Source organism: Azoarcus sp. L1K30, assembly GCF_018122735.1.
In the GTDB taxonomy this organism is placed as follows: domain Bacteria; phylum Pseudomonadota; class Gammaproteobacteria; order Burkholderiales; family Rhodocyclaceae; genus Parazoarcus.
On sequence record NZ_JAGRRD010000001.1, the window covers coordinates 621,828 to 679,498 of the forward strand.

The following is a 57,671-nucleotide window of genomic DNA, read 5'->3' on the forward strand; positions in this document are numbered from 1 at the left end:
AGGCGGCCACCCTCAACACCGTCACCGCAGCCGCGGCGCTGGGCAGCGACGTGCACGTGCTGGTGGCCGGCAGCGGCTGCGGTGCGGCGGCCGAGGCTGCGGCGAAGATCGCCGGGGTGGCGAAGGTGCGGGTGGCCGATGCCGCCCACCTCGAGGCGCAGACCGCCGAGAACGTAGCCGAACTGGTGAAGCGGCTGGCTGCGGACTACAGCCACATCCTGGTGCCGGCCACCAGCGCGGGCAAGAACATGCTGCCGCGCGTGGCCGCGCAGCTCGATGTGGCGCAGATCAGCGACATCGTCGCCATTGAAGATGCCGACACCTTCGTGCGTCCGATCTACGCCGGCAACGCGCTGGCCACGGTGAAGAGCGCCGACCCGATCAAGCTCATCACCGTGCGCACCACCGCGTTTGAAGCGGCGGGCGAGGGCGGCAGTGCCGCGATCGAAGCGCTCGCCGCACCGGCCGACCTCGGGCTGGCCGCGCTGGTGAGCCGCGAGATCGTCAAGAGCGCACGGCCCGAACTGGGTGCAGCCAAGATCATCGTCTCGGGCGGTCGCGGCGTGGGCAGCGGCGAGAACTACCACGCCATGCTCGAACCGCTGGCCGACAAGCTCGGCGCCGCGCTCGGTGCCAGCCGTGCGGCGGTCGATGCCGGCTACGTGCCCAACGACTACCAGGTCGGGCAGACGGGCAAGATCGTCGCCCCGCAGCTCTACATCGCGGTGGGCATCTCGGGGGCGATCCAGCACCTGGCGGGGATGAAGGACTCCAAGGTGATCGTGGCGATCAACAAGGACCCGGAAGCGCCGATCTTCCAGGTTGCCGACTACGGGCTGGTGGGCGATCTGTTCAGTGTCATTCCAGAACTGACAGGCGCACTGTAGGAAAGGGTACCGCGGGCGTCTCGTCGTTACGCCGATGGGTTGCCCGCTGAAAATCCGATGCCCGACTCGCCGGTAAACCGCACCGTCGCTCGGGTGGAGGCAACCCGTCGAAGCAAGTGACATACCGCGTTGAAAGCGGATGAAACGCCGACCGGCTGACAGTTGTTTCGGCGCGCAGCCGCGATGCTGCTCGATCAGCAGGGCGTCATACTGCCGTTGGCAACCCGTCGTTTGTCCAGCGCGATCGACCTATTCGGCGTCATGCAGGATTCCAGTGGCTGGCGCCGCGTCTTCGATCGCATTCACAATGGTGGAATTCCGGTCGTTGCTGCGATGCGGCCACGGTGATCGGTGGCTGAAGGATTTCGACAAGGCCGGGTTCAAGCCGGAAGTGCAGCCCCTGATCCTGAAGGAAAACGCCAGGCGCCTGCTCGGCCTGGTTTGAGCGTCGGGACGCCTGCGCGCGAAATGTCGCAAGCGTTTCGCGCGTGTCGCGCAGGCAGGTCCGACCGCCGTCATTGCTGGCATAATCGTACACGCCATGTGTCCTGCAAGATCGAAATTTCCCGCACCGAAAACGCTTTCGAGGAGGCCTCGGGATTCCGGCGACCGAACCTCGGATACGATCGATCACGCCGCACTTGAACACCTTCTGGGCTTTGCCATTGCGCGGGCGGATGTGCACATTCGGGCGGCATTTCAGGCCAGCATTGGCGATCCGTTTCAGCTCAGGCCGGCCGAGTTTTCACTGCTGATGCTGTTGCTGACCAACAAGGCGGCCACCCAGGCCCGGCTGTCCGAGGCACTTGCGATGTCCGCTCCGAACCTCACCACGCTCGTTGACCGTCTCGTCGTTCGCGGACTGGTGGAGCGCGTGCGCAGCGAACAGGATCGCCGTGCGCAACAGCTGTGTCTCACGACGGCGGGGCTCGACCTCGCCAGTCGCGCCCATGCCTTGTCGACGACGATGGAAGATGCGTCGCTGAGCGGACTGTGCCCGGCCGAGCGCGCGATGCTGCTTGAACTGCTGCACCGGGTGGGGACGCCCCGCCCGGTTTGAGGCGGCAACGGGCGGGGCAGGGGGCAACTCTGCCCCTTCGGAGCCCGCGCCCGGTTGCGGGGGCGGCACCCGGCAACAGGCGCAACAGGCCTTACATATCGAGTACCAGCAGTGGTGACCTGGCCCGCGAACAACAGGGCAGAAACTGATCATTGGCTGCCTGTTCCTCCGGCGTCAGATAGGCATCACGGTGCTCGGGCTCGCCGGCGAGTACGCGGGTGAGGCAGGTTCCGCACACGCCCTGTTCGCACGAAGTCGGCACATCGACGCCCGCCGCGGCGAGTGCAGCGGTGACGGTCTGCCCGGCACCGACCGCGATCGTACGGCCAGAGCTCGCCAGTCGCACTTCGAAGGCTGTGTCGGTCGCCGACGTCTGCACTTCGGCCGCGAAGAATTCGTAGTGCAGCTGATGCTCGGGCCAGCCCTGCGCGCGCGCCGACGCCAGGACCGCATCCATGAAGCCTTTGGGGCCGCACACGTACAGATGCACGCCGGGTTGAGGGCCAGCCAGCGTTGCGGCGAGGTCGAAGCGCTGGTCGGACGGGCCGTCATCGAAATGAAGGTGGACCCTTGGTGCGAAAGCCGACAGCCGGATCCGGTTCAGGAACGCCGTGCGCTCGGGCGCACGGGTGCAATAGTGCATGTCGAATTCGGCGCCGCTCAGTGCCAGTCGCTCGGCCATGCACAGGATCGGGGTCACGCCGATGCCGCCGGCAAGCAGCAGACTGCGGCGGGCCTCGTGCACCAGCGGGAAATGATTCTTGGGTGCGCTGATCTGCAGCACGTCGCCTTCATGGACGCGGTCATGCATGGCCGTGGAGCCACCGCGGGAGGCGGGGTCGCGAAGCACGGCGATCAGGTAGCGATGGCATTCGCCGGGATCATTGCACAGCGAATACTGACGGACGATGCCATTGGGCAGATGGACGTCGATGTGGGCGCCGGCCGAGAACGATGGCAGCGGGGCGCCACCGGCATCGACCAGTTCGAAGCTCAGGATGTCTGTGGCCTCCGTGACCTTGCGGGCAATGCGGACGCTCAGGGTGGGGGAATTCATTGTTCAACTCCGGGGGGCGCCCGACGGCGAATGATCGCCGCCGGGGAAGCTGCGATGGGTGCGGTAGTGGTTCAGTTTGCTGCGAGCGCCACGGAGGTGCCCTGTTCCGCAGCAATCAGCCTGTCGATGACGCGGCGGGCCTGAACGCCACCGGTATCGATGTTGAGCTTGAGCAGGCTGCGTCCGGGCCATTGCAGGAGGTTCTTCTGCTGGCGTTCGAGCATCTCCAGATCCTCGGCGAAGATCTTGCCCTGGCCTTCGCGAATGCTCGCGGTCAGCGCCTCGTCTTCGGGCTTGAAGTTGCGTGCCATGCCCCAGAAGTACCAGATCGAGGTCGTCGTTTCTGGCGTGATGAAGTCGACTACCGTGCTCGACGCTTTTGCTTCGCGGGGTGCGTCATACCCGCCGCGACCCGCCAGCGCGACGCCAACCTCGATGATCACGTGCGAAGGCGGGGTGAAACGGCAGATCTGCCAGCGGTCGACGGGCTGGTCTTCGGGCAGGCCATTGGCGCGCAGGGCCATCTTCCAGAACGGCGGTGCTTCGATGCCATCCATGAAACGGCTGGTAATGACGGTGTCGCCTTCGGTCCGGGTGGTGCACGGTGTCTCGTCGATCTCCTTCTGGCCGATGCTGGTCGAGTGCACATAGGTCTCGTGGGTGAGATCCATCAGGTTGTCGATCATCAGGCGGTAGTCGCAGGCGATATGGTAAAGCCCGCCGCCGTATGCCCATTCCGGATTGTTCGCCCACTGCAGTTCGGGGATCAAGCTTGAGTCGGCGAGTGCCGGATCGCCCGGCCACACCCAGATGAAGCCATGACGCTCGACCACCGGATAGGTGCGGATGGCGGGGAAGCCCCGTACGCGCTGCCCGGGCATGTGCACGGTCTTGCCGTCACAGCCCATCTCGAGGCCATGGTAGCCACAGACGAGTTTGCCCTTGTCGACATAGCCGAGCGACAGCGGCGCGCCGCGATGCGGACACCAGTCCTCGACTGCTGCGACGCGGCCTTCGGGACCACGGTAGAACGCGATCGGCTCACCACAGATGCGGCGGCCAAGCGGCTTGTCGGCAATTTCGTCGGGCGTGCAGGCCACGTACCAGGTGTCTACGGGAAAGGTCATGTCGTGTTCCTCCATGGATGAACGTGTCTTGTCTTCACTGCTTCGAATAGCGTGCGACGAGGGCTGCGGCTGCGTCGTAATGGCGCTGTCCATCGGGCACCTCGTGGATCCACTGCTCGGTGACGACCCGGGTGGCCGCATCCCATTTCTTCATTTCGTCGGGGCTGATGGCGTACACGGCATTGCCGCGCGCGACGGTCATCTCGCGCGCGGCCACGTCCGCAGGGGCGAACTGCGCCGAGATCCAGGCCGAGGTATCACGACCGCTGTTGTCGTCGATGACCTTTTTCAGGTCGGGCGGCAGACTGTCGTACTTCTTCCTGTTCATCACGAAGATCATGGTCGACGCGAGCATCGTACGTTCGCCCGCAGCTTCGGCATGGAAGCGGGTCAGTTCGTGGGTCTTGGTCGGGGGCACCACCTCCCACGGCACCAGGGCGCCACCGATGACGCCCTTGGACAGCGCCTCCGGCATCTGCGGCACCGGCATGCCTACCGGTGTCACGCCGAGCGCGGCAAGCATCTTGTTGCCCAGGCGCGAGGGGGCGCGCACCTTGAGCCCCTTGAGATCGTCCAGGGTGTGAACTTCCTTGTCGCGAAAGTGAAAGACGTAAGGTCCGGTCACCCAGGTGGCGATGGGCTTGACGTCGGCGAACTCGCTCGTCGCGTCCTGCGAAACAAAATCCCACAATGCACGCGACGAGGCTTCGCGATCCGTGGTGAAGAAGGGCAGTTCGAACACTTCCGACACCGGGAAGCGGCCCGGCGTCCACCCCGGCAAGGTCCACGTGATGTCGGAGATGCCGTCACGCGCCTGCTGCAGCAGTTGGGCGGGCGCGCCGCCCAGCGACATTGCCGGATAGATCTGGCAGGTCATCCGCTTGTTCGATTCCGCCTCGATGCGCTCGCACCAGGGAACGATGAAGCGTGTATGGGCGGCCGAGACCGGCGGCAGGGAATGCGCGAGTTTGAGTACGATCGGTTCCGGCTGGGCAAGAGCCGATGTGGCGCTCAGGGCGATGGCGGCCAGGGCCGCACTCCGGGTCAGCTGCATGGTTGTCTCCTCTGTGAGGTTTTTCTGGTGGGGGAATGACTGCGATGAGGGGGTCAGCCGTCGTGTACGATCAGGCGGCCACCCGGAATGAGATCCACCACGCGCGGATTCGCCAACGTGGCCTGCAGGTTGCGATGGGCGATGCGCGCATGCTCGCGCATCAAGGCTTCTGCGCGAGCGCCTTCACGCCGCGTGATGGCGTCGACAACCGCACGGTGCTGTGCGTTGGCAATCGACAGCGTCTGAAAGGCGTCCGGGGCGGCTGCCTGTACGCGCAAGAAGCCGTTTGGCGAGGCAAACGGCAGGGCATTGCCACGCGCCACCTGACGCTGTACGACTTCACTTTCACACGATGCGGCCAGGACTTCATGAAAGCGCGAATTGGCCTCGACATAGGCAGCGAAGCGTGCCTCGTCCGGATCGCCTTGTTCAAGCAGGCGATCAATGGTGACGACGCAGGCCGTCAACGCCTCCAGGTTGGCTGCCGATGCGCCGCGCTCGGCAGCGAGACGGGCAGCGAGTCCCTCGAGCGTGCCGCGAACCTCGATTGCGTCACGAATTTCGTCGACCGAAAACGCGCGAACACGGAAGCCGCCTGAGCGGATCGGCTCGAGCAGGCCTTCTTCCTGCAATCGAATCAGGGCCGAACGAATCGGGGTGCGCGAGATACCGGTAAGTTCGGCGACCACCGGCTCCGAGATACGCTCGCCGGCAGGGAGTTCGCCATCGAGGATCATCTCGCGCAGCCGCAACTGCGCGCGGACCGTTTGTGATGCCGATACGTCGGCTGGATCGGACGGGAGTGAGCCCATGCGCGTTTCCTCCGGTATCGCCCTTTACGAGATCGTGCCCATGAATGTGGAACTTCCGCGGGCACTTCGGGTGGGGCGATGCCAAGTTGAGTTGATTGAATGTATACAACTATATCGAAGAGTGCCAAAAAATATAGTCAAATTCGGAAAAATGTCTTTGCGATGTATACATGTAGCTATTCTGTACCTGACGCATCCGCGCGCGAGCAGCGGATTGTGGAAAGGCACAAGGTGATGTTGCGAAGACTTCTCGTTAAAGTTCGGCTGCAAGCGGTCGTTGTCAGACTGCAGACAAAAAAACAGATCGACCCGAGGAGAGCGAGACATGCATTTTCTTTTTGCCCCTGCTGTGCGCATGATGAACAGTCTGCGATTCGCGACACGCTTCATCATCATCGGTGCGGCCGGCGGTATTCTGGTGGCGGCGCTGATGGTCCAGTTTCTGCAGTCGGTTGGGGAGCGCCTCGAGAGCACCGACATTGAGGCGCAGGGCGTGCAGCATGTCGTGGCCCTGCGGGAAGTCAGCCAACTCCTCGATCAGCACCTGCTTGCGTCCTCGCTTTTCGCGCTGGGCGAGAATGCTTTCGGCAAGGAAGCCGAGACACTTCGCGCCAGTATCGGTGCCGCGCTGGCCACGGCGCGCAGCAATGCGCTCAAGGGGGCCGGCGCCGGTATGGAAGCCGCGTGGGACGGGCTCGACAAGGAGTGGGACGTGATCAATTCGGTGATCGGCGCCTCGTCCGCACCGGAGATCCGGGATGTGCACAAGCGTTTCGGTGACCGCCTCGCTGCGCAGGCGCGCTTGATCGCTGACCATGCCGGCTTGCCGCTCGATCCCGAGGTCGACACCAACTACCTGTACGACACGCTGGTCAATCGGCTGCCGCAACTGTTCAGTGCGTTCGCCCAGATCCGGCTCAAGGCAGCCAGCGTCGCCAGCGTCGAGATGATCGACGGTGCCGACATGGGGCGCATCGACGGCCTGATCGCGGACGCGCACAACCAGTTGGACCGCATTCGCGAGAACACCGAGAAGATCGGCGGTGCCGCGCCCGCTTTCAAACCCGCGCTGGACAAGGGATTGGGCGATATCGACGCCAGTCTCGCACGGATGCGCAAGTTGATTGAGAACAAGCTGATCAACACCGCGAACATCAACGTCCCGGTGGCCGAGGTGCTGAAGCAGACTGACAGCAGCCGGGCGGCGGCAGCGGCGCTCGAGCGCGTCGTGGCCGATGCCTTGAAGGTGCAACTCGACTCACGATCGGCGGCGCTGTCCACGCAGCTCGCAATCAATCTTGGCCTCGTTGCACTGGGGCTGGCACTGGCGGGTTACCTGTCGATGGGGTCCTATCTCAGTCTGCAGCAGGGAACGGCCCAACTGCTCGAAGGGGGAAAGCGTCTTGCCGATGGTGAGCTGACCTATCGCATCGATGTCGGCAGCCGCGATGAGTTTGCCGATATCGCCGACAGTTTCAATCGCATGGCCGCAGCGTTTGCGGAGGTCATCCACACCCTCAAGTCGAGTGCCGAGGCGCTGGGCAAGGCAGCAGGGGCGATGAACGAGGCCACCCGCCAGGTCGCGTCGGGCTCGGCCGAACAGAGCCGGCTGACGCAGGAGACGGCGACCTCGGCAAATGCCATGTCGGAGAGCATCGGCCAGGTGGCGGGTAATGCGGACGAGGTGGATGGCATCGCCCGCGATGGGCGCAACAAGACCGACGAGGGGTACAAGGGCCTGACCCGGCTTCAGGACGAGATCGCCATCGTGCGCGCAGCAGTGGAGCAGATCACCTCGTCGGTCTCCGAGTTCGTGCGCACCACGCTGGATATCCGCGGCATGACCGGGCAGGTGCGCGACATCGCCGAGCAGACCAACCTGCTGGCGCTCAATGCCGCGATCGAGGCCGCTCGTGCCGGCGAACAGGGCCGCGGCTTTGCGGTGGTGGCGGACGAGGTGCGCAAGCTGGCGGAAAAGTCTGCCAGTTCGGCGAGCGAGATCGATCGTCTCACGCAGGCGATCAACTGCCGCTCCGACGATGTGGCCGGCGCCATCCGGCGCGGGCAGGAGTCCCTGTCGGCGAGCGAAGGCTTCCTGAAAACGGTCTCGGGGCAACTCTCGTCCGCCAGCGACTCGGTGGCCAAGACTTCGGAGGGTGTGGATCTGATTACCGCGGCGATGCGAACGCAGGCCGAGGAGGTGCGCAGCATCAGCGACTATGTGGCACGTATCGCCGCCATGGCCGGGCAGAACGACGTTGCGGTTGCCAGCGCGGCGGGTGAGGCCGAGCGCCTGCAGCGCATGTCGGGCGAACTGCGCAACCTGATTGCGCGCTTTCGGGTCTGAATCGGACGCTCACCGTCACGCCGGATGAATGGCCATTGCCAGATAATCGATGAAGAGGCTGTAGAGGACGATGGGCAGCGGCAGGCCGATGAGCAGGGCCACGCAGTAGTCGCGCAGGCGCACGCCTGACAGCGCCAGCGTGTAGTTGAGCGCCGGTGCGGTCTGGAACAGCGTGCGCAGCCAGAACTGGCTCCATACCGGACGGCGGTCGAGCTGTTGGAGCAGGCGGCGGGCAAGACGGTTGTCCAGATTGCGCAAGGCGTCGCCGCCGACGAGGCGGATCAGCAGGAAAATCACGATGCAGGAGATCACCGCGGCGACGTAGGTGACGGCCGCGCCCCCGATCTGGCCGAGGGCAAGCACGGCAGCAGCAAGAAAGATCCAGCCCGGGATCTGGATCAGGTTTCCCAGCGCGAACAACAGGATGAAGGTCGCGGTGCCGGTGATGAGGTGATGCTCGAACTGCGCGCGGATGAAGTCGAGCTCGAAATGTTGACGAATGCCGGTGAGCTGAACCACGAGCAGTATCGTTGCGATGAAGAGCAGCACCAGAACGAGTCGGGCATGGCGTCTGAACCATGCCAGCACGCGGTTCTCAGCCGAATGGGGCGCGCCCGGGTCGGGTCTCGTGATGCCGCGACTCGCGTTCATGTCGGCACGTTTCCTTCGCACTGTGGCTTACCGTCGGTACCGCCTGCGGTCGAGATCCGACTGATCAGGCCTTCGCTCAGCCAGCGTTGCAGACAGGGACCGAACAGCTCGGCCGCGTCCGGATCATCGCCGGCGATGGTGGCGCAGACTTCGGCGAAGCCTTCGCCCGCAAGCAGGCGCTCCAGCATGCGGTGCTCGACTGTGTGCAACGAACGGAAGCTGCTCTGCTTGTCGTTGCGCCAGAAGAGGCACGCAACGGGCAGGGGAAGGGCACGGGCGGGCGGTGGTGTGAGCCCCTGGTCGAGTGCGTGCCAGACGTCGATCGTGTTCCAGGCGAAAACCGCAAGCGCCACGCCCGGTGAGAAAACGAAGGCTGCACTTTCCCAGTCGGCATCCGAAAGCCGCATGAGTGCGTCGGGCTGCAGACGGTGGCGGTCGGGCGCATCGAAGGCTTCATGCAAGCGCCAGTCCATGTGCGCGAGTTCGGCAACTTCGGGGTCTGAGGGCAGCGAGGCGGCGAGGAATTCAGGAAAGCTCCCGCCGTAATCGCGCAGGTTCGGGCTGTGCGAAGGTGTCTGCTCGATGTAGCGCCTTGTTTCGCGCTCGAACTCCTCGTCGCCGACATAGGTCCAGGTGCGCTCGAACACCGCACCGAGCGCATCACGCAGCCGCGCACGATAGGCCGAATGGTAAATGTCGAGGCGTGCTTCGCGCGCCAGGCCGAAACCCCCTTCGAGCAGGGGCAGTACGGCGGTGGGGTCGTTGGCTGCGTCCAGCAGATAGGTCTTCAGGCGCGCCTGCGTGGATGCGAGATTCACACCGGACATGACGCGCGCTCCGGTGCGTGTGCCGTCTGGCCGGTCGACGCTGCAGCGATGCGGCGCACCTGGTCGAGTTCGGCAATCAGCTCGCCAAGCGGAGGGATGTTGTCGTCGCGCTCGATCATGCTGCTGACGCTGCCGAAGCGGCGGCACGCGGCCGCGTAGAGATCGAACACCGGATCGATGATCGGTGCGTCGTGAGTGTCGATGATGAAGCCATCCATGTTCGAATGCCCTGCGAGATGGATCTGCTGTACGCGCTCGGCGGGAACGCCGGCAATGAACTCGAGCGGGTCGAAGCCGTGATTGACGCTGCTCACGTAGATATTATTGACGTCGAGCAAGAGGTGGCAGTCGGCTTCTTCGGCGATGGCGCTGACGAATGCCCATTCGCTCATGGTCGATTCAGCATAGCTCAGATAGCTCGAGACGTTTTCGATTACCAGCCTGCGTTCCAGTATGTCCTGCACCTGTCTGATCCGCGTCACGACGTGGTGAATGGCTTCTTCGGTATAGGGCAGGGGATAGAGATCATGCAGGTTGACACCATGTACGCCGGTCCAGCACAGGTGGTCCGAGATCCACGCCGGTTCGATGCGTTGGGCGAAGACCTTGAGATCGGCGAGATACTGCCGGTTCAGAGGCTCGACCGATCCGATCGACATTGACACGCCGTGCATCACGACCGGGTAGTCGCGACGAATCGCATCGAGCATGGCCAGTGGCTTGCCGCCCTGTACCATGTAGTTCTCGGAAATGATCTCGAGCCAGTCGATGCGTTGCGGACCGCGGAGGAAATCGGCGTAATGGACTGGGCGCAGACCCAGCCCATATCCGAGGGCCGGAATGCGGTCATCTATTCCGGCGGCGTGCGAGCGCTCAATGCTCATGACTTGATTCCCGAAGCGGAGGATGCGGTTGGAGGCTGCAGCGCCCCCAACCGGTGGAGCGTGATTACTTCAGGTCGCCGATCGTTCCCTTGGCGCCCACGCATTCCGCCGCCTTCATGGCCTTGAAGCCGTGGCCCTTGCACGAGTTCATGCCCTTGCACTCGTTCTGCGCAGTCTTGCAGTCCGCCTGGCCCTTGCAGGCATTGACGCCATAGCAATGTACCGTGTCGTTGGCGCTGACGCCCGCCGGCAGGTCTGCGGCGAAAGCCACTGCCGAGGTCGCGAAGGCCGCGGCCATGGCTGCCATGCGTGCGCCGTTGATGATGTTGGACATTTGAATCTCCTCTGTATCGGTTGGATGGGAAGGGCCTCGGTCTTCGGATGCAGGCTCCGAAAATCAGCCGGGCAGTGCTTAGACGACCATGGTGGCGAAACCTTACGCGGCGGAAGAAAGTTCTTCGGCTCGGCGGCGACGTATCATGCGCTTGCGGCGTCGCGATCGAATCACATCGATCGCTGCCGATCAGGGCGTCGAGGCACGCCCGATCAGGCCCAACCCAACACAGGAAGCGGATCATGGATAGGCTGAAACTGACGTATTTTGACTTTGCCGGCGGACGCGCCGAACCAGCACGGCTGGCGCTGCACATCGGCGGTATCGCGTTCGAGGACTATCGGTTCGCGCCCAGCGATTTTCCCGAAGTGCGCAAGACGACCCCCCTGAATCAGGTGCCCACGCTTCACGTCAACGCAGTGCAGGTCACGCAAAGCGATGCGATCAGTCGTTACGCAGGCAAGCTTGCCGGCCTGTACCCCGAAGATGCCTTCCAGGCCCTGCTGTGCGATGAGGTGATGGGTGCGCTCGAAGATCTGAACATCAAGCTCGGCGCCACCTTCGGCCTGAGCGGCGACGAGTTGAAGAATGCGCGGGGCGCACTGGTGAGCGATGTCTTGCCGACGTATCTACGGTGGCTCGAGACACAACTGGAGAATCACGGCGGGATGTATTTCGCCGACAACCGCCTGACCGTGGCCGATCTGAAAGCCTTCACCCTGCTGCGTTGGCTGTGCTCCGGAAAGCTGGACCACATTCCGGTCGACCTGGTCGATGCGGTGGCGCCGAAACTCACGACCTACGTACAGCGGGTCGGGAGCCTTCCCGAGATCGCACAGTACTACGCAAGGCTCGGCGCGGCTTGACCTGGCAGGCGCCGTTGAACGCCGGCGCAGCAATCGGCAGCGGTGCAGGCTGCCTGGGGCGAGTCACGGCGCCATCGAGTCCCGATCCCGTCGCGGGTGGTGCTCAGTTCTGTTCAGACAATGCGCAGCGCGTCAGCCAGGGGCCCAGTTCGGCGGCCGCCATCGGGCGGCCGAAGTGGAACCCCTGCATGAGGTAGCAGCCATGCGCGATGAGGTAGTCTCGCTGCACGGTCTCTTCCACGCCTTCGGCAATGACTTCTTTCTGCATATTGTGGGCAATGCCGATAATCGCCTTGATGATGGCCGCATCGTCTTCGTTGCCGGGCAAGTCGCGAACGAAGGATTGGTCGATCTTGATGCGGGAGAACGGCAGGCGTTTCAGATAGCCGAGACTCGAGTAACCGGTGCCGAAGTCGTCAACCGAGAGTTTGACACCCAGCGCATGGAGTTCATGCAGGGTTTCGACGATTCTCTCGGTGTCACCGATGAAGGCGCTTTCGGTGATCTCCAGTTCGAGCCACGCTGCATCGAGCCCGTTGGCCGCGAGTGCTGTGCTGACCTGGGCGGCGAGATTGCGCTGACGTAGCTGAACGGCGGACACATTGACGGCCACGACCACGGGTGGGTAGCCCTGATCACGCCAGGCGCGGCTTTGTCGACATGCTTCGTGCAAGACCCACTCTCCGATCGTGTCGATGAGGTTGCTTTCTTCGGCAATGGGTATGAAGCGCGCAGGCGGAATTTCACCCCGATCCGGGTGTTGCCAGCGTATCAGTGCTTCGAGGCCGATCAGTCGGCCGGTGTTGCCATCGACTTGCGGCTGGTAGTGGAGCCGGAACTCCTGTGCCAGTATCGCGCGGCGCAGGCTGTTTTCGAGGTCAACGCGTTCGGAGATGCGGACATTCATTTCTGGCGTGAAGAAGCGATAGCCGTTCCCGCCTGCCGCTTTGGCCTGGTACATGGCCGTGTCGGCATTCTTGAGCAAGGTGCCGATGTCGGCTCCATCACGGGGATAGGTGCTGATGCCGATGCTTGCGCCAATCAATAGCTCGCGCCCGTCGACGACAAAGGGTTGATTGATGAGGTCAATCAAACGCTGGGCGATGGTTGCGACACGAGACAGACTGTTGAATCCCTGCAGTAGCACGGCGAACTCGTCGCCCCCCTGACGGCTGATGGTGTCGCGTTCGTCGAGATTGTCGCGCATGCGCTGTGCCACCTGCAGGAGCAACTGGTCGCCGATGGTGTGTCCGAGCGTGTCATTCACGAACTTGAAGTGGTCGAGATCCAGAAACAGCAAGGCAATCTGCACCTGATCGCCCAACGCATCGACAAGGGCCGCCGACATTCTGGTTTCGAGCAGTGCGCGGTTGGGGAGGTCGGTGAGAATGTCGTGTTCTGCGAGGTGGCGGATGCGCGCCTGGTCTTCGTACATCTGCGTAATATCGCGCGCAACCCCGGCCACGCCTGCAATTTCGCCCAGTTCGTCGAGGACCGGCGTGGAGATGTACTCGAAATGACGTATGTCTCCGCCTGCAATCTCCTGCGAGCCAGTGCGCGTCTGCTGCGTCCGGCTGCTGCGCACCTCCGAATCCTGTTGCCGCAATGATGAAGCGGTCCGTTCCGGCCAGATCTCATCGACCGTACGACCCAGTATCTGCGTTTTCTCCTGCCCGCTGGCACGTACGTAGGCCTCGTTGACCGCGATCATGCGCTGGCTGCGGTCAGTCAGCCACGCCGGGTCGGGCAGGCTGTCGAGGAGGGCGCGGTTTCGCCGCAGGGTTGTCTCGTAGGCCTCGGTCATGCCTCGCGCCAGTCGTCTGGCCTCGTCATAGGTGCGCAGCCATACGACGATCCAGCCTGTCAGGACGATCGCCAGAATCAGGGCACTGATCGTCGTCCATTTGACTTGCTGATACCAGGAGCCCAGGAAGTCGTCTGTCGCTCGGCCGGCAATGACGTAGAGCGGATATTTTCCCACCTTGCGCACCGCGTAGAGGCGCTCGACGCCGTCGATACCGGAGCTTGCGGTATAGATCCCCTCGCTCTTGCCTTCGGCGACGAGTTTTCGCAAGGATGCGCTATCGATCGGTTTGCCCAGTTTTTCCGTGGCGAGCGGATAACGCGCAACCAGCCGCAGCTGGTCGTCAATCAATGTCACGCTCTGCGGAGACGCAAACTTGAGGGTGGAGTAGAAACTCTCGAAATGGTCGGCACGCACGGCCGCCTGGATCAGCCCACCAAAGCCGCCGTGGCCGTCGTCGATTCGCCGACTCAGGGTAATGACCCAGTTGCGGGTGATTCGAGCGAAGATGGGTTCGGAAATGATCAGTTGCCGGCCGTCGCTCTCGGCGCTGCGCTGAAAATAGGCACGGTCTGTGATTGTTGCATTTGAGATGCTGCCAGATGCATCGAAAATGAAGTGCCCGTTTTCGTCAGCGACGCGCAGGCTTTGCGATTCCTGAATCAGGTCGAGATAGCTCGACAGGGCCGCGTTGATCGCAGTCGCTTCCATCGCTTCGCCGGCGAAGGCTGCATTCAGGCGCAGCTGACTCGCCACCAGCACGGTATCGATCTTTTCTATCGTATTGGCCGCGTGCCGTTCCAGGACTCTCGCGAGATTCTCCTGACTGTGGCGGGCGAAGTCCATTTCCCGTTCATAGGATTGGTGCAGGCTGAACAGGCCCAGCGCGATGTAGGTGCTCAGGGCGGCGACGCCACAGGCAATCGTAACGCGTCTTCGCCAGGATTCTCCGCCGTTGTGCCTGGCGGGCAAACGGCGGACGCTATCGCGCTCCATACGGGTAGTCCGAATTGAATAGTGGAATTATGCTTGTCGAGCGCATCCGGGGGGTTGATTGAGCGCAAATCTTGCTGAGGAACGACTGTTCATTTTCGACCTGCGCCGACATGAGAGGCGTAGCCTGGTGTCAGTATCCGCCACGTGCGAGGTGCTTCAATGCACTTTCGCGCAGCCAATCCTGGATGTCATGCAGTTCGTCCATCGTGACCGTATGATCCGCCGGGTAGTCGACCCATTTCGGACTCAGACCAAGTCCGCCCAGCAAGTCGCAGGAGGCGCGGCCGAAGGTGCAGGGGATGACGTTGTCGTCGCGCCCGTGGGCCATGAAGATCGGAATGTCACGATTGGCAGGGGCGAGTTCCGCGGCGAGGGTGTCGGCCAGCGGCACATAGGTGGATAGCGCCATGATGCCGGCCAGACGGCCCGGATGACGCAGGCCGACATGCAGCGCGATCGCCCCGCCTTGGGAAAAGCCTGCAAGCACGATGTTCCGGTCGTCCACGCCGCGCGCGTTCTCGCGGGCAATGAGGGCCTCGATTTGCGCGGCAGCATCATGGACGCCTTGCGGATCTTCACGACGGGGGGAGAAATCGGCCGAAACGATGTCGTACCATGCTCGCATTACGTAGCCGGCATTGATCGTTACCGGTCGCGGCGGCGCATGGGGAAAGACGAAACGGATCGGGGGCAGATCGTGGAGGTCGAGTGCATCGACGACGGGCTCGAAGTCATGACCGTCAGCCCCGAGACCATGCAGCCAGATGACCGATGCAACGGGCGCCGGGCCGGTTTCGACTTCGATCGCGGGGAGCAGTGCGGACGGTCCGGACCGAGGTGCTGCGTGGGTGTTCATTGCGGGACTCCTGTCGAGATGAAGTAGCGCAAGGTCGCGTTTGGCGGCGGGACGGCAGTGCGCCGGAGCAAACCTTGACTGGGGCCTGGCATGACGGTGCCAAGGGGGATGTCCGCATTCTGCCGCATTTCGGATTGGCATCAAGCAGCATCGGATGGTCAACCGTCTGGTGGCAAGCCGTTCAGGCAGGTGAATCTGGGCACACCCGGTCCGGAAGGTCGTCGATGACAACGGGAACCAGACCACGCAGGGCGTTGCCTGCATAGACCGTCCTGGCCTGCGCGAGCGCATCGAGCGTCAGCGTGCGTTCGATGGCGCGGCCTGTGTCGAGCAGTTCGCGGCGCAGCACGCCGTCGAGCACGCCGGCACTCAGCGGCGGCGTGTGGAGCATGCCGTCTCCGTCGTCGACGAAGATGTTGCTGCGTGCGCCTTCGGCCACCTCGTCGCGCTCGTTCAGGAACAGGATGTCGAAATACCCGCGCTCGAGGACATGCTGCAGCGCCTTGTCGTAGGTTGCGCGTGCAGTGGTCTTGTGCCGCAGCAGCAAGTCGCCGCTATCGACGCGCGTGGTGCTCAGCGCGAGGCGTTGAACACCTTCATCGACCGTGTCGAGGGGGTGGTGGGTGATCGCGGTGTGGCCCGTTGGTGACAGTTCGAGTCGGACCCGGTAAGTGCCGCTCGACAGTGAATTGGCCAGGGCCAGCAGGGCGTTCCGGATTGCCGAGATGTCGCAGGCATGGCCGAAGAGGTCCGCCGAGCGGGCCAGGCGGTGCAAGTGGCCATTCAGGCGGGGATAGGGGCTCGCGGCGCCTGCTTCGCAACGCAGCGTTTCGATGAGACCGAAGGCGGCGCCGAGCGCAGTCAGGAACCGCCCCTTGAGCAGGCATTCTGCCCATTCGGATTCGCCCTCGGAGTCGGCAACGATGCCACTGCCCAGATTCAGGTCGAAGCGTCCGTCCGCCGCCGCATTCAGGGTACGAATGGGCACGCTGAAACTGAAATCGCCGTCGGGATCGATCCAGCCCAGCGCGCCACAATACAGACCGCGCGCGGCGGGCTCGAGCTCGCGAATGATCTCCATGGCGCGGATCTTCGGTGCGCCGGTCACCGAGCCGCAAGGAAACAGCGCGCGAAAGATGCCGAGCAAGTTGGCGTCCACCGGCCCGGCGCTGACGGTGGAGGTCATCTGCCATACGGAGGGGTAAGCCTCGATGGCGCACAGCGATTCCACCTTCACGCCGCCGGCCGGTGCCAGGCGGCCGAGATCGTTGCGGATGAGGTCGACGATCATCACGTTCTCTGCGCGATCCTTGGTCGATTGCGCGAGCGCGTCGGGGTCACTCGAGCGCGGTGCGGTGCCCTTCATCGGCCGGCACCGCAAGCGCGCGCCGCGGCGCTCGACGAAAAGCTCCGGCGAACGCGACAGAATCGCCGTGCCATCTGCGTCTGCGATGAAGGCCCCGTGTGCAACAGGCTGGGCGTCCATCAGGCGCCGATACAAGGCGAGGGGAGAACCGTAGATCGTGCCCGACAGCGGCCAGGTAAAATTTACCTGATAGCAATCGCCGGCGTGAATCCATGCGCGAATGCGCCTGATCGCCTCGAGATAGTCGGCCTTGTCGATTCCTTCGCTCAGTTCCGCCACGCCAGCGTGGCGTTGATGGTCATCGAGCGCGTCCAGCATGTCGTCGATACGCTGCAGTCCTTCTGCCTGCGTCAGCCGTTCCGCGCGGGCGAAGACCCAGGCACTGAGCAGGGGCGCGCCGTCGTTGCGGAGGAGTGTGTGCAGGCGTGGCTCCAGCGCGTGGCCCAGTTCATAGGCTGCTGCCAGTACGACCCAGCAACCGTCGGCGCGCGCGCGTTCGATCTCGTCGAAGGTGGCGACGACGTCCTCGTCCCGGTAGCAGCACAGCTTGCGCAGCGGTTCGGATAGCCACAGGTGCGACCCGCCCGGAAGGTTGTTGTCGAATAGCGCCCAGCCTGGTGCCGGATCGGTGGGGGGAGGCTGGTCGGCGAGTCGTGTCACGGCGGATGTCGGGCGAGAAGTCATGGTGGGGTCTGGGGCCGCGATCATGGGTGAAAGCGTCAAGGGCGGCGTCAGCCCTTATTGTGCCGGCAAAATGCCGTCTTCCGGGTTGCGGGCCGTCGAAAATGGGTTCGATGTCGTCGCGTGGCATGTGGACAGCGCATGGCGACGCTTGAGCACGCCGCCTTCGTGTTTTGGCCGGCCGGGTGCACAAACCTTACGAATCTGCGCCCAGGTTTCGTTAAACTCTCGCCTTTGCGTTTCGCGCGCACCCCGTTTGTGCGTGCTCAATCCGCTGACCCCGAGGACTGTTCCGTGAAGTACATCTCCACCCGCGGCCATGCTGGCCAGCCCGCCAATCCCGAATTCTGCGACATCCTGCTCGGCGGGCTTGCGCCCGATGGCGGTCTTTACCTGCCCGAGTCCTATCCGCAGATCGGGCGTGCCGAACTCGATGCATGGCGGTCGATGTCCTACGCCGAACTCGCCTTTGCCATTCTGTCGAAGTTCATTACCGACATCCCGGCGGCCGATCTCAAGGCGATCTGCGACAAGACCTATACCGCAGAAGTCTATTGCCACACGCGTCCGGGCAACGACGCGGCGGACATCACGCCGGTGCAATGGATCGAACCGGGCAAGCTCGGGCTGCTGGAGTTGTCCAACGGCCCGACGCTCGCGTTCAAGGACATGGCGATGCAATTGCTCGGCAACCTGTTCGAGTACGTGCTGGCCAAGCGCGGCGAAACCATCAATATTCTCGGCGCGACCTCGGGTGACACCGGTTCGGCTGCCGAATACGCCATGCGCGGAAAGAAGGGCGTACGTGTATTCATGCTGTCGCCGCACGGCAAGATGAGTGCGTTCCAGCGTGCGCAGATGTACTCGCTGCAGGATGACAATATCTTCAATATCGCCGTTACCGGCATGTTCGACGACGCACAGGACATCGTAAAGGCGGTGTCGAACGATCACGCCTTCAAGGCGAAGCACAAGATCGGCGCGGTTAACTCGATCAACTGGGCGCGGGTCGCGGCGCAGATCGTGTATTACTTCAAGGGCTATTTCGAAGCCACCACGTCGAACGACCAGCAGGTTGCGTTCTGCGTGCCGTCGGGCAACTTCGGCAATATCTGCGCGGGCCATATCGCCCGCCAGATGGGTTTGCCGGTGGCGAAGCTGATCCTCGCCACCAACGAGAACAACGTGCTCGACGAGTTCTTCCGCACAGGTGTGTATCGGCCGCGCAAGGCTGCCGAGACCAGCGTGACGTCGAGCCCGTCAATGGATATCTCCAAGGCGTCGAATTTCGAGCGTTTCGTGTACGACCTCGTCGGTCGCGACCCGAAGAAGGTGGCCGAATTGTGGGCCGAGGTCGATGCCGGCCGTGCATTCGATCTGAGCGATACCCCGTTCTTTGCACGCTTGGCCGATTTTGCCTTTGTTTCCGGCAGCAGCAGCCATGCGGACCGTCTGGCCACGATCCGCAGCATTCACGACGCCTATGGTCTGGTCATCGATACGCATACGGCCGATGGCGTCAAGGTGGCGCGTGAGCTGGCGCATACGGTGCCCGCGGGCGTGCCCCTGCTGGTGCTGGAAACGGCGCTGGCGGTGAAATTTGCCGAGACCATCCGCGAGGCGCTGGGACGCGAGCCCGAGGTGCCGGCCGATCTGCAGGGGCTCGAGCAGCTGCCGCAGCGTGTGGAAGTGATGGCGCCCGACAGCGAGCAGATCAAGCGCTTCATCGCAGCGCGGGTGTGACTGCAGGGCGGAGTCCCCGACCAGGGACTCCACTGTGGTCTGGCCGCGTTCGACATGCATGACTTTCGTTGTGAGCAGCCGCGTTCACGCGTTAGACTCCCGAAGTTCGTCATTTGCCTGAATGAAGGGCGAAAACGGGCGTCTTCCGCACGACTGTGTGAAGACTTTAGTCATATATTGTCGAGATGAGCATCGGATGAATGCGTTGAGCGAGAAGTCGTCGGCATCGAAGTCGGTAACGGTCCCGGAAGAGGCCAGGGCACTTGCCCACGACGTCATAGAGTTTCTCCTTGCGCATGCGCTGCATCCGAAACCCATCAACTACGCGGTCGCGTATGAATATCGCATGGGAGGCGTTCCTGCACTGAACGAGCGCATCGAACTGCACCTGCAGGCGGGAAAGGCGCTCGACGACTTGCTGATGCGCGAGTTCCACGACGAGTACCTGGCCCGCGAACAGTTCCGCAGTCTGCGCGGGCTCGGCGGCAATCTGCAGACACTGGTGAATGGGCTGATCGATGACATCAGCGAGGCCGGGCAGAGTGCCTCCGGTTTCCGCTCAGCCGTAGAGAGCAATATCGCCCGGCTCGAGGATGAGAACGAGGAGGATGGCGTCGCTGTAGGTACGATTGCAGCGGATCTTCTGGCTGCGGCAGTCAAGGTGCATGCCAGCAATGAAGCGCTCAGAGGGCGGCTGGAGGCTGCAGACAAGGAAGCGCACAAACTGCGCGATGAGCTCGAGCGTCACCGCCGCGAGGCCATGAGTGATCCCTTGACCGGGCTGCTCAATCGTCGCGGCATGGAATACCGGCTCGAGGAGATGACTGGCAAGGGCGTGCCGGACGAGATGGCGGCGGTGGTGATCGATATCGACCATTTCAAGCGCATCAATGACACCTACGGACATGCGGTGGGTGACGTCGTCATTCGCCATGTGGCCAAGGTCATGCGTGAGTCTGTAAGTGGTGACGACGTGACCGTGCGTTTCGGTGGCGAGGAGTTCGTCATCCTGCTGCCGAGACGCGACCTGGACGAGGCCTCGGTGGTTGCGGAATCGATCAGGAAGAAGGTCGAGCGGCTTCGCCTCGTGCGGCGGCAGGACAAGCTCGCGCTCGACCCGTTCACGATATCGCTCGGGGTGGCGACGCGGCGCAGGGGCGAGGATATCGATGGATTTCTCGCGCGGGCGGACATGGCACTCTATGCTGCCAAGAACAGCGGTCGCAACCGGGTACTGACCGAAGTCGAGCTCAATTGAGCGCGTCGGTATGTGCTGTTGCACCCGCAGCTATTGACGCCGGCGGGTGCGGCTTCTACAATCCGGCCTCTTTCGCGAAGGGCGGTTAGCTCAGCGGTAGAGCACTGCCTTCACACGGCAGGGGTCACTGGTTCGATCCCAGTACCGCCCACCAACGGTGGGAAAGCGTTGCGAAAGCCGGCAGAGGGAGAGATCCCCGCTGACCGGGCGGTTAGCTCAGCGGTAGAGCACTGCCTTCACACGGCAGGGGTCACTAGCTCAGCGGTAGAGCACTGCCTTCACACGGCAGGGGTCACTGGTTCGATCCCAGTACCGCCCACCAGACACCAACCCCGACGTCGTCTCGACGGCGGGGTTTTTTTGTTTTCAGACCACGCGACGCAGCGGCACCAGTCCCTGCGCGCCGAACGCCAGGGAAATCCGGATGACCGCTCACGTTCGCACCCGCTTTGCGCCCAGCCCGACGGGCTATCTCCATATTGGCGGCGCGCGCACTGCGCTGTTTTCATGGGCATATGCCCGCCACCACAAGGGTGACTTCGTCCTTCGCATCGAGGATACCGATGTGGCGCGATCGACCCCCGAAGCGGTGCAGGCGATCCTGGACGGCATGGCATGGCTCGGGCTGGACGCCGACGAGGGCCCCTTCTATCAGATGCAGCGCATGGATCGCTACAAAGAGGTGATTGGGCAGATGCTGGCGGCGGGCACGGCCTACCATTGCTACACCAGCCCGGAAGAACTCGACCAGCTTCGCGAAGCGCAGCGTGCACGGGGTGAGAAGCCGCGCTACGACGGCCGCTGGCGTCCTGCACCGGGTAAGGTGCTGCCGCCGGTGCCCGAGGGGGTGAAACCGGTGGTGCGTTTCTGCAACCCGGTCGATGGCGTGGTGGCGTGGGACGACCTGGTCAAGGGCCGCATCGAGATTGCGAATGCGGAACTCGACGATCTCATCATTGCACGTCCCGACGGCACCCCGACCTACAATTTCTGCGTAGTGGTGGACGACTGGGACATGGGCATTACCCAGGTGATTCGCGGCGACGATCATGTGAACAATACGCCACGGCAGATCAACATCCTGCAAGCCTTGGGGGCACAGGTGCCGCAATATGCCCACCTGTCGATGATCCTCGGCGATGACGGCACCAAGCTCTCCAAGCGGCACGGTGCGGTGAGCGTGATGCAGTACGACGACGAAGGCTATCTGCCGGAGGCGGTCATCAATTATCTGGCGCGCCTGAGCTGGAGCCATGGCGACGACGAGATCTTCACCCGGGAGCAGTTCGTCGAGTGGTTCGATCTCGATCACATCACGCCCTCGGCAGCACAGTTCAATACCGAGAAACTCAACTGGCTCAATGCGCACTATCTGAAACAGGCCGACAACAACCGTCTGGCCTCCGACGTGGCGAACCGCCTTGCCCGGCGGGGCGTCGACCCCGAGGCCGGCCCGGCACTCGAGGGCGTGGTGGCGCTATACAAGGATCGTGCTGCCAACCTGAACGAACTCGCCGATGCGGCAGAACTGTTCTGCGTCGACGTTCATCCGGCGCCGGAGCTGATCGGTCAGCATCTCACCGAGACCGCGCGGGCGGCGCTGGCGAGCCTGCGTACCCGCCTCGAGTCGGTGGCCTGGGAGAAAGCCGCGCTGAGCCAGGCCATCAAGGACACCATGGCCGAGCATGGACTGAAGATGCCGCAGGTCGCGATTCCGCTGCGGGTGGCCGTGTTGGGGATTGCGCAGACACCGGCGATCGATGCAGTGCTCGAAGTACTGGGGCGCGAGCGGGTGCTCGCGCGCCTGGGGCGGCACTGCTGAGTCGATTGCTTACGGTGTAAGTGCCGCCACACGGGGGCAGTACGCGTCAGGCGCCGACGACGGCTCGGTTGCGGCCGGTCCGCTTCGCGGTGTAGAGGGCTTCGTCTGCGCGCTGCAGGACTGCGTCGGCGCTTGTGTCGTTGGCCCGAAGCGCGGCGATCCCGATACTGACGGTGCAGGGGATCGACTTTTCGCCGACGATGGAAGGTGAGTTCTCGAGACTTTCCCTGAGCCGTTCGGCAAGCTCCCGGGCGCCCTCCTTGTCTTCGCCCGGCAGCAGGATGGCAAATTCCTCCCCGCCAATGCGGCCGACGACATCGGTCTTGCGCAGGGTTTCACGCACGATGGCGACGAAGTGCTTCAGGACTTCGTCGCCCGCGGCGTGGCCGTGCAAGTCATTGATCCGCTTGAAATGGTCGAGATCGGTCATCAACAGCGAGGCGACACCACCCCTGCGTTTGAGGCGGGCCAGCTCGGTCTCCATGACATCGAGGAAGTGACGGCGGTTGCTGGTGCCGGTCAGTGGATCGGTGGTGGCGAGGCGCAACAGTTGCTGGCGCTTCTCGGTCAGCTCCGTGATGTCACGGAACACCACCACCGCACCTTTACGACAGGCGTTTTCCTCAATGGGGGTCACCGTCATCGACACCGGGAACTCCGTGCCGTCAGCGCGGATGAATCTGTCCTCTGCGCGCCTGCGCCGGCCATCTTGCAGCGTCTCGAACACCGGACAGGACGAAGCGGGGTATGGGGACCCGTCTTCGTAATGATGGTGGAACAGCTCGTGCTGGTTTCTGCCCAGAATGTCCTGCTCGGAGAACTTCAGCATCTCGAGGGCCGAGGGATTGATGAAGGTCGCACGCCCGTCGGCATCGACGCCATAGATGCCTTCGCCCGCCGTGTTCAGCAACAAGCTGTTCTGGCGCGCAAGACGTTCGGTAGTGGCCGTTTGTTCGTCAAGCTGGCGCTGCCATTCGCGACGGGTAATCCGCAGCGCACCCAATACGATCAGCTGCACCACGGCGTAGGCCAGCAGTGCATTGCGGATCGTGAGCACACGCGCTTCCTGATGAGCGGCAAGGTCGGCACTGGCGTCGCGCCAGATCAGAATCGTTCCCGCTCGCGGCACACTCGGATCCTGCGTACCAAGATAGTCGCGGAAGGGGAAACGGATCAGCTGCAAGGTCTTGCCGTTCCAGGGCATGAGACGGGACTGGAGCGCCTCGGTTCCACGGTCGATCAGCGACCGGTTCAGCCATTCACCCGCCTCGGTGCCTGTGCTCGAGAGCACGATGCAGCAAGCCGAGGGGCTTGCGTCAAGGCTGCCGGGCTGGTACCGCGTCCACATGGCCTGGGTGACACGTTCGGTATCGAGCAGGACAGCGATACTCACGTTGAATGTTCGGCTCAGCCGTGCGATCAGGCCGTCAAGGCCGATCCCGACCTCCAGTGTGCCGACATGTTCGATCTCGCGCCCGGCCTCCATGCCGCGGGTGTGTATCGTGAGGCCCGCCGTTACCGGATGAAGCACCGCGGCGCCACCGCGGATCCCGGCAAATGCGCGCCCGATCTCAAAGCCGCCGCGCGGCACGCGGTCTGCCTGAATGCTGCGCAGCATGGGCCTGACATCCATGAGACTGTCGCCGTAGTCCTCTGGAGCATGCAGGCGAAGAAAGGACGTCAGGTCGGGGGTCAGCAGCAGCTGCAACTGGCGCAGATCGAATTGCGCCTGCATTTCCTGCCACAGCAGTGACAGTCGGTTCCCCAACGCCATGCGAAGTTCGCGGGCACGTGGACTGTTGCTGTCTTTGCTGGCGCGCTGGTCGCGGCCGGCTTCGCCAAGAATATGTCCGATCTCGGCGTCTGTCGCCATGCTGTAGGCCAGCGCTCTGGCCTCATGCTCGAGTTCGGCCGTCGACACCTCGTAGATGCTCTGCAGTCGCACGGCTTTCTCTTGAAGACGATCGGCAAGGTTGTCTTCGTTGCGTCGCAGCGAGAGCGTCGCTCCAGCTGCGAACATCGCAGCCAGGGTGGCACTGGCAATCAGCACGACCAAACTGTAGCGCACGGCATCAGCCCCTGATGTTTGATGTCATTCTAAGTCTTTGGTATTAGCAAAGTGATGATCTGGATCACGAACGGCGGTTGCCGGCCTTGCATTGGTCATTGAGCGCCGCCTGTGTCGGCGGTCGGATCAGACTTGACCGGCAGGTCGGGGGAGGTTCCGCGCGGATTCAAGCGCTCACTCGTCCATTCCCGTGATCCGTACCCGTCGCAACAGAAAGCGCGCCGGATCGACTGCCGTGGCTAGATCGCGCTCGATCGGCAACGGTTCGCCGTTAATTCGGGCAGCCAGCAATTCGCCCGCAAGCGATGCCCACACCAGCCCCCGTGCACCGAAGCCGGAAAGCGCATACAGGCCGGGTTGGCGGGGGATGTCTTCGAGTGGCGTCCCGGGCGCAACCGAGTCGACGGCTGGCACGGCACCGATCATCGGCAGACGGTCGGGCGATGCGGGACGAAAACCGACGCGGCCTGCCAAGTGCTCCGAATAGATGCCTTCGGTATAACCTGGCAGCATCGCCTCCAGTTTCTCGAGGTTCTCGCGGTGGTCGCGTTCGCGTAGCTGCGTGTCGTCGTCATCGACGTCGAAGGTCGCGCCGGCGCAGCGCAGGCCGTCGACTGCGGGACTGACGTAGCCCATGCGGCACATCACCACCCTGGGCGCGCTGCCGGTTTCTGCCGCCAGCAGGCTGACCTGACCGCGAGCGCTGACGACGGGCAGTGCTGCAGCGTGCGCGAATCTCGCCAGTCCGGTGCCTGCGGCCAGGATCAATACCGGGGCAGAGGCGATCGGCTTTGCGTCGGCGTCGGCTGCGAGCCAATTGCCGTCTTCGTATTCGAGCGCCGCCACGTGACGGCCGAAATGGGGGCGGATGTGCTCGGGATGCGCGGCCAGATTGGCCTCGCACAAAGACGGCGGCTGCACCCAGCCGCTGTCGGCGAACCACCATCCGCCAAGCGGCACCGGCCAGCCGCCGATCCGGGAGGCTTCGTCGGCATCGACGAAGCGCAACAGGCCGGATGGCAGGCTGAGGCGCTCGGCCACCGCCCGCATCTTGGCTTCCTGTGCGGCGTCCCGGGCCAGATGCAATACGCCGCAGGCCTCTGCGCGAACGCTCAGGCCGGCTTGCCGCAGGCGGCGGACGTGGCGCCAGCCATAGAGGGTGCCGGCACGCGTCAGCCTGCTCATGCGGTTGTCGTCGAGGCTGGGCAGGGGTCGCAATACGCCGGCATGGTTTCCCGATGCGCCCTGTCCGGGGCGGTCAGCCGCATCGACGACGTCCACGGTCCAGCCGCGGGCTGCGAGGCGCTCTGCGACAGCGCTGCCGGCAACACCGGCACCGATCACGATGGCCCGCCTGGCGGCCGGATCCTGCCGCGCCGCAGTCGTAGCGGATGGCATGTCCGGGCGGGGCCGGCTCGCGCTGTATCGACCACGCAGCATCTGGCGTTTGCCGGCGAAGCCCGGCACCCGTTCGACCTCGAAGCCGGCGCGTCGGAGTCCCTCCCGCACCTCGCCGGCAACCGACCAGGTGGCCAGGCTGGCGTCGGTGGCGGCCATGCGACCCAGCAGGTGAAAGACCTTGGGTGACCACAGTTCCGGATTGCACGAGGGCGAAAAGCCGTCGAGCATGAAGGCGTCGGCACGGCAGTCGAGCTGCGCGAGGCCGTCCCGAGCGTCACCGAAATGCAGGGTCAGGAAGACGCGATTCGAATCCAGGTGAAGGCGGTGCACGCCGGGTATGGGGCCAGGCCAGGCGGTGTGCAGTTCGGACGCGAGATGGGCGAACTCCGGCCATCGCGCGTGCAGCGCGACCAGGTCGTCGACCGTAAATGGGTGCAATTCGCAGGAGACGAAATGCAGGCTTGCCGAGCGTTCCGGGTCCGCCCGCCACGCGGCCCAGGTGGCGAGGAAATTCACCCCGAGCCCGAAACCCGTCTCGACGATGACGAAGCGCTCCCGCCCGCGCCAGCGTTCGGGCAGGCCGTTGCCGCCGAGGAATACGTGGTTCGCCTGGCCGATCGCGCCGGCTGCGGAATGGTACACGTCGTCGAATGCGTCAGAGTAGGGGGTGCCGTCGTCGGCAAGGGTGTAGGTGGCGGGCAGGATTGGCATGAGGTGCTATTGCTGAGTCTTGAAAATGGAGGACTGGAGCGACCCGACCGTAATCTTATCCTCTTGGGCGCTGGCAGACCCGTCGAACCCGAGCGCGAGGCGCCAACTTTGATCCTGACTCCTTCTTATGGAATACTGAACGCAGGCTGACCGACGACGTTCATGGATACGCCAAAAGTAATATGCATGCGTCGATTTTCCCGCGTGCGCTGCGGCGTCGATAATGGAGTGGAACGATTTGATCAGGCGTACCGACAAGGCTTCGGGGCGGTGGCAGCTGGCGGTCGCGAATGCACCGACACGTTGCGTGGTCGCCACCTGTGTGCTGCTCGGCGTGCTGGCGGCGGTCATCGTCACCAGCGCACTTGGACAGGGCGTGACGAATGCCTCGATGGCGCTGGTCATCGGGGCGATGACTATGGCACTTGGCATCGCACTGGTGGCGCTGCTGGCCATGCGTCGATCCCTCAGCGCGCAGGGGCTGCTGATGGCCGGCGCACACGACGGCATTTTCGAATGGAACCCGCTGACCAAGGAGCTGAAGGTCGGATTGCGCTTGCTTGCCATACTCGGCTACGCGGACAACTTTCTGCAGGATACGCATGCCTGGCTGAAGATCGTCCATCCCGACGATCGTGAGCGCTACAACCGGACGGTCGCTGCACATCTGAAGGGGCTGACGGACCATTTCTATTGCGAGTACAGGGTCAGGGCGCATAACGGCGAGTATCGCTGGTTGGCGGCGCGGGGCATCGCCTTGCGCAACCGCCAGGGCAAGGCTTCGCAGATGGCCGGCTCGGTGACCGACATCACCGAGCGGATCGAGCGCGAACAGCAGATCCGGGACCTCGCGCTCAATGATCAGCTGACGGGACTGCCCAATCGGCGCAGCCTGATGGAGCGGCTGCCGACGGCCATTGAGGCGGCAAGACGGAGCGGCGACCAGCTCGCCGTACTGTTCATCGACCTCGACCGCTTCAAGAACGTCAACGATGCGCGCGGTCACCTGTTTGGCGACGCGCTGCTGGTCGCGATCACGCGGCGATTGCCGGCGGCACTGCGCGCATACGATCTGCTGATGCGCCAGGGGGGAGATGAATTGGTTGTGGTGCTGACCAGCTTGGGCGGTCCGGCCGAGGCGGCTGTGGTGGCCGAGCGCCTGCTCGAACTGGTGGCGGACCCCGTCGTCATCGATGATTCCGACATCCGCATCACCGGTAGCATCGGGGTGGCGATGTTCCCCGCCGACGGCGAGGATGCCGATGCGCTGCTGCGTTGTGCCGATATGGCCATGTATGCGGCCAAGTCCAGCGGCGGCAATGAAGTGCGGTTCTTCGAAGGAGAGATGCAGGCGCGCGTGAGTGCGCGGGCCAGCATGGAAAGCCGGCTGCGGATTGCGATCGAGAATGGCGACCTCGTGTTGCACTATCAGCCGCAGTGCCGCTTTGCCGACGGCAGGCTGGTTGGCGCCGAGGCGCTGGTGCGCTGGCAGGATGGCGCGCACATGATCCGGCCCGACCAGTTCATCGGTCTGGCCGAGGAGACCGGTCTGATCGTGCCGCTCGGTCGATGGGTCATCGACAGTGCTGTCGAACAGTTGGCCCGGTGGCAATCGGATTGCGTCGATACGCTGCGTGTGTCGATCAATCTGTCGCCTCGCCAATTTTTGCGTCATTCGGTCGAGATGGATGTCCTTGCCGCGATCGCACGGCACGGTGTGCTGGCATCGAGGGTCGAACTCGAGGTTACCGAGTCGGTGCTGTTCAACCCTGAGGGTGCCGCGCTGCGAATGCTCAACAACCTGCGCGAGGCGGGCTGCCGGGTGGCACTCGATGATTTCGGCACCGGCTATTCTTCGCTGTCCTACCTCCAGTCACTCGACCTCGACTGTCTCAAGATCGACAAGTCCTTCGTCGCCAACCTTGCCGGGCCGACAGGTTCGCATGGCGCACGCGGCAGCACGGCCATTGTCAGCGCGATGATCGTGCTGGGACGGCGCCTGGGATACGAGGTCGTGGCCGAGGGGGTCGAAACCGTGGAACAGTTCAACTGGCTGAAAGCGACCGGATGTGAGCTTTGTCAGGGCTACTTTTTCAGCCGCCCCTTGCCGGCCGACGAGTTCGAAAGCGGCTTCCTGACACCGCGGGCGGGTTCGAAGATGGTCCATGCGGCAGGAAGGGCGTTTTGACAGGTTCGGATGGGGCGCTAGTGCAGCGCTGCGTTTCACCCGATGCGAATGCCGGCGCTTGCCGCGCAAGCAAGTACGTCATGTCGGATTGCACACAATCGCGCCTCGCCCGGGGCCGCGTGTCGTGCTTCATTCTCGTGCTGGCGCGACGAACCGCCGTGGGCAGGACGCGGGCGCATTGCGGCGCTTGGCGGAATCTCGGGACGGGGCAGAGGGATGCGGTCGGTGCGTAAGCGGCGGTCGGGCGACGGGCACCGCTCTTGCTTTGCTTGCATTCTCGACTGAAGGCAAGCGCCATGGACTCACACCTCGACTGGTCCGCCTACGAAGGCAGTGACGACAATTTCGGCTTCGGCTTCGGTTTCGGCGAGTCGTCCAGCCCGCCGCCGACGGCCGGTGATGGCTTTGCCAAGGCGGTCGGGGTCTGCGCCGGCAAACGGCATTGCCTTTCCCTCGATCCCGGCGTCATGTGTCCGAGTTTCCGGGTCACTCAGGATGAGCGGCACTCCACCCGTCACCGTGCGGAGACCCTGGCTGCCGCGCTCGACGGCCGTCTGGGTGAGCGCCCCTTTGCCGGAGACGAACTCGCCGCGGCGCTGGACCTGTGCGTCGGCTGCAAGGGGTGCAAGCGCGAGTGTCCGAACGGCGTGGACATGGCCTTGCTCAAGGCGGAGGCGCGCGCTCGGCGCTGGACCGGCACGACAGTGCCCCCTTTACGCGAACGCCTGTTTGCCCGCCTTCCCAGGCTTGTACCGGCACTGTCGAAGTGGCGTGGTCTCTTGCGCTTGCGCGATCGCCTGCCGGGTATCGCATGGCTTGGCGAAGCCGTGCTGGGCCTGTCTGCCAGGCGCACCATCCCTTTGCCGGCGAAGCAGAGCTTTCTCTCCGCGGTGTCGGCCGATCGCTTTGGCGAGGGTAGCGCCGGAGAAGTCGTGTTGCTGGTCGATACCTTCAGCAACCACTTTCACCCCGAGATCGCGCGCGCGGCGCTGGATGTTCTCGTCGCGGGTGGCTACCGCGTGCATCTCGCCCGCAGTTCGGTGCCCGGACGTCCCCTTTGCTGTGGCCGCAGCTACCTGTCGGGTGGCCTGGTCGAGGACGCTCGCGAAGAAGCCCGGCGCACGCTCGAGGCTCTGTTGCCGTATGCCGCGCGCGGGCTGCCCGTGATCGGGCTGGAACCCTCCTGTCTGCTCATGTTGCGCGATGAATATCATGCGCTGGGCCTGGGCGGGGCCGTCGCCCAAGTGGCAAGCGTGGCGATGCTACTGGAGGAGTTTCTCGCGCGCGAAATTGACGGAGGCCGTCTGAACCTGCCGCTCAAGGCGATGGACGCCAGCGAGGTGCTTGTCCATGGACACTGTCACCAGAAAGCGTTTGGCCTCATGCCCGCGATGCGGAAAGTGCTGGATCGGGTGCCGGGGCTCAAGGCGGACTTCATCGAGTCCAGTTGCTGCGGCATGGGTGGCAGTTTCGGCTACGAGGCCGAACATCATGATATTTCGATGGCCATGGCCGAGCTCGACCTGTTGCCCGCGGTGCGCGGCGCGCCAGCCGGGGTCGTCATCGTGGCCAATGGTACGAGCTGCCGGCAGCAGATCATGGATGGCGCGCAGCGACCGGCTTTGCACATGGCCCAGATCCTGCACCGTGCATTGTCCATACGGGCAGAGCCGGCTGACGCTAACGGGGTGGAAAGCGCCATCGAGCGGTAAAGCGGCGGGCCTTCCGGCACGATGGCGGCTGTACGGCGCAGTCGGTTCGCTCACCAGAATGCGATCACCAGCACCAGGGTCAGCGCGGTCAGCATCGCTGCCCCGCGGCGAACGGCAAGGGGGGCGGGCTCGACCTGTGATGCGTCCACCGCCAGGCGTTGCTCGTCTGTCACGGTTCCGCCCAGCAGTGCCTGCCACAGCGCGCACGCCAGCAGCGTCATGACCAGCAACAGGAAGGCCACGACCGTGAAGTGCACCTTGACCCAGCCGAGCTGGGTGGCGACGAACCACGCTGCGCTGACGCCGTGTCCAGTGATCAGGCCGGCAAACGCGGCATTGGCGGACAGTCGTCCGGAGAGCATGCCCGCGGCAAAGACCGCCACCAGCGGAGGCGTTACGTAGGCGAACGCTTGCTGCAGATAGGCGAACAGACCGGGAAAGCGGTCGATGGCCGGCGCCCACAGCGCGGCGATGAACATCATGCCCAGCGTCGTGTAGCGGCCGAGCCGTGCCAGCGCCCGGGCGTCCAGTTTCGGGCGGCGTGGCTGCACGAAATCGCAGATCACCAGGGTCGATGCGGAGTTGAGGGCCGAGTCCACGCTCGACATGATCGCAGCGAGCAAGCCGGTCAGCATCAAACCGGCCAGCCCAGGGGGCGCGAAGTGTCCGATCAGGCGGGGGAATACTGTGTCCGGACGTTCGAGGTCGGAGAACAGTGCGACGGCCATCGCGCCGGGCAGGACCATGAGAAACAGTGGCAACAGCTTGAGTGCAGCGGCAATGAGTGCGCCACGCCCGGCAGTGCCGATATCGCGTGCCCCCAGCAGTCGCTGGCAGACATACTGGTTCATGGTCCAGTAGTAGAAGCCCAGGATCGGCAGCCCCAGCAAGGTACCGAGCCAGGGCAGGGCTTCGTCGTCGAGTGGGCGGATGAGCGAGAGCTTCTCCGCCGGCACGCGCGCCAGGACCTGTGCCCAGGAGTAGTCGAATTCGGCAAAGACGAGTACGAACAGGATCGCCGAACCCACCAACAAGACCAGCGATTGGAGAACATCGGTGTAAGCCACCGCCCGCAAGCCGCCCGCAGCGGTGTAGATGCCGGCGAACACGGCCAGCGCTGCGCACGTGGGGCCCAGTGACAGCCCTGGTACGAACAGCATCAGGACCAGGGCGCCCGCGTAAAGACTGCCGGCCGTGTCGAGGAAGACGCTCAGAATCAGGCTGGTGCCGGAGAGGTAGCGGCGCAGGCGCGCGTCGAAGCGCTGTTCGAGCAGTTCCGGCACCGTGGTGATGCGCCGACCGATGAGCACGGGGGCCACGAACACGGCAGTGAATACGAGTACCAGCGCAGCCATCCATTCATAGTTTGCCACCGAAATGCCGGTCGACCACGCGGCGCCGGGCAAACCGATCAGCGTCGTGGACGAGATGTTCGATGCGAACAGCGACAGGCCGATGACGCCGGCGCCCAGCGTGCGTCCGGCGAGAAACAGTTCGTCCGCGTCAGGATGTCTGCGCGTGACGCGGATACAGACCGCGACGACTACCACGAGGTAGACCGCCACGATGACGTAGTCGATGGTATGAAGGGCATTCATCCGCGAATTCCGTTGTCGTGGTGGAAGCGGCGCCTTTATGCAGGAAGCGAAACCGCCCTTATTGACCCGGCGACGAAACAGATGAAGTCATTGTCGGCACCGGGTTCCTCCCCCTTCAAGGGGGAGGCTAGGAGGGGGATGGGTCAATGCTGCGTCGGGGGAACCCATCCCCACCCCCCCCTTGAAGGGGAGGGAGCGACCGTGCTGAACTCCAGCATTCGTCATCCAATTGATTGCCGGGTTAATAACCCGGCGCCTTTTTCAGGAAAACATGAACGCGGGCCATTGTGCAAGGGTGGAGGTGGGAGCGGGCCGACGAAGCCGGACAACGAATCGCATCTTGTCATTGCTTCGAGCAGCGCAGGGCATCGACAATAATGCGCTACGGCTTGCCAAGGCCATCCTGAACCCGGAAATTTCATGCAACTTCCCGCGCGCAAGCATGCCGATCGTCTGGCCGCGCTGCTGATCCTGACGATGGCCATCGTCGCCATGCTCTCCGGTGCCCGCATCGGCGTGCCCGTGTGGCTCGGCGGACTGGCCGCGTGGGCAGCAGTGGCGTTGATGTGGCCGGGACTCGACCGTCGCCAGCGGCGACTGTCCTGGGGCTTGATCGGTATCGGCCTTGCCGCACTGCTGTGGGCGGGCTGGCAGACCGGCCAGTGGTACTGGATGGGCATATTGACGAAGAACGTCACCCTGCTCGGCATGCTCGCGGCGGTGAGTTTTCTCCAACTGCTTGGACTCGGGGGCGACGATGAAGCGCCGCCGCGCGGCCGCGGTGCGTTGTGGCGCACGATTGTAGGCGTACACGCGTTTGGCGCGATCATCAATCTGTCCGCGGTGTTCATCATGGCGGACAGGGTGGCGGCGGGCCGCACGCCGTCCATCGCGCAGCTCGGCGCGCTGACGCGAGGTTTTCTTGGCGCCGCCTTGTGGTCGCCGTTCTTCGCCGCCACCGCCGTCGCGCTCACCAATGCGCCCGGCGCCACCCTGGGCGAACTGGCGGTCGCGGGTATTCCCCTGGCCCTGGTGTTGATCGTCCTGGCGGCACGCGACCTGCTGCGCGAGCACGATAATGGGCGCGATTTCGTCGGCTATCCGATGCATCTGGCCAGCCTGGGGGTGCCGCTCGCGCTCGCGCTGATCGTCATCGCAGGCCACTTTCTGCTGTCTTCGTGGTCGACGCTGGCCATCATTACGATCGCTGCGCCCTTGATGGTGAGCGGCATCGTGATCCGGCGCAACGGCTTCGGTGCAGGGAGTGCGCAGTTGGCGCGTCATGCAGTACGGCGCCTGCCAGCCATGCGCGGCGAGATGTCACTGTTTCTGGCCGCGGCCGTATTCGCGACCGGCCTGGAGGCGCTCATCGCGAGCAGCGGCGGCTGGCTGCCCTGGGCGCACGTGGGCGCGTTGCAGGCGGCACTTGTACTCGCCGGCATGATTTTCTTCTGCATTCTGGGTTTCCACGCGGTGATCTCCATCACCACCGTGGCCGCATGGCTGGCTCCGCTCAATCCCGACCCGGTGCTGATGGCTGCGGTTTATGTCCAGTGCTGGGCCATCGGCCTGGCGGCCAGTCCGATGTCGGGTATCCATCTTGCCCTGCAGGGGCGTTACGGCGTGTCGGGGGCGCTCATGGCGCGGGCCAATGCACGCTACTGCCTGCAGGCCTACGGGGCCGCCGTGGTCGCGCTGTTTGCGATTTCATGGTGGCGCGGGGTCTGACCTGTGTGGGGGCGATAGATGCGGGGTGCCTGGAAGTTTGAGTCAAATGGATATTCCATCATAATTCGTAAAGCGGCACTCGATCCGCAACCCAAGGAGACAGCACATAATGAATATTCGGCTTCAATCCATTGGCATGGCTATTTTTGCCCTTGTCATCGTCGGTGCCGTACCAGGTGCAGCAGCTGGCGAAATCGTGATAGGTCAGGTGGCACCTTTCAGCGGCACCCTGGCGCCGACGGGAAATGACGTCAGGCTCGGTATCCAGGCTTATTTTTCAAGGATCAATGCCGAAGGCGGTATCCGCGGCAATACCCTGCGACTTGTCAGCCGCGACGATGGATACCGGGTCGAGGACACACTCAAGCAGACCACCGCGCTGATCGAGCACGATGCGCCGGTTGCGCTGGTCGGCTTCGTCGGGACCGGCAACGTCGACGCTTTGCGCAAGGCCGGCACCCTCGATCGCGCCGGCATACCGCTGGTGGGTGTGCGCTCGGGCGCCTCCGTGCTGCGCAAGCCCGTTCCCGAGCGGATTTTCCATACGCGGGCGAGCTATGCCGCGGAGGTCGATACCATCGTGCGCCAGATGAGCGTCATGGGGCTCAAGCGCATTGCGGTCTTCCACCAGAACGATCCGTTCGGTGAGGATGGCGTCAGTGCGGCGCAAGCGGCACTCTCCGCGGCGCGAATTGAACTTGTCGCCACCGGCGCCTACGAGAAGGGGGGTACCGAGGTGGCAGCGGCCGTTGAGAAGATTACCGCCGCGAAGCCTGACGGCGTGATCCTGGTGGCCAATACGGCGGCCAGTGCGGCATTCGTGAAGGCCATGCGCGAGCGTGGCAGTGCCGCGATGGTGATTGCACTGTCGGTGACGGCCGGACCGCAGGTCGCCGAGGCGATTGGCAACACGCTGGCCCATGGGCTGGGCATTGTGCAGGTGGTGCCCAAGCCGCAATCGATCGCCTACGCCATCACGCGCCAGCTCGACGAGGACCTCAAGCGGATTGGCAGCAAGACGTCCGCAAACCACACCGTGCTCGAGGGCTACATCATGGCCAAGGTGCTGGTGGAAGGTATCCGGCGGGCGGGGGAACCCACCCCCGCGCGCATTGTCGCCGCCCTCAATGGGCTGGGTTCGTATGATGCCGGTGGGGTGACGATCCGTTATGCACAGAACGACCACACCGGATCGGACTACACGGATATCTCGATCATCGATCGCAATGGCCAGATGATTCGCTGACATGCGTGCCGGTCGCGCGTCTGCGGGCAATAATTTCTTCCCGTCTGGTACGCGATCCGGCGAGGCGTTGCCGTGCCATTTCCAGCGTGCCGGGCGAGGCCTCTTCAGGCGCACCTGCGCTGAAGGGCGGTTCGGGCGCATACTCAAGCGCGAGTTGCACGATTTCGGCTTCAGGCTGTCCGGCCAGTTCCGCGATGACGGCCAGTCCGAAGTCGATGCCGGAGGTCACGCCGCCGGCCGTGATCAGATTGCCGTCACGTACGATGCGCCCGCGGGTCGGAATGGCGCCAAAGTGATCGAGGAAGTCGAGCGCGTTCCAGTGCGTCGTGGCACGCTTGCCCTGGAGCAGGCCGGCGGCCCCCAGCACCAGGGAACCCGTGCACACCGAAGTGACGTAGCGGGCCTGTGAGGCCTGAGCGCGGATGAAGCGGAGCGTTTCCTCGTCTTCCAGCAGTGCATTGACGCCGCTACCACCCGGGACGCAAAGCACGTCCAGAGGTGGGCAGTCGTCAAAGCCGAGGGTGGGTTTCAACCATAGCCCGGTGGCGCTGCGAACCGGGCCGAGGTCCTTCCACAGCAGATCGACGGTTGCGCCTTGTGTCGTGGCGAAGACCTCGTAGGGGCCGGTCAGGTCGAGTTGCTGAACATCGGGGAAGGCGAGAATGCCGAAGCGAATGGCCATGGTGGTATCTCCGTGATTGACGAGGACAAGCGTATCCCGTCAAGCTGTGGCGAATTGGCCAATTACCCCTCGAATCATGCCAGATTGCCCGATACGCCGGATCGAGATCCTCGCCTTTCCCGACGCACAGGTGCTCGATGTGACCGGGCCCATGCAGGTCTTCTCCACCGCCAACGACCTCGCACCGGCGAGACAACGACCCTACGCGCTGGCGATCGTGGCCGAGACCGAAGAGATCGCCACCACCTCCGGGCTGGTGCTCAAAGCGAGCCGCTTGCCGGCCCATGATCTGCCTGTCCATACCCTGATCGTTTCCGGCGGACGGGGCGTCAATGGCGCCAGTGAACGCAGAGCGCTGGTGGAATGGGTGCGTCTGCGTGCGGCGAGTGCAGAACGCACCGCCTCGGTGTGCAGTGGCGCCTTTCTGCTGGCCACCGCGGGGCTGCTCGATGGGCGCCGTGCGGTGACTCACTGGCAGCGCTGTGCGGAATTCTCGCAGCGCTTTCCCGATGTCAGGCTCGACCCCGATCCGATCTTCATCCGCGACGGCGCGATCTGGACCTCCGCCGGCGTGACTGCGGGCATCGATCTGGCGCTCGCCATGGTCGAGGCCGACCTCGGGCGCGAAACCGCACTGGCCGTGGCCCGCCAACTGGTGGTGTTCCTCAGGCGTCCCGGCGGTCAGGCGCAGTTCAGTGTGGCGCTGACACTGCACGACGGCGACGGCCGCTTTGACCGCCTTCACGCCTGGATCCTGGAGAACCTGGGCGCGGACCTGTCGCTGCCCGTTCTCGCCGAGCAGTGCAATATGAGCGCCCGCAGCTTTTCGCGCCACTATCGCAAACTCACCGGACGTACGCCCGCCACTGCGATCGAGGCCATGCGGGTCGAATCCGCGCGTCGCCTGCTCGAGGGCGGTGCGTCGGTCGCGCAAGCCGCCCGGCGATGCGGCTTCGGCTCCGAAGAAACCATGCGGCGTGCGTTTCTGCGTGGTGTCGGCGCAAGTCCGCAGGCCTACCGCGAGCGGTTTTCGGGTTAGCGTGGTGCGCCCGCGCACCGGCTGTCCGTCAGCCGGCGTTCGCGGGTGTGCTCAGCAGGTCTTGCCGGCGCGGCCCGGGTGACCGGAGACGCGTCGCGAGGGGTGAGCGGGCGTCACTGACTTGCCGCCCAGCAGGGCGCGCATGGCCTGTGCCGGCATTGCCAGCACGATTGCGAACATGCGGGCGACGAAGGTGTCGATCGCAGCGCGGCGCAGCGAGGCTGCCTGTGTGCGCGTACCTTCGAAATCGAAGTCGCGCAGGTCGACTCCCTGTGGAGGGAGATTGGTCGTGGCTTGGCTCGTGGTTTGTGGCGTGTTGCGGGTCGGGGTCATGGCGAGCTCCTCATCGGCGGGTGCTTGAACTCTATTTCGTTGATGTGGTGCCCGAAACGAGACGAATTGCAGATCGGCTTTGCAAATTCTGCAAGGCTCGATGGCTTGGCGCATAATGCGCACATGCAACTGAATCTGACCGATGCCGCGCTCTTCATCCGCGTTGCCGAACTCGGCACGCTGTCGGCGGCCGCGCGCGAACGCAACGAGCCCGTCAGTCAGGTGTCGCGCGCTATTGCCCGCATGGAGTCTGCGCTCGGGGTATTGCTGCTGCATCGGACCACGCACGGACTGTCGCTGACCGATGAAGGCGACACGTTTTTTGCGCACGCCCGGCGCATGCTCGACATTGCCGCGGAGATGGAAAGCGAGCTCGGCGGAAAGCGCGCCGGACCGAGCGGTCTGGTGCGGGTCAGTGTCAGCCCCATCCTTGCCCAGATGGTCATTGCCCCCAGTCTGACTGGCCTGTACGAACGTCATCCCGGGCTGCAACTCGACATCCTGGCAGACGACCGCGCGACCGACCTCGCGCGCGATGGCATTGACATCGCCGTGCGCGCGGGCGTGGACAATGCCGAGAGTTTGGTCGTCAGGCAGATTGGCGAGCATGATCGCAATCTCTATGCCTCGCCGGCCTATCTCGACAGGTTTGGCATCCCGCAGACGCCCGGCGATCTCGCGCGGCACCGCCTGATCGCCAACTGCGCAAGCCAGTCGATGAACCGCTGGCCTTTCCGCAAGGGATCGCTCGATGCGGCTGACTGGGCGTCGACGACGGCGGCGAGGGTTCAGTCCGATCGCAGCGACAAACGCGTTGCGCGCAACAGTGCGGCGGACATCCTGCTGGTCAAGGGGCATACCCGCGCCGACAGCACCTCCATCGTGCTGTCACTTGCGCTGGAGGGCGTCGGTATCGCGCGGCTCAACGAGCTGCTGGTGTCGCCGCTGGTGAGGCGTGGTCTGCTCAGGCAGGTGCTGGCCGGTTTCACCGGGCGCGAGCGCCTGCCGGTCTATGCGGCGATGCTGCAGGAGCGCCACCGGCTTCCCAAGGTGCGTGCCTGCCTCGACTACTGGCAGGAGACCTTCGCCGCAATGCGCACGCATCGCGGCGACGATGTAGACCAGGAGCAGACCGCCAGGGGCTGATCGACCGGGGCCTGCAGCGGTGTCAGTCGGCGGCCGCGGCCAGCTGCTTCGCTCTCAGTCGTGCGTTCTGCGACGACAGCATGATGTGATTGGCTGTCAGTACGGCAATGGACACCACCACCACGATGATCGTTGCCAGTGCATTGATCTCCGGCTTCAGGCCGTGATGGAGGCGGGCGAAGATCAGCACCGGCAGGGTGGTGCTGCCCGGATCGGAGAGCATCGCCGCGAGCACGAAGTCATCCATCGACAGGGTGAAGGTCAGTAGCCATGCCGACACCAGTGCGGGGGCGATGACCGGCACGGTGATGATGAAGAACACCTTGAAAGGCGGGCAACCGAGATCGAGCGCGGCCTCTTCGAGCGACCGGTCGACTTCGCGCAGGCGCGACTGCACCAGTACCGCCGCATAGGCGGCACACAGCGTGGTATGTGCCGCCCAGATCGCCAGCGCACCCCGTCCGCCGAGAAAGGACAGCGCCGGATGGGTAAACAGCAGCACCAGCGACAGGCCGGTCACGACCTCGGGCATCACCATCGGTGCGGTACTCATGCCGGCAAAGAAACTGCTGCCGAAATAGGGCCGGAAGCGGGTCAGCACGAAGGCGGCGGCAGTCCCGACCACTACCGCAGAGGTCGCTGCCAGCGCCCCGATGCGCAGCGACAGCCACACCGCCGACTGGATCTCGCCATCGTCGAGCAGGGCCTGGTACCAGCGCAGGGAAAAACCATCGAACTGGGTGGTGATTTCGCCCGATGTGAAGGAAAACACCACCAGGCACAGGATCGGAATGTAGAGAAAGGCGAATACCAGCACCAGCCAGCTGCGCGCCCCCAATGAACGCGTGCCGCGGCTCATGGCTGCTCTCCGGCTTCGCTGCGGCTGGAACGGTTGAAGACGATGATCGGTGCGATCAGCAGCAGCACCATCACCACCGCCACGGTCGCGGCCATCGGCCAGTCCTGGTTGGGGCCGAAGTCATCCCAGATGTTGCGGCCGATCATCTGCACGTCACCGCCGCCAAGCAAGTCGGGAATCACGAATTCACCGACCGCCGGAATGAACACCATCATTGCCCCGGCGATGATGCCGTTGCGTGACAGCGGCAGCGTGACCGACAGGAAAGTGGTGAGCGGGCGCGCGCCGAGATCGCTGGCGGCTTCGAGCAGACGCTGGTCCAGCTTCACGAGGTTGGCGTACAGCGGCAGCACCATGAAGGGGAGATAGCTGTAGATCATGCCGGTCAGCACCGCGCCGGTGTTGTAGAGCAGGGGCAGGGGGGTGTCGATGATGCCCAGCCCGATCAGCAACTGATTGATGAGGCCCACTTCGCTGCTGTCGAGCAGCCCCATCCACGCATAGACGCGGAGCAGGAAGGATGTCCAGAACGGCAGCATCACCATCATCAGCAGCACATTGCGTATCGATTCGCGCGCACGCGCGATGTGGTAGGCGAAGGGGTAGCCGATCAGCAGGCAGCACACCGTCGTCAGCGTGGCGAGCAGCAGTGAATTGCCATATGCGCGCAGGTACAGCGGCTCGGCGCCGTCCTCGCCCAGCGCGGCGATCTCGTCCCCGAGGCGCTGGAAACTCGACAGGTCGGGCACGAGCTCCACACCGCTTCCATCCTCGGCCTGATGCAGCGGTGCGATGTAGGGCGGAATGGCAAGATCCGGCGTAGACAGGCTGACATTGACGATCAGCACGAAAGGCAGCAGGAAGAACAGCAGCAGCCAGGTCCACGGCAGCATGCCGACCCAGAAGCGGCCGCGAAGCAGGAAGGGGCGACGCCTGCTCATCGGCTCAGCACCACCCCGGCCGGGGCCTTCCACGACACCCATACCGCATCGCCCCAGGTCGGCGGTGCGGCGTCTCCCCAGCGCGCCGATGGCACGCTGGCGGTGACCGTGCGGCCACCGGAAAGGCGGACGTGATAGACCGAATAGCTGCCGAGGTAGGCAATATCGACAACCTCTCCAGCCGCGCTATTAAGCCCGCCCTCGAGTGCGCCCGGCGCCTCGCGGCTGAGCAGGACGCGCTCGGGGCGTACCGACACCGACACTTCACTGCCATCGGCATGGTCGGCCAGCGGCGAAACGGCGATCGGCGCAGGGAAGTCCGCGCAGGCGACGCCCTGCGGGCCGAGGCGACCGTGGAACATGTTGGTCTCGCCGATGAACTCCGCGGTGAAGCGACAATTCGGGTGCTCGTAGATTTCGCCCGGCGTACCCACCTGCAGCAGCACGCCGTCCGACATCACGCCGATACGGTCGGCCATCGTCATGGCCTCTTCCTGATCGTGGGTGACCATGATGCAGGTGACGCCGACGCGTTCGATCAGATGCACCAGTTCGAGCTGTGTCTCCTGGCGGATCTTCTTGTCGAGCGCCGCCAGCGGCTCGTCGAGCAGCAGCAGTTTGGGCTCCTTGGCCAGGCTGCGCGCCAGCGCGACGCGCTGCTGCTGGCCGCCGGAGAGTTCATGCGGCTTGCGCCGTGCGTAGCGCTGCATCTGCACCAGGTCGAGCATCTTGCCCACGCGTGCGGCAATGGCGTCGCGGGCCAGCTTCGGGCGCTCCTGGCGCAGACCGAAGGCGACATTGTCCTCTACCGTCAGGTGCGGGAAGAGGGCGTAGGACTGGAACATCATGTTCGTCGGCCGGTGGTGTGGCTGCACCGTGGCAAGGTCTTCGCCATCGAGCACGATGCGCCCGGCACTGGGGGTTTCGAGCCCGGCGAGCATGCGCAGCAAGGTGGACTTGCCGCAGCCCGAACTGCCCAGCAGGGCAAAGATCTCCTTGCGTGCGATCGTGAGCGATACATCGCGCACGACGCGGTTGTCGCCAAATCGCTTGCTCACGCCCTCGATGCGCAGATAGGCCGCGCCGCTATCCTGTTGCTGTGCCACCATCGGTTTCCTGCTGACGTTTATCTTGCGGTCTTGAAGCGGCTCAGCGCGCGCGTGAGTTCGCGTTGTACGTTCTGCGTCAGGACCGGCTTCGGATGCAGCAGCGCCTTGAGGTCGGCCGGTACGTTGAGCATGGGGTTGTCGGTCAGCGCCTTGTCCATCATCGGCAGCGCGGCGGTGTTGGCGCTGATGTAGAAGGTCTCGTTGGAGATCGTGGAGATCACCTTCGGGTCCATCATGGCGTTGATCCAGGTGTGGGCGTTGCCGACATGCTTGGCGTCGCGCGGAATCGCCATCACATCGACCGACATCATCGCCCCCGTCCTGGGGATGATGTACTGCACTTTCACCCCGGTATTGGATTCCTTGGCGCGATCGCCCGCGATCATCGCGTCGCCCGAGAACATCATCGCCACGCACACGCTTCCCTTGGCCATGAGATCGATCGGCGAGGAATTGAAGGTGCGGACGTTCTTGCGCACCGGGCGGATCTGCTCCACGGCCGCGGCGATATCGGCAGCGGCCATCTTCACAGTATCCTTGCCGGCATAGAGCATCGCGGCCGGGATGAGGTCGCTGGATTCGTCCATCATCGAGATGCCGCAATCCTTGAGCTTGTCCGTGACCTTGGGGTCGAACAGCAGGTCCCAGGCGTTGTCCGGCAGTTTTCCGCCCAGCGCCTTGGTGACCTTGTCCACGTTGATCGCGACCCCGGTGGTGAACCACATGTAGGGCACAAGATACTGGTTACCGGGGTCAGCGGCTTCCAGTGCCTTGAGAATCACTGGATCGATGTTCTTCAGATTGGGTAGTTTGCTCTTGTCGAGGGGCTGAAAAATGTTTGCCTGGATCTGCTTGCCGGCGTACTCGACGCTCGGATAGACCACGTCATACCCACTTCCGCCGGTCAGCAGCTTGGCCTGCAGCGTGGCATTGCTGTCGTACAAGTCGTAATTGACCTTAATGCCGCTGGCCTTCTCGAACGCGGGAATGGTGTCTGCGGCGATGTAGTCGTTCCAGTTGTAAACATTGAGTGTCTTGTCCTCGGCCGCCATGGCGGCGGTGGCGAACAGCGCAAACGCGCTTGCCAGCAACTTCGTACGAATCTGCATGCCCATCTCCCCAAGAAAAGCCAGTCTGTCACACTGCAATCGGCACGCCCGGCGACGGTTATCCGGGCAAACACGATATTGTGCCTTGCACAACACCCTGTCGGTCAAGCCCGGCTGGTGCGGAGGTAAACGCGAAAATTCGACATGCATGAAAAGGGAGGCGTTTCCCCTCCGCGTGTCTGGCTGTGCCGGAACCGCAGCGTGGCAAGAACATGGGACATCGTGCAGATTCGGACCGGATGCGAAATCGTCTCTGCGTGGTCGGCGGTCATCGCACGCGGAACGCGGCGTGGCAGGCCACACACTGGTTCGTGATCGCGGACAGACTGCCGATCGCGCGCTGCACGTTGCCATCGGCACCTGCCTCCTGCGCGACTAGCGCAAACTGGCTTGCCGAACTGTGCATCCGCGAGCCGATGTCCTGCATTTCCTTCGGCATGAAGGGCGCCATATGCGCAGCGCCATGCGCACCGAGAGAGGACAGGCCGATGCGTTGCTCCGCAATGTCGGCCGCACGCTGAAAGTCGCCCGTGCCGAGTGCGGTCTGAATCTCGGAAATGGCCTTGAGGTGATCACGCATGTTCGACAGCATGTGCTCCCGCATCGCGTCCGGAAGGACAACCAGCACGCGGTCGGCAGGCTCATTGGCGTGAGCGGACACGAAACAGGCCAGAAGCCCTGATATCAATACCCGGGTGAATCTCACATGGATCTCCTCAGTTGCTGGCATTGGCGTGTGCCGATCGAAGCCGGGCAATCCGTCGTCGCATGGGGCACAGTGTGCATCAGGGGCGATCCGTATTCCATACTGTCGTTCCCGAGGTCCAGCCACGTCGGGCATTCCGTATTGCGGTTGGCGCTGGCGGGTACGCACCACGTGTTCGCGCCGTCAGGTGCTGCGCCTGTTATTCTTTGTCCGCCGGCGATGATCGCCACCTTGTCGCGGCGGCCTGTTGGATCATGCAAGACGTTGATTCTTGTGCGCTCAAGTGTTCAAGTCCACAACGTCTTTTCGGCAAGCGGGGCCGCAAGACGATCTAAACGCAATGGAAGGAGCTTGTTCTTGCAACGAGAGACTTCGATCTATCTGGATCTGCTCAGATTCTCGGCTGCGTTTGTGGTGCTCGTCGTCCATGCAAGTGGGGGCGGCATCACGGGAGGCGTTCTGTGGCAGCTTGCGGCATACGGTCAAACTGCGGTGATGGCGTTCTTCGTACTTTCGGGCTATGTCATCGGATTTGTTTCGAACAACAAGGAACGCAAGCCCTTTGATTTTGTCATCGCCCGAGTCTCGAGGCTTTACTCCGTCATCCTTCCCGCAATCCTGATTACCTGGCTGTGCAACGAGTTTGGCGGACTTCTCATCAAGGAGGAATATACCGGCCCGTGGAATGACGACGAGAAGATGGAGTATTTCCGATATTTCATTTCTCTGTTGATGCTTCAGGACGTCTGGGGTATCAAGCTAAGTCCAACGAATAATGGACCATTCTGGTCGATTACTTTCGAGGCGTTCTACTATGCGTTCTTTGGCGTGGTTTTCTATCTGAGAAGCAAGCTGAGATTCATTGTTCTAGCGGTTCTTTTTTGTATCGCAGGCCCGACGATCGTACTGTTGTTTCCCTTGTGGTTGCTTGGATACTTCGCATACAGCGTGCACAGAAACGGCGGGCTTGCTTCATATCCGGTCCTGGCATGCCTGGGTTTCGTTGCAAGTGCATCGATATTGGTATTCAGTCCGCAATACAGAAGTCATTTTGATTTTGCCTCACCCGTCATCGACAGGGGATCGATTGTCGGCGACTATCTGGATGGGATCGCGGTCTTCTTGCATCTACTGGTGGTTCCGGTAGTGGCAGGAAGGGCAGGATTTATTCTGCTCTTGATCAGGAAGCCATTGACCTTCATCGCCAGCCTGACCTTCTCCCTGTATCTTTTTCATCAACCTCTCGTGCGCGTCTTCGCCGGAATGTCTCCTTTCATCGCAGACCCGGGGTCAATCACCAATGTGGCATTCGTTTACCTGGCGACATTTGCCGTCGTTCTGCTCGTCGGTGTACCGGCTGAAAGGTCGAAGAAAATCCTCACCAACTATCTGAACGTCGTCGTCGATCGTTATCAGTTGCGGAATGGTCGGACTGGGCGCTTGTGAGCGTGCGATCCGGAGGAACACAGCCGTGGCAATCGCGGCTGACCCGCGTTCGTCGTAGCGTTCGTCCTGGGTTGTGGGTGGGGTGAGTGATATCGCGTAAAGTGGGGCGATATCCGCCACCGAAGCGGTCAGGCAAACGCTGCTTCAATGACCGCCCGCGGCTCGAACGCGGCCACGTTTGCGCCGGGCACGGCTGGCGGTGGCGTGCCGAGGCGGGTGGCGCAGAACGCATCGCCGACAACGCCCGGTGAGCCCAGCAGGCATCCCGCTTCGAGGACGATCGCGAGTTCGGTCACCAGATGCCGTGCCTCGGCTTCCGCATGCGGACGGGCGAGGCGGTTCTTGATCGTGACCACCGCGCGGTTGTACGCGGCGTTCGCGCTGCGGCGGCGCTCGAGTTCCGCCACCAGGACATCGATTGCGTGCGGTTCGCGGGCCAGAACGCGCAACACGTCCAGACACATGACGTTGCCGGCGCCTTCCCAGATCGAGTTCAGCGGCGACTGGCGGAAGGGGCGGGCGAGGGGGCCCTCTTCGATGTAGCCGTTGCCGCCGAGCACCTCCATGGCCTCGGCCACGACGGCTGGGCAGCGCTTGCACACCCAGTACTTGGCCAATGGGGTGAGCAGACGGCCCAGCAGGCGATCGTCGTCACTCGCGCGTCGGTCGATGGTGGCGGCGACCCGCAGGCAGAGTGCGCTGTGCCCAGCGGTTTCGAGCGCGAGATCGGCGAGCACCGCCGCCATCAGTGGCTGTTCGATCAGGGCTTTGCCGAAGGCATGGCGGTGGCGGGCGTGGTGCACGGCCTCGTTGAGGGCGCCGCGCATGATGCCGGCCGAGCCGTTGGCGCAGTCCAGCCGGGTGTGGTGTGCCATTTCAAGCACCGTCGGAATGCCCCGGCCTTCCTCCCCCACCAGGCGTGCGAGAGCGCCATCGAACTCGACCTCTGCGCTGGCGTTGGCATGGTCGCCGAGCTTGTCCTTGGCGCGCTGGATGCGCACCGTGTTGCGACGGCCGTCCGGCAGATAGCGCGGCAGCAGAAAGCACGACAGGCCGCCCGGCGCCTGTGCCGTGACCAGGTGGGCGTCTGCGGTCGGCACCGAGAAGAACCACTTGTGGCCGGTGAGCGCAAACCACCCGTCGCCCGCGGCCTCGGCGCGGGTGGTGTTCGCGCGTACGTCCGACCCCCCCTGTTTCTCGGTCATGCCCATGCCCACCAGAATGCCGCGCTTGTCGGCAGCGGGCAACTCGCGCGGATCGTGGGTGAGGGTCTGCAGCGCTTCGGCCCAGGGTGTGCTGAATTCGGGATGGCGGGTGAGCACGGGCACCGCGCCATGGCTCATCGTGGTCGGGCAGAGGCTGCCACACTCGACCTCGGCGAAAAGCTGGAACAGCGCCGCACGCCGTACCGCGGCGCCACGACGGGTATCGCGCCAGGCGCCACCGGCCAGACCGTGGTGCTTGAGCCAATCGAGGCATTGGTGCCACGCCGGGTCGAAATCGAAACTGTCCAGGCGATGACCGACGCGATCGAACAGCCGCAGACGCGGCAGGTTGCGGTTGGCGGTTTCGCCGCGCGCAATCCACTCGGCGCTACCCAGTTCCGCGCCGCAGGCCGCAAGCTCCTCGTCGGCCCATCCGGCTCCCTCGCGCAACAGCGCGTCGCGCAGCGGCCGGTTGACGGTGAAACGGTTGAAGTCCGCAAGCGGCGGCGGCTGATTGGCGACATGGTGGGTTTCGGGCATGTGGCGCGTCTCCCTGCTGCGACCATTCCAGCTTAGCAGGCGGGCAGGGGGCCACAAGGCATGTCGCACAAGGCATGTGGAATACGCAGCTTGCGCTATGCTGCGCCTGTCATGTCAAACCAAACCATGCCACCCCCGGCCGCGACGGTCGTGCTGGTCCACGGCCTGTGGATGCACGGCATCGTGTTCGCACGTCACCGCTACTGGTTCGAAGCGGCCGGCTACCGTGTCGAGACCTTCTCCTACCCCTCGATGCGGCAGGGACTTGCCGACAGTGCCAGGGCGCTTGCACGGTTCGTGGCCGCGCTCAAGGGCGCGCCGATCCATCTCGTCGGGCACAGCCAGGGCGGACTGGTCATCCTGGCGATGCTGGCCCAGGTGCGCGACCCGCGTATCGGGCGGGTGGGGCTGATGGGCACGCCGCTGGCCGGCTCACACTGCGCCCGCGTGTTGCAGGGTATTCCGGTGCTGAACCACATCATGGGGAAGGTGCTGGCCGAATGGATGGCAGCGCCCGCAAGCGTGCCAGCCGATCTCGAGGTCGGCATGCTGGCCGGCACCCTCAGCCTGGGCACCGGGGTCCTGTTTCCCGGCCTGGGACGACCCAATGACGGCATCGTGAGCGTTGCCGAAACTCGCGTCGAAGGCTTGCACGACCACATCAAGATGCGCGTCGGCCACAGCGGGATGTTGTTGTCGGAATCCTGTCACCTGGCGCTGAGGGGGTTTCTTGAAACTGGGCGATTTCTTCGTCGCGACCGGGGAGCTGACTGAGCGAGAGAAGGCCGAGATCTATCCTGATACGGTCGGACCGAACGCTGGCTTCTGTTCAGGCGTCAGCCACCTGTTCTGGCTGCGCTGGATGTAGCGTCCATCATGCCCGTCGAAGCGGCACGTGAATGGTGAAGGTCGTGCCCCGGCCCACCTCGCTGGCAACCTCGATCTTCCCGCCGTGCTGATGGACGATGTCATAGGCGGTCGATAGTCCCAGTCCGGTTCCTTTCCCCACCTCCTTGGTGGTGTAGAAAGGCTCGAAGATGCGTGGGAGTTCGTCCGACGGAATGCCACAACCGCTGTCGGCGAAGTCGATCCGAATTTCGTCCCCGGTGCGGCGGGTGGCAATGCGAATCTCCCCGTGCCCGGAGATCGCCTGTGCCGCATTGATCAGCAGGTTTATGAAGACCTGATTCAATTGGCTGATATTGCACCAGACCGGCGGGATGTCGCCGTAGTCCCTGGTGATTTCGGCTTTCGTCCTGACGTCATTGCCGACGACGTTGAGACTGCCGTCCAGCGCGGCGTTGATATCCGCTTCTTCCCAGCGCTGCTCATCGGGGTGGGCGAAGGCGTTGAGCTTGTGCACGATGGCTTTGATCCGCTGGCCGCCTTCGATCGATTCGCGAATCAGGTCGCTCACATCCTCTTGCAGAAAATCGATACCCAGCTGCTGGCGCCGCCGTCCGAGTTCGGCGAGCGCGATGGCAAGCGCTTTGTCATCGCTTGGTGTGGTGTGCTCCAATGCCTGCTGCTGAAGCTGCTGGTACTGCATCAAGTGCTGCTGGTACTGAATCAAGTCCCCAAGGTATTTTTCCAGGGTGTTCAGATTGCTGAGAATGAATCCCATCGGATTATTGATCTCGTGCGCAACACCGGCCGCGAGCTGTCCGATCGATGCCATCTTCTCCTGCTGCAGCAGCCGCGCCTGCGCAGTCTTCAACTCGCCGAACGCTCGCGCGAGTTGCCGGCGATTGTCGAGCAATTGTTCGGCGGCTCGCGCCATTTCACCGATCTCGTCCGCTCCGTGTATGGGAATCCGCACCGGACCGCCGCCATCCTCACGCGCACGCAGATAATCGCTCACCAATTGCAAGCGGGCGACGACCCGCCGTCCGATGAAGAATCGGGCCACCAGCCAGGCAAGCAGCAGGCTGCCGGTCAGCAGGGACAGAATCAGCATCTGATCGCGGGTGGCGGCTTCGCGTTGCTGCTCGATCGTGCGGCGGTAGTTCTCCGAAATGTGAGTGGAGTAGTCATGCGCCACCTTGACCATCCCGGCGGCCGTGTTCTGCAGCTGGTGGTGGTCGTTGTGCAAGCGCTGTTGCAGGGCTTCGCGCTGATCTGACTGCAGCCCCGGGTGCAGCGTCTGTTCCAGTAACTTGACCAGAACATGCAGGCTGTTGCGAAACAGCTGTCCGGACTGATGCAGCGGCAGCAGCGTCAGATCGCTGCCCGCTGTGCCGAGTTGAGCCACCAGAAGGTCGAGCTGGTCGAGCTGGTTGATGATATTCGCGTAGATCGGGAGCATGATATCCACGGTCTCGGCCTGCAGAATCAGGAAGGACTCCCGTTCGAGCAGCAGCGTCGTCTCGACCAGGTTCTGCGCCTGCTGCACCTGCTCGAGGCGCTCTTCGGCCAGCTGGCGGCTGGTTTCTGCGGATAGGCGGAGGGCGTAGACCGCGGTCAGTGCACCGGTGAAGATCAACAGTGCCTGCAACAACAGCGCAAGCGCAAACTGCCGGCGCAGCGAGCGCGGAAACGGAAGTTGGCGCCAGAAGCGGGGCATCGGACTCACCGTCAGCGCTGCCAGATGCGGCGATAGCTGGCACGGTAGTCATTGCCCGGATCGAACCGGTACTGGGGCCCCCCGTCGAAGCCTACGTTATCGGGCGTCACAAGATGCACCGGAGCGATGTATCCGCTGACCGGCTGCTGTGCCAGCAGGCGGTTCACTTCATCGACTAGCTGCCAACCGTGCAGACTGAGGGGCTCGGCGACCGTGGCGGTCTGGTAGGTGCCGGTGGCGATACGCATGAATGCTGCGGGGCTGCCGTCGCCCGCCGACAGGAACTTCAGGCGGTCGGTGCCGACATTGGAGGCAATAAGGGCCGGGGTTGCGTAGTCGAAATAGATGTCATTGATCGCCAGCGCATGCGTCCAGCGCGTGCCGTAGCGCTCGAGCAGTTCTCGGGTCACAGCCGGCATCTGCCCGGCACTGTTGGAGATCGCCAGATCGCGCACCTCGAGTAGCGCACATTCCTTGCAGGCACGGATGACCTCGGCCATCGCGTTGGCCTTGGCCGTCGCAATGGCGAAATTCGAATCGGTAAAGATCACCACCCCGGCCCGTCCCGCGGATGCGATCACCGTCGCCGCAGCGGTGATGCGCGCGACGTTCAACGGGTCGGTAGACACGTTCATGGCCACCGGTGTCCCTGGCAATGGCCCGGCTTTGGGTCCCACATGCCAGCCGACCACCGGAATCCCGCGTGTCTGAAAGGTCAGCAGCCGCTGGCGTATCGCCTCGGCGTCGGCACCGATCACGATCAGACCATCGGGGTTTTCCGCCAGCGCAGCCGCCGCGGCCTTGTCGCGCCCGGTTGGCGTACCGCGGGCATCGAAGATCTTGACCTGCCACTGCAGAACCGCCGCGGCTTCGCCTACGCCTTGGGCGACACCGAGAATGCCGCCGTTGCGCAGATCCTCGCACAGCAGGGCGATCTTCTTGTCGCGCTGGCCGGGTGCCCCCGTCCGGGGGCCGTCCCATGGCGGATGGATCCGGCTTGCAGCCTCGACCTGATGGCGCAGTTCGTCCATCGACATGGCGTGGGCCGGGCTTATGACGCAAAGCGAGGCCAATAGGATTGACGCAACGGCGCACCACAAACGAGGCATCCAATGTTCTTGTATCGGCATGTCAATTCGCCTTCCTCGCCCGTGTGTGCCTCTACGGGCCGCACGATCACGCTCTCAACGATGTACCCACGATTCTGCAGGCTTTCGCGAGGGCACGCCACCATGGTGATGGCTCACTTGCTTGACTAATCAGAGAATTGGCGGCTGATCATGCGCTGCGGATGTGCTTTCAGCGTTGAAGGGGTGGTGGGCGATGGCCGCGACGCCCGGGTCGAAAACATTCTGTTGCAAGACCACGCACACCCGCGCCTGCGCCGCGGTAGGATCATCGCCATACAAATTCTTCGGCGGGTATGCGAGTGATTCACTACCGACAGCTCATTGGCGCGGTGGCCCTGGCCTTGACGATCGGCAGCGCGCTCGCGGCCGATCGCGACACCACGCACGATTCGGACACGGCGACGCCGACCACGACCGGCAGGGTGGAGTCGGCCGTTGGGGGCGCGCTGGATACCGCGCGGGACGGCATCCACACCGGTGTCACCGCCGCCATACGTGGTGCCCAGCGCGGTGTGCAGGCAGCCGGTCACGGCATCGAAACCGGTGCCCGGGCGGTGGGCCGTGCCATGCAACGAATGGGGCAGAAGCTTCAGGATGCCGCGGGCTGATCGGACGCCCCCCGCAGAACGGCAAGGCCCAGCGGCAGCTAAGATGCACGCACCGCGCAGCTGAGCGCTGCGGAAATACAGGCTTGATCATCCCGGCCTGGGCGACTATCCCTAAGAGGCAAACGCATTTTCCGCGACCGCTCGGCAATCTGGCCCCGGCGCGAGTTTGCCCCCATGGAGGAGTCGATCATGGCGACACCATCCTGGCAGGTCAAAGGTTCGTATTTCGAGGCCTGCAACTGCAATGCAATGTGCCCCTGTGTCGTGCTCGGGGCGCCCACAGAAGATAACTGCACCGTCGTGATTGCCTGGCATGTGGACAGCGGCCAATTCGGCGATGTCGACCTCGAGGGCTGCAATGCGGTGATGCTGGGCTACGCGCCCGGACACATGATGCAGACCAAGTGGAAGGTCGCCCTCTATCTCGACGAAACGGCGAGCGCGGAACAGCAGCAGGCGCTGGGCGCCATCTTTTCAGGGCAGGCCGGCGGGCCGCTGGGCGCCTTGGCGCCGCTCGTGGGCGAAGTCATGGGCGTCACGCCCGCACCGATTGAATTCAGCGCTGAAGGCAATCGCCGCAGTCTGCGCGTGAGCCACCTGATCGCGATGGACATCGCAGCCATCGAAGGGCAGGGCGGCAAGCCGGTGACGGTCGAGAATGTGCCCTTCACGCCGGTGCCGGGATTCCCGGCGGTGGTCGCAAAATCCAGTAGTCTGAGCATCCACGACCATGGCTTCGACCTGGAACTGAGCGATCGCAATGGCTTCTACTCTCCGTTTGCCTATCAAGCGTAGACGCTTGTCGTCCGCGAGCCCCCGCCTGGTGTGGTCGGCGGTCTGCGCGGTCACCGCAGTCGCCTGGGTCTATCTGGTGGCCATGGCGTGGGGCATGGAGAACATGCAGGTGTCGGCTGATTGGCGGCTGATGCCGCGCATGGCCGAATGGGGCGTGACGGATCTTGCGCTCGTGTTCATCATGTGGGTGATCATGATGGCCGGCATGATGCTGCCGTCCACCCTGCCGGTCATGCTGATGCTGCAGCGTATCGACGCGGCGCGTCCCGGCAACACTTGTGCCTGGTGCCGTACGGCCTGGTTCGCGCTGGGTTATGTCACCGTGTGGGCGGCGTTTTCGCTGGCGGCGACCTTGAGCCAGTGGGCGCTGCTCGAGATTCGTCTGGTGTCGCCAATGATGGAAAGCTCGAGCACCTACCTCAGCGCCACGCTGCTGCTGATCGCGGGCGCCTATCAGTTCAGCCCGCTTAAACACGCCTGCCTGCAGCATTGCAGGTCGCCGCTGGGCTTCCTGCTCACGCGTAACAGCGACAGCGGATACCGGCTGGGCTTGCAGCATGGCGCCTATTGCGCCGGCTGCTGCTGGCTGCTCATGGCCCTGCTGTTCGTCCTGGGCGTCATGAACCTGCTGTGGATTGCCGTACTGGCGCTGCTGGTGGTGGCCGAAAAGCTGCTGCCCCGGGCGCGCTGGCTGCCGCAACTGAGCGGCGCCGTACTGATCGTGTGGGGCGCGGCGATGCTGTACTCGGGTTTCGTCGCCAGCTAGGCCAGCCTGCCGACCGAGCCTATCGCACGCAACGAACGTAGTTCCGGCCCCGGATCTCATCGCGCTGTCCGCCTTGGCCGCGTAGCGAGGCCGGCGCACCCCGCTTGGGGTCGCTGCGTTGCGCGCCGGCACCATGCACGTCAAGCCCGTCCACGTCGGTGCACGCGCCGAAGCAGACGTAATCGGCCTGCCGGATGTCGTCGCCATGGGTCGTGCTGCTCCAGAACCAGCCACGCGGGTCGCTCACCTGCAGATAGCGTTGATCGAGCGCCGGCGCATGCTGGCGATAGTCGACGATGCTCTGCAACTCCTTGACGTTGGGCAGCCGCCAGTCGCGTTTTCCGGCCAGGTCCAGGCGCTGACAGTAGGCCAGTGCCTCGGGCCAGGTCCGGCTCACGCCATCGTCCCGCTTCTGCCACGTCAATGCGGATGCGAGATCGTCGACCGTTCCATCACCGCCATCGGTGAATTGATTCTGCCCCCAGCGCGGGCCGCGTACGCAGCGGTAGAACAGCTTGCTGTTGCCCTTGGTCGGTGCCTGCTTGATATGGCCATCGAGGAAATTGAAGAAAAAGGCTGCTTCAACCCCCGGTCGGCCAAAATGTGTTCCGGTGTATTTCGTAGCCGACCAGGTCTGTCCCATCATCTGTGGCCGATGGCTGGCGGCATACCGGTCGCCCTCGAGCACTTCGCTGCCTGGCGCACGAAAATCGAAAATATCGTCGATGTAGCCCCGCCGCCCCTGCGCACCGCGAAAATCGGCCAGCGAGAACAGTTCCTTGATGTCAGGCAGGCGCCAATCGTTGTGGCCGCCGATGGTCAGCTGACGACACGCGCTCTCAGCGGCGTAATAGTCCAGGCGAGCATCGTGGTGCGCCTTTTCCCAGGTCAGGCCGGTGACCAGGTCGCTGATGCTGCCGTCCCGATTGTCCCGATAGCTCGGCGTCGCGCCGGCGTAGTCGGCATCCTGTCCATAGTAGGTCTGTCCCGGAGCGGCACAGGCCATCTTGCGCTCTTCGTCGAAACAGCTGCCCTGCCGCGTATCTGGAATCTTGCCGCCGACAGGGCGTGCGCTCGGGTTGGCACCGGCAATATCGGCGCTGAACGACGACGGTCCCGTGCCCAACCGCGGCCCCGAGTCGATTCCCGGTGGGGTTTGCGGAGGAGGTGGGGGCGACTGGTTTTCCGGCGCGTTGCCAGCGGGCCGCCCCGGCGGGGCGCCGTGCCCCTCGGGCACGCAAACCGCTCGGCCTTCGCGCATGATCCGGCACACCCCCTCCACCGTGCCGTGTGGCGCCTGAAACGCGCACGCTGCGGAGAGTTGGCGCCCGGCACAGGCATCAAACGCTGCCGCTGGCGGGCCGCCATCGCCCGGGCCCCGTCCAGGGCGCCCGCCAGGGCCAGGCATCTGGGCATGGAGCAAGGTCGCAAAGACATTCAGAGCGGCAAACAGTACAAGGTTTCGCATCGTCTTTTGGTCGGTGATCGACTCGGTGGTCGAGTCGGTGATCGAGTCTGTCGTCGAATTGGCAGCTATGATATCGCCCCTTCAGCCACCTAAACCTCACCCAATGGCACGCATGACTCTGCGCTTGAAGCTCGGCCTGAGCTTTCTGCTGGTCGGCCTGGTCTCCGCCAGCGCCGTCGGCGGTGCCGCATGGTGGATGTTGATGCGCGACTTTCAGGCATCGGTCGAGGAGAAGGCATTCAAAAACTTTCGCGGCGACGTGGAAGCCTATGTGACGCAATTCGGTTCTTGGGAGGCGGCTGAACGTGTTTATGCCTTTCCGGACTTTGTCAGACAACGTCATCTGCCGCGCGCGCCTCTTTCTGCTGCCGAGCAGCCCGATGACGAGCGTCCCGGATCGCCCCGCCGCCGACGGCCGCCGTTCAAGTTCACGCTGATCCATGCCGACGGCCGCGTCATCCAGGCTGCCGAAGGCGTTGCGCGCGGCCAGATCGCGCCGCCGGAATGGCGAAAAAACGCCTATCCGATCAAGATCGACGGCAAGGTTGCGCTTTACGCCATCCCTTTGGGCAGGGCCGAATTGTCGGCTGACGACAGAATCTACCTCGGCTTGATGCGGCGCGCGCTGTTCGTCGGACTTGCCGTCGCCGTCGTTGTCGCCGCTGCTTTCGGGTTCGTCTTCGGCAACCGACTGGCCGCAAGCCTTGGCGAACTGACCAAGGCCATCCGCGGCCTGCGCACGGACGGCGAGTTGCCCGAATCGCTGCCGGTGCGCTCCAAAGACGAAATCGGCCAACTGGCCGAAGCCTTCAACCATATGGGACAGTCGTTGAGCGACGCCCACCGCGAACTGCGCACGTCCAACGAAACAATCCTCGCCCAATCCGAACAACTGCGCGAACAAGCCCGGCGCGACCACCTGACGGCACTGCACAACCGGCGGTATCTCGACGAGCAGGGGCAAACCATGTACGCCCACACCGTCCGCCACCACCGGCCGATGTGCGTCATGCTGACCGATCTCGATCACTTCAAGCGGATCAATGACCAGTATTCCCACGGCACCGGCGACGAGGTCCTGAAACGCGTCGCCCAGATCCTGGAAAACAACGTCCGCAGCAGCGATCTGGTCGCCCGCTACGGCGGCGAGGAGTTTGCCGCCATCTTCGCCGAGAGCTCGCTCGCCCAAGCGCGCGAGCGCTGCGAAACACTGCGCAGGATGGTCGAGAACGAGCCCTGGGAAGATCTCGCCCCCGGCTTGAAAGTCACCCTCAGCATCGGTCTGTGCGACAACCTCGCCCTGGGCTCACTCAGCGCGATGCTCAGCGAGGCAGATGACCAGCTCTATCGCGCCAAGGACAATGGCAGAAACCGGGTCGAGCCCGGTGTGGTGAATTGCGTTGTGCAGGCGGATGTGGCTGTGCCGGAGTGAATTGCGGTGGAGCGAGGGATCGGAGCGAGCCGAATTGTGGGGCTGATCGATAGCGCTTGATGGCCGCGCACGCAGCAGGGCACGGCGAAGCGAAGGACAGATGGATGACTTTCGGGTTTTTTAACTGCCTGTCAACGGCCACACAATGGCTAATACTCCGCCACCACTTCCCATTGCCCCTGCGCTGTCATGCTCAAAACAAATAAACGCAAGTTGAAATAGTCCCCGCCTTCCACTGTGTCTTTGATGGCAACCAGAATGTCGTCCCAGCTGTCCCCGTTGATATCGCCGTGCCCAAGGATTGCCAAGGTCTGTACTCCCCCGTCGGAATAGAAAGCGGTTCTAAATTCAGATTCTTTATCAATTCTCGTGATCGGGTAAACATCCCCCCAGTGCGCAACGTTGGGGTCGCGTTGAATGTCCTGCCACTCGGTTTGAGAAGTGATCATGGCGAACGCCTTGGGTGCGTGATCTGGCAGGGCAGCATCTAGCGGGCTGGCTGGAATACGCGAACGTTGAGCCGGCTTGGCCTCGGCCAGTAGACGCGTAGCCAGGCACATGACTTTGATTTCCAGAAACGCGTTATTCTCCGATTCGCGCTGTGCGTGAAGATCGGATTTCCAAATCGAAAAGAGGTCGTTGCAATTATTGATGCTATTTCCTTCTTCGGTCTTTCCGGTGTCAATGTCAATGCTTGCGTACCAGCGTTCCGATAACAGCCTGGATAAGTCTCTCTGTGATGCGACTGCCGATTTTTCCAGCAGCAGGTTCGCCATGTTCAATTCTGTCGTCCATTCAACGGGTATGGAGGCCTCACTCGTTGCGGATTTTTCATGCGTCCTGGTATCAGAGCAACCGATCAAGCCGATCGTCAAGCACAGGTATCCGATTACGGCTATGAGACTGGAGATGAGCGTATTGTGCTTTACCATTACCTTGCTCTCATCTTGAGATTCACGGATTTGTCAAACTGGCGCTGGCTTGTCTGTTCTTTTCTGCCTTGGCGGCTTTCTCCAACAGATCCTTGACATATTTGTTGCGCTCGGCAGATATCGGCGAAGTACGGCTCGAGTTGTCCGCCGCCTTTTGCCAGTCCTTCGCTTTGATTGCAGCATTGAATGTGGGCCAATTGTTCTTCAATTTTTGCATGCCAATGTTGAAAATCAAATCGAGCAGCGCCAGTTTTACTTCCGATGGCATGGTGTCAAATCCGTTATATATCAGCTTCAACTCCTTTTCAAAGGAGTCAATGTGTTGATTGGTCAGGCTGTCGATTTCGGCATCTTGAAGAACGAGCTTGGTGTGGCTCTTATAGTATGAAGAGAGGCGATTGGAAGGCTGCTTCTTTACAGACTCGTAGTCTGATTTTATATCAGCTGCGCTGGCGGGCATGCTCTTTTCCGTCTTGAACGGCAGACTTTGCGCCTCTGCAAGGCTACTCACCAAATGACCCACTCCGACAGTCACAAAGCCATTGGAATCCAGATACATGTGACTGATCTTGCCTTCGTACTTTTCGAGCCTGATGCGAAGGTCCTGCTTTTCTGTAGCTGTAAGCATGCGTTGGTTCCTAGTCCAGTTTTCCAATCACTCGGCGTGGTCCGTTCGGTCCAGTCTCGACCATATGCTCATTCTTCCTGAATCGCCGATGGATCAAGATGAGGGGAAGAATTGTATAGCATATGCGAATGGTGTTGTTGGAGTGAGGGGTGCGCGGGTTGCGTATGGCTATGGCAGTGCCGAGAAAGACCGAGGTGCTCCCCGAAATCTGAGCACAGCGAACAGTGGATGCTGATCCCCCTGAGAAGGCCAGATAGTCGGGCCAGTATGTAGATCACGGCATGAGCATAAGATGGCGCCTGAATACACCACGTCGGCCACAGCCTGGCGTTGGTACGGCACATGGCCTCAACCTCATCCGCCTCGATACCTCGCTCAAGGCCAGCATCAGGACAAAGCGACTGCCGGCAGGGGCATCGGACGAGCTTCGGGCGGTGTTGGTGGACTTTGAAAGACCTGAAGAGGGCGACGAGGATGAGGACGACGAATGATGAATGCGCATCGTCTGCCGCCCTGAATGGTCCATAGGCGCCTGCCTATGGGTTCAAGCATTCATGGTGGTCTGGCCTCTGGACCTGTCTCGGGCACCATCTGGCCATATCGACGATGTAGGCATCACCGCGTCGAGTCCTGGCCGAGTAGAGTAGTTGTTCTGCTTCTGCCCTGCTGGAGGCGAGTGCCACGCTGCGGTAGGAGCCCTGGCGAAGGTAGATGCCCACGTTTGCAAGGCCGAGTTTTCGGGCGATTGTGCCAGTCTCGAACTGGGCAGCCGAAAGGGTCGTATCTCCGCCATAAACAACACCCCATTGGCTGGTCTCCCCGATGGACAACTGCGCCTTCTCTACCAGCGATGCATTCGATGTAATCGTGGCTTGCACACTCGCTTCAATCTTTTCGGAGGTGACCTGAAGTCTGCTGTTCTCTTCCTGAAGCTTGGCGAGTCTCTCTTTGTCTGAAGGGTCATTGATTTTCTTCTGTGCTTCAACCAGCGCTTCCGACAGTTTCGCATTTTGAATCGTCAGGTCGGCAATGCTTGCACGCGCATCCTTCAAGGCCTGATCGGCTTCTACGAGGCGGGATTTCCACTTGAAGCCGACAACGCTTCCCTCTTCAAAGCCGGCGCCAACCAGAATGCTGTTGAAAGTAGCGG

The 57,671-nt window shown here is 63.3% G+C and carries 48 protein-coding genes, 1 tRNA gene and 1 pseudogene (1 of these 50 only partly in view); 22 read left to right on the forward strand and 28 right to left on the reverse strand.

All coding sequences use genetic code 11. The features are described from left to right. From J5J83_RS02825 to J5J83_RS23100, 3 genes are all read left to right on the forward strand, one after another. Positions 1-887 (forward strand): FAD-binding protein (locus J5J83_RS02825; protein WP_212345088.1); only part of this gene is annotated, 887 nt, incomplete at its 5' end. 183 nt (positions 888-1,070) lie between these two features. After that, on the forward strand, positions 1,071-1,235 hold the full coding sequence (locus tag J5J83_RS22890) for a hypothetical protein (RefSeq protein WP_249116128.1): 165 nt from the start codon (positions 1,071-1,073) through the stop codon (positions 1,233-1,235). Between the two features lie 331 nt (positions 1,236-1,566). Then, positions 1,567-1,947, forward strand: coding sequence for a MarR family transcriptional regulator (locus J5J83_RS23100; RefSeq protein WP_212345090.1), 381 nt, complete (start codon positions 1,567-1,569; stop codon positions 1,945-1,947). A 91-nt stretch (positions 1,948-2,038) separates the two neighbouring features. Here J5J83_RS23100 and J5J83_RS02840 read toward each other — a convergent pair whose 3' ends face one another. The 4 genes from J5J83_RS02840 to J5J83_RS02855 form a co-directional block, all read right to left on the reverse strand. Further along, positions 2,039-3,004 (reverse strand): PDR/VanB family oxidoreductase, encoded by a 966-nt coding sequence (locus tag J5J83_RS02840; protein WP_212345092.1) that lies wholly within the window; start codon positions 3,002-3,004, stop codon positions 2,039-2,041. 71 nt (positions 3,005-3,075) lie between these two features. Then, a complete protein-coding gene (locus tag J5J83_RS02845) occupies positions 3,076-4,131 on the reverse strand; it encodes an aromatic ring-hydroxylating dioxygenase subunit alpha (protein WP_212345095.1) in 1,056 nt (351 codons plus the stop codon). 34 nt (positions 4,132-4,165) lie between these two features. After that, entirely contained in the window at positions 4,166-5,185 is a 1,020-nt protein-coding gene (locus tag J5J83_RS02850; protein ID WP_212345097.1) for a TRAP transporter substrate-binding protein, read from the reverse strand. 53 nt (positions 5,186-5,238) lie between these two features. Further along, on the reverse strand, positions 5,239-5,997 hold the full coding sequence (locus J5J83_RS02855; protein WP_212345099.1) for a GntR family transcriptional regulator: 759 nt from the start codon (positions 5,995-5,997) through the stop codon (positions 5,239-5,241). A gap of 325 nt (positions 5,998-6,322) precedes the next feature. On the opposite strand from J5J83_RS02855, the gene J5J83_RS02860 reads away from it, so the two are divergent. After that, complete coding sequence (locus J5J83_RS02860) at positions 6,323-8,344, forward strand: methyl-accepting chemotaxis protein (RefSeq protein WP_212345101.1); 2,022 nt, start codon at positions 6,323-6,325, stop codon at positions 8,342-8,344. 15 nt (positions 8,345-8,359) lie between these two features. On the opposite strand, the gene J5J83_RS02865 is transcribed toward J5J83_RS02860, so the two are convergent. From J5J83_RS02865 to J5J83_RS02880, 4 genes are all read right to left on the reverse strand, one after another. Beyond that, complete coding sequence (locus J5J83_RS02865) at positions 8,360-8,995, reverse strand: VTT domain-containing protein (protein ID WP_212345111.1); 636 nt, start codon at positions 8,993-8,995, stop codon at positions 8,360-8,362. Continuing rightward, positions 8,992-9,822 (reverse strand): DNA-binding domain-containing protein, encoded by an 831-nt coding sequence (locus J5J83_RS02870; RefSeq protein ID WP_212345113.1) that lies wholly within the window; start codon positions 9,820-9,822, stop codon positions 8,992-8,994. The genes J5J83_RS02865 and J5J83_RS02870 overlap by 4 nt, the downstream gene beginning before the upstream one ends. After that, positions 9,810-10,706: a DUF692 domain-containing protein gene (locus tag J5J83_RS02875; protein WP_212345115.1), complete on the reverse strand. Its 897-nt coding sequence runs from the start codon at positions 10,704-10,706 to the stop codon at positions 9,810-9,812. Before J5J83_RS02875 ends, J5J83_RS02870 begins: the two co-directional genes overlap by 13 nt. A 64-nt stretch (positions 10,707-10,770) precedes the next feature. Further along, a complete protein-coding gene (locus J5J83_RS02880) occupies positions 10,771-11,040 on the reverse strand; it encodes a hypothetical protein (protein ID WP_212345118.1) in 270 nt (89 codons plus the stop codon). A gap of 242 nt (positions 11,041-11,282) precedes the next feature. Between J5J83_RS02880 and J5J83_RS02885 the strand changes: the two genes are divergently transcribed. Beyond that, positions 11,283-11,906 carry a glutathione S-transferase family protein gene (locus J5J83_RS02885; protein WP_212345130.1) on the forward strand — a complete coding sequence of 208 codons (624 nt, stop codon included), beginning with the start codon at positions 11,283-11,285 and terminating at the stop codon, positions 11,904-11,906. Positions 11,907-12,009: 103 nt separating this feature from the next. Here the strand turns inward: J5J83_RS02885 and J5J83_RS02890 are convergent, their stop codons facing one another. The 3 genes from J5J83_RS02890 to pabB all read right to left on the reverse strand — a co-directional run bounded on the left by J5J83_RS02890 (position 12,010) and on the right by pabB (position 17,588). Beyond that, positions 12,010-14,706: an EAL domain-containing protein gene (locus J5J83_RS02890; protein WP_212345135.1), complete on the reverse strand. Its 2,697-nt coding sequence runs from the start codon at positions 14,704-14,706 to the stop codon at positions 12,010-12,012. Positions 14,707-14,836: 130 nt separating this feature from the next. Beyond that, positions 14,837-15,562 (reverse strand): alpha/beta fold hydrolase, encoded by a 726-nt coding sequence (locus J5J83_RS02895; RefSeq protein ID WP_212345138.1) that lies wholly within the window; start codon positions 15,560-15,562, stop codon positions 14,837-14,839. Between the two features lie 181 nt (positions 15,563-15,743). After that, positions 15,744-17,588, reverse strand: coding sequence for an aminodeoxychorismate synthase component I (gene pabB, locus J5J83_RS02900; RefSeq protein ID WP_349251855.1), 1,845 nt, complete (start codon positions 17,586-17,588; stop codon positions 15,744-15,746). Between the two features lie 315 nt (positions 17,589-17,903). On the opposite strand from pabB, the gene thrC reads away from it, so the two are divergent. From thrC to gltX, 4 genes are all read left to right on the forward strand, one after another. Further along, the gene (gene thrC, locus J5J83_RS02905) at positions 17,904-19,352 is read left to right on the forward strand and encodes a threonine synthase (protein WP_212345144.1); all 1,449 of its coding nucleotides are present in this window, start codon (positions 17,904-17,906) and stop codon (positions 19,350-19,352) included. 196 nt (positions 19,353-19,548) lie between these two features. Then, entirely contained in the window at positions 19,549-20,610 is a 1,062-nt protein-coding gene (locus J5J83_RS02910) for a GGDEF domain-containing protein (RefSeq protein WP_212345147.1), read from the forward strand. Between the two features lie 79 nt (positions 20,611-20,689). Further along, a tRNA-Val gene (locus J5J83_RS02915) sits at positions 20,690-20,764 on the forward strand. A 270-nt stretch (positions 20,765-21,034) separates the two neighbouring features. Then, positions 21,035-22,432, forward strand: coding sequence for a glutamate--tRNA ligase (gene gltX, locus J5J83_RS02920; protein ID WP_212345150.1), 1,398 nt, complete (start codon positions 21,035-21,037; stop codon positions 22,430-22,432). Positions 22,433-22,478: 46 nt separating this feature from the next. On the opposite strand, the gene J5J83_RS02925 is transcribed toward gltX, so the two are convergent. Both J5J83_RS02925 and mnmC read right to left on the reverse strand, forming a co-directional pair. Beyond that, the gene (locus J5J83_RS02925; RefSeq protein WP_212345153.1) at positions 22,479-24,500 is read right to left on the reverse strand and encodes a diguanylate cyclase; all 2,022 of its coding nucleotides are present in this window, start codon (positions 24,498-24,500) and stop codon (positions 22,479-22,481) included. Between the two features lie 174 nt (positions 24,501-24,674). Next, a complete protein-coding gene (mnmC, locus tag J5J83_RS02930; protein ID WP_212345156.1) occupies positions 24,675-26,612 on the reverse strand; it encodes a bifunctional tRNA (5-methylaminomethyl-2-thiouridine)(34)-methyltransferase MnmD/FAD-dependent 5-carboxymethylaminomethyl-2-thiouridine(34) oxidoreductase MnmC in 1,938 nt (645 codons plus the stop codon). Positions 26,613-26,835: 223 nt separating this feature from the next. Here mnmC and J5J83_RS02935 point away from each other — a divergent pair, with 223 nt between their 5' ends. Both J5J83_RS02935 and J5J83_RS02940 read left to right on the forward strand, forming a co-directional pair. Further along, positions 26,836-28,800, forward strand: a complete 1,965-nt coding sequence (locus tag J5J83_RS02935) for a GGDEF domain-containing phosphodiesterase (RefSeq protein WP_212345159.1) — start codon at positions 26,836-26,838, stop codon at positions 28,798-28,800. A 296-nt stretch (positions 28,801-29,096) separates the two neighbouring features. Continuing rightward, positions 29,097-30,512, forward strand: a complete 1,416-nt coding sequence (locus tag J5J83_RS02940) for a 4Fe-4S dicluster domain-containing protein (protein ID WP_212345160.1) — start codon at positions 29,097-29,099, stop codon at positions 30,510-30,512. Between the two features lie 50 nt (positions 30,513-30,562). Here the strand turns inward: J5J83_RS02940 and J5J83_RS02945 are convergent, their stop codons facing one another. Beyond that, complete coding sequence (locus J5J83_RS02945; RefSeq protein WP_212345162.1) at positions 30,563-32,110, reverse strand: sodium/solute symporter; 1,548 nt, start codon at positions 32,108-32,110, stop codon at positions 30,563-30,565. A 420-nt stretch (positions 32,111-32,530) separates the two neighbouring features. On the opposite strand from J5J83_RS02945, the gene J5J83_RS02950 reads away from it, so the two are divergent. Together J5J83_RS02950 and J5J83_RS02955 are read left to right on the forward strand one after the other, a co-directional pair. Continuing rightward, positions 32,531-33,838 carry a hypothetical protein gene (locus tag J5J83_RS02950; RefSeq protein ID WP_212345164.1) on the forward strand — a complete coding sequence of 436 codons (1,308 nt, stop codon included), beginning with the start codon at positions 32,531-32,533 and terminating at the stop codon, positions 33,836-33,838. Between the two features lie 109 nt (positions 33,839-33,947). Next, positions 33,948-35,084 carry an ABC transporter substrate-binding protein gene (locus J5J83_RS02955; protein WP_212345166.1) on the forward strand — a complete coding sequence of 379 codons (1,137 nt, stop codon included), beginning with the start codon at positions 33,948-33,950 and terminating at the stop codon, positions 35,082-35,084. On the opposite strand, the gene J5J83_RS02960 is transcribed toward J5J83_RS02955, so the two are convergent. Next, a complete protein-coding gene (locus tag J5J83_RS02960; RefSeq protein ID WP_212345177.1) occupies positions 35,053-35,766 on the reverse strand; it encodes a DJ-1/PfpI family protein in 714 nt (237 codons plus the stop codon). The genes J5J83_RS02955 and J5J83_RS02960 overlap by 32 nt on opposite strands. Positions 35,767-35,842: 76 nt before the next feature. Between J5J83_RS02960 and J5J83_RS02965 the strand changes: the two genes are divergently transcribed. Beyond that, a complete protein-coding gene (locus J5J83_RS02965) occupies positions 35,843-36,805 on the forward strand; it encodes a GlxA family transcriptional regulator (protein WP_212345180.1) in 963 nt (320 codons plus the stop codon). 51 nt (positions 36,806-36,856) lie between these two features. Here the strand turns inward: J5J83_RS02965 and J5J83_RS02970 are convergent, their stop codons facing one another. Next, the gene (locus J5J83_RS02970; RefSeq protein WP_212345183.1) at positions 36,857-37,138 is read right to left on the reverse strand and encodes a hypothetical protein; all 282 of its coding nucleotides are present in this window, start codon (positions 37,136-37,138) and stop codon (positions 36,857-36,859) included. A 123-nt stretch (positions 37,139-37,261) separates the two neighbouring features. Here J5J83_RS02970 and J5J83_RS02975 point away from each other — a divergent pair, with 123 nt between their 5' ends. Next, the gene (locus tag J5J83_RS02975; RefSeq protein ID WP_212345186.1) at positions 37,262-38,284 is read left to right on the forward strand and encodes a LysR family transcriptional regulator; all 1,023 of its coding nucleotides are present in this window, start codon (positions 37,262-37,264) and stop codon (positions 38,282-38,284) included. 22 nt (positions 38,285-38,306) lie between these two features. Here J5J83_RS02975 and J5J83_RS02980 read toward each other — a convergent pair whose 3' ends face one another. From J5J83_RS02980 to J5J83_RS03000, 5 genes are all read right to left on the reverse strand, one after another. After that, the gene (locus J5J83_RS02980) at positions 38,307-39,143 is read right to left on the reverse strand and encodes an ABC transporter permease subunit (RefSeq protein WP_212345190.1); all 837 of its coding nucleotides are present in this window, start codon (positions 39,141-39,143) and stop codon (positions 38,307-38,309) included. Beyond that, positions 39,140-40,084 (reverse strand): ABC transporter permease subunit, encoded by a 945-nt coding sequence (locus J5J83_RS02985; protein WP_212345193.1) that lies wholly within the window; start codon positions 40,082-40,084, stop codon positions 39,140-39,142. The genes J5J83_RS02980 and J5J83_RS02985 overlap by 4 nt, the downstream gene beginning before the upstream one ends. Continuing rightward, positions 40,081-41,193 carry a polyamine ABC transporter ATP-binding protein gene (potA, locus tag J5J83_RS02990; protein WP_212345196.1) on the reverse strand — a complete coding sequence of 371 codons (1,113 nt, stop codon included), beginning with the start codon at positions 41,191-41,193 and terminating at the stop codon, positions 40,081-40,083. Before potA ends, J5J83_RS02985 begins: the two co-directional genes overlap by 4 nt. Before the next feature lie 17 nt (positions 41,194-41,210). Beyond that, positions 41,211-42,302 (reverse strand): polyamine ABC transporter substrate-binding protein, encoded by a 1,092-nt coding sequence (locus J5J83_RS02995; RefSeq protein WP_212345199.1) that lies wholly within the window; start codon positions 42,300-42,302, stop codon positions 41,211-41,213. Positions 42,303-42,570: 268 nt separating this feature from the next. Continuing rightward, entirely contained in the window at positions 42,571-43,008 is a 438-nt protein-coding gene (locus J5J83_RS03000; RefSeq protein ID WP_212345202.1) for a hypothetical protein, read from the reverse strand. Between J5J83_RS03000 and J5J83_RS03005 the strand changes: the two genes are divergently transcribed. Further along, the gene (locus tag J5J83_RS03005; protein ID WP_212345205.1) at positions 43,009-44,454 is read left to right on the forward strand and encodes an acyltransferase; all 1,446 of its coding nucleotides are present in this window, start codon (positions 43,009-43,011) and stop codon (positions 44,452-44,454) included. A gap of 128 nt (positions 44,455-44,582) precedes the next feature. Here the strand turns inward: J5J83_RS03005 and J5J83_RS03010 are convergent, their stop codons facing one another. After that, positions 44,583-46,199, reverse strand: coding sequence for an isovaleryl-CoA dehydrogenase (locus J5J83_RS03010; protein ID WP_212345208.1), 1,617 nt, complete (start codon positions 46,197-46,199; stop codon positions 44,583-44,585). Between the two features lie 111 nt (positions 46,200-46,310). Here J5J83_RS03010 and J5J83_RS03015 point away from each other — a divergent pair, with 111 nt between their 5' ends. Next, positions 46,311-46,973 (forward strand): alpha/beta fold hydrolase, encoded by a 663-nt coding sequence (locus tag J5J83_RS03015; protein ID WP_212345211.1) that lies wholly within the window; start codon positions 46,311-46,313, stop codon positions 46,971-46,973. 100 nt (positions 46,974-47,073) lie between these two features. Here J5J83_RS03015 and J5J83_RS03020 read toward each other — a convergent pair whose 3' ends face one another. Continuing rightward, positions 47,074-48,762 carry an ATP-binding protein gene (locus J5J83_RS03020; protein ID WP_212345214.1) on the reverse strand — a complete coding sequence of 563 codons (1,689 nt, stop codon included), beginning with the start codon at positions 48,760-48,762 and terminating at the stop codon, positions 47,074-47,076. Positions 48,763-48,773: 11 nt separating this feature from the next. Beyond that, positions 48,774-49,799 carry a substrate-binding domain-containing protein gene (locus J5J83_RS03025; protein ID WP_249115600.1) on the reverse strand — a complete coding sequence of 342 codons (1,026 nt, stop codon included), beginning with the start codon at positions 49,797-49,799 and terminating at the stop codon, positions 48,774-48,776. 392 nt (positions 49,800-50,191) lie between these two features. Here J5J83_RS03025 and J5J83_RS03030 point away from each other — a divergent pair, with 392 nt between their 5' ends. The 3 genes from J5J83_RS03030 to J5J83_RS03040 all read left to right on the forward strand — a co-directional run bounded on the left by J5J83_RS03030 (position 50,192) and on the right by J5J83_RS03040 (position 52,061). Then, positions 50,192-50,500 (forward strand): hypothetical protein, encoded by a 309-nt coding sequence (locus J5J83_RS03030; RefSeq protein ID WP_212345220.1) that lies wholly within the window; start codon positions 50,192-50,194, stop codon positions 50,498-50,500. A gap of 189 nt (positions 50,501-50,689) precedes the next feature. Continuing rightward, a complete protein-coding gene (locus J5J83_RS03035) occupies positions 50,690-51,295 on the forward strand; it encodes a DUF1326 domain-containing protein (RefSeq protein WP_212345222.1) in 606 nt (201 codons plus the stop codon). A 4-nt stretch (positions 51,296-51,299) separates the two neighbouring features. Then, positions 51,300-52,061: a DUF2182 domain-containing protein gene (locus J5J83_RS03040; protein WP_212345224.1), complete on the forward strand. Its 762-nt coding sequence runs from the start codon at positions 51,300-51,302 to the stop codon at positions 52,059-52,061. A gap of 19 nt (positions 52,062-52,080) precedes the next feature. Here J5J83_RS03040 and J5J83_RS03045 read toward each other — a convergent pair whose 3' ends face one another. Further along, complete coding sequence (locus J5J83_RS03045) at positions 52,081-53,187, reverse strand: DUF1566 domain-containing protein (RefSeq protein WP_212345226.1); 1,107 nt, start codon at positions 53,185-53,187, stop codon at positions 52,081-52,083. A 454-nt stretch (positions 53,188-53,641) separates the two neighbouring features. On the opposite strand from J5J83_RS03045, the gene J5J83_RS03050 reads away from it, so the two are divergent. After that, positions 53,642-54,961 (forward strand): GGDEF domain-containing protein, encoded by a 1,320-nt coding sequence (locus tag J5J83_RS03050; RefSeq protein WP_212345228.1) that lies wholly within the window; start codon positions 53,642-53,644, stop codon positions 54,959-54,961. Positions 54,962-55,110: 149 nt separating this feature from the next. Here J5J83_RS03050 and J5J83_RS03055 read toward each other — a convergent pair whose 3' ends face one another. Together J5J83_RS03055 and J5J83_RS03060 are read right to left on the reverse strand one after the other, a co-directional pair. Further along, entirely contained in the window at positions 55,111-55,737 is a 627-nt protein-coding gene (locus J5J83_RS03055) for a hypothetical protein (RefSeq protein WP_212345230.1), read from the reverse strand. 178 nt (positions 55,738-55,915) lie between these two features. Next, complete coding sequence (locus J5J83_RS03060; protein ID WP_212345232.1) at positions 55,916-56,521, reverse strand: pesticin C-terminus-like muramidase; 606 nt, start codon at positions 56,519-56,521, stop codon at positions 55,916-55,918. Positions 56,522-56,824: 303 nt separating this feature from the next. On the opposite strand from J5J83_RS03060, the pseudogene J5J83_RS03065 reads away from it, so the two are divergent. Beyond that, positions 56,825-57,012, forward strand: a pseudogene (locus J5J83_RS03065) (ISAs1 family transposase); the annotation flags it as partial. A 45-nt stretch (positions 57,013-57,057) separates the two neighbouring features. Here the strand turns inward: J5J83_RS03065 and J5J83_RS03070 are convergent. Beyond that, positions 57,058-57,671, reverse strand: partial view of a hypothetical protein gene (locus J5J83_RS03070; RefSeq protein WP_212345237.1) — the 3' portion only. Its footprint extends 118 nt past the window's final position; only the last 614 of its 732 coding nucleotides appear in the window; its start codon lies off the right edge, out of view — the gene reads right to left on this strand; it ends in the stop codon at positions 57,058-57,060.

Bases quoted from the DNA above. Each gene is read 5' to 3' on its own strand.
- J5J83_RS22890 (WP_249116128.1), top strand. From the start codon at position 1,071: ATGCTGCTCGATCAGCAGGGCGTCATACTGCCGTTGGCAACCCGTCGT.
- J5J83_RS02840 (WP_212345092.1), bottom strand. From the start codon at position 3,004: ATGAATTCCCCCACCCTGAGCGTCCGCATTGCCCGCAAGGTCACGGAG.
- J5J83_RS02845 (WP_212345095.1), bottom strand. From the start codon at position 4,131: ATGACCTTTCCCGTAGACACCTGGTACGTGGCCTGCACGCCCGACGAA.
- J5J83_RS02850 (WP_212345097.1), bottom strand. From the start codon at position 5,185: ATGCAGCTGACCCGGAGTGCGGCCCTGGCCGCCATCGCCCTGAGCGCC.
- J5J83_RS02855 (WP_212345099.1), bottom strand. From the start codon at position 5,997: ATGGGCTCACTCCCGTCCGATCCAGCCGACGTATCGGCATCACAAACG.
- J5J83_RS02860 (WP_212345101.1), top strand. From the start codon at position 6,323: ATGCATTTTCTTTTTGCCCCTGCTGTGCGCATGATGAACAGTCTGCGA.
- J5J83_RS02865 (WP_212345111.1), bottom strand. From the start codon at position 8,995: ATGAACGCGAGTCGCGGCATCACGAGACCCGACCCGGGCGCGCCCCAT.
- J5J83_RS02870 (WP_212345113.1), bottom strand. From the start codon at position 9,822: ATGTCCGGTGTGAATCTCGCATCCACGCAGGCGCGCCTGAAGACCTAT.
- J5J83_RS02875 (WP_212345115.1), bottom strand. From the start codon at position 10,706: ATGAGCATTGAGCGCTCGCACGCCGCCGGAATAGATGACCGCATTCCG.
- J5J83_RS02880 (WP_212345118.1), bottom strand. From the start codon at position 11,040: ATGTCCAACATCATCAACGGCGCACGCATGGCAGCCATGGCCGCGGCC.
- J5J83_RS02885 (WP_212345130.1), top strand. From the start codon at position 11,283: ATGGATAGGCTGAAACTGACGTATTTTGACTTTGCCGGCGGACGCGCC.
- J5J83_RS02890 (WP_212345135.1), bottom strand. From the start codon at position 14,706: ATGGAGCGCGATAGCGTCCGCCGTTTGCCCGCCAGGCACAACGGCGGA.
- J5J83_RS02895 (WP_212345138.1), bottom strand. From the start codon at position 15,562: ATGAACACCCACGCAGCACCTCGGTCCGGACCGTCCGCACTGCTCCCC.
- J5J83_RS02910 (WP_212345147.1), top strand. From the start codon at position 19,549: ATGAATGCGTTGAGCGAGAAGTCGTCGGCATCGAAGTCGGTAACGGTC.
- gltX (WP_212345150.1), top strand. From the start codon at position 21,035: ATGACCGCTCACGTTCGCACCCGCTTTGCGCCCAGCCCGACGGGCTAT.
- mnmC (WP_212345156.1), bottom strand. From the start codon at position 26,612: ATGCCAATCCTGCCCGCCACCTACACCCTTGCCGACGACGGCACCCCC.
- J5J83_RS02935 (WP_212345159.1), top strand. From the start codon at position 26,836: ATGGAGTGGAACGATTTGATCAGGCGTACCGACAAGGCTTCGGGGCGG.
- J5J83_RS02940 (WP_212345160.1), top strand. From the start codon at position 29,097: ATGGACTCACACCTCGACTGGTCCGCCTACGAAGGCAGTGACGACAAT.
- J5J83_RS02945 (WP_212345162.1), bottom strand. From the start codon at position 32,110: ATGAATGCCCTTCATACCATCGACTACGTCATCGTGGCGGTCTACCTC.
- J5J83_RS02950 (WP_212345164.1), top strand. From the start codon at position 32,531: ATGCAACTTCCCGCGCGCAAGCATGCCGATCGTCTGGCCGCGCTGCTG.
- J5J83_RS02955 (WP_212345166.1), top strand. From the start codon at position 33,948: ATGAATATTCGGCTTCAATCCATTGGCATGGCTATTTTTGCCCTTGTC.
- J5J83_RS02960 (WP_212345177.1), bottom strand. From the start codon at position 35,766: ATGGCCATTCGCTTCGGCATTCTCGCCTTCCCCGATGTTCAGCAACTC.
- J5J83_RS02965 (WP_212345180.1), top strand. From the start codon at position 35,843: ATGCCAGATTGCCCGATACGCCGGATCGAGATCCTCGCCTTTCCCGAC.
- J5J83_RS02970 (WP_212345183.1), bottom strand. From the start codon at position 37,138: ATGACCCCGACCCGCAACACGCCACAAACCACGAGCCAAGCCACGACC.
- J5J83_RS02975 (WP_212345186.1), top strand. From the start codon at position 37,262: ATGCAACTGAATCTGACCGATGCCGCGCTCTTCATCCGCGTTGCCGAA.
- J5J83_RS02980 (WP_212345190.1), bottom strand. From the start codon at position 39,143: ATGAGCCGCGGCACGCGTTCATTGGGGGCGCGCAGCTGGCTGGTGCTG.
- J5J83_RS02985 (WP_212345193.1), bottom strand. From the start codon at position 40,084: ATGAGCAGGCGTCGCCCCTTCCTGCTTCGCGGCCGCTTCTGGGTCGGC.
- potA (WP_212345196.1), bottom strand. From the start codon at position 41,193: ATGGTGGCACAGCAACAGGATAGCGGCGCGGCCTATCTGCGCATCGAG.
- J5J83_RS02995 (WP_212345199.1), bottom strand. From the start codon at position 42,302: ATGCAGATTCGTACGAAGTTGCTGGCAAGCGCGTTTGCGCTGTTCGCC.
- J5J83_RS03005 (WP_212345205.1), top strand. From the start codon at position 43,009: ATGGATCTCCTCAGTTGCTGGCATTGGCGTGTGCCGATCGAAGCCGGG.
- J5J83_RS03010 (WP_212345208.1), bottom strand. From the start codon at position 46,199: ATGCCCGAAACCCACCATGTCGCCAATCAGCCGCCGCCGCTTGCGGAC.
- J5J83_RS03015 (WP_212345211.1), top strand. From the start codon at position 46,311: ATGTCAAACCAAACCATGCCACCCCCGGCCGCGACGGTCGTGCTGGTC.
- J5J83_RS03020 (WP_212345214.1), bottom strand. From the start codon at position 48,762: ATGCCCCGCTTCTGGCGCCAACTTCCGTTTCCGCGCTCGCTGCGCCGG.
- J5J83_RS03025 (WP_249115600.1), bottom strand. From the start codon at position 49,799: ATGTCGATGGACGAACTGCGCCATCAGGTCGAGGCTGCAAGCCGGATC.
- J5J83_RS03035 (WP_212345222.1), top strand. From the start codon at position 50,690: ATGGCGACACCATCCTGGCAGGTCAAAGGTTCGTATTTCGAGGCCTGC.
- J5J83_RS03050 (WP_212345228.1), top strand. From the start codon at position 53,642: ATGACTCTGCGCTTGAAGCTCGGCCTGAGCTTTCTGCTGGTCGGCCTG.
- J5J83_RS03055 (WP_212345230.1), bottom strand. From the start codon at position 55,737: ATGGCGAACCTGCTGCTGGAAAAATCGGCAGTCGCATCACAGAGAGAC.
- J5J83_RS03060 (WP_212345232.1), bottom strand. From the start codon at position 56,521: ATGCTTACAGCTACAGAAAAGCAGGACCTTCGCATCAGGCTCGAAAAG.